This window comes from Peteryoungia aggregata LMG 23059, assembly GCF_030814435.1.
Lineage (GTDB): Bacteria > Pseudomonadota > Alphaproteobacteria > Rhizobiales > Rhizobiaceae > Allorhizobium > Allorhizobium aggregatum.
Map to the genome: position 1 here is coordinate 111556 of NZ_JAUSUW010000007.1, position 57671 is coordinate 169226.

At 61.7% G+C, this 57671-nt stretch carries 53 protein-coding genes (2 of these 53 only partly in view); 28 read left to right on the forward strand and 25 right to left on the reverse strand.

The features are described from left to right. The 4 genes from J2045_RS13585 to J2045_RS13600 all read right to left on the reverse strand — a co-directional run. Nucleotides 1-249: the beginning of a beta-ketoacyl-ACP synthase III gene (locus J2045_RS13585; RefSeq protein WP_307373576.1), read on the reverse strand. 723 nt of this gene lie to the left of the window's left edge; 249 of the gene's 972 nt are visible here — the first part of the coding sequence; its start codon is at nt 247-249; its stop codon lies beyond the left edge, outside the window. Between the two features lie 16 nt (nt 250-265). Next, nucleotides 266-1312: a phosphate acyltransferase PlsX gene (plsX, locus tag J2045_RS13590; protein WP_307373579.1), complete on the reverse strand. Its 1047-nt coding sequence runs from the start codon at nt 1310-1312 to the stop codon at nt 266-268. Nucleotides 1313-1413: 101 nt separating this feature from the next. Further along, the gene (locus J2045_RS13595) at nt 1414-1974 is read right to left on the reverse strand and encodes a YceD family protein (protein ID WP_307373582.1); all 561 of its coding nucleotides are present in this window, start codon (nt 1972-1974) and stop codon (nt 1414-1416) included. Between the two features lie 64 nt (nt 1975-2038). Beyond that, nucleotides 2039-2578 carry a ubiquinol-cytochrome C chaperone family protein gene (locus J2045_RS13600; protein WP_307373585.1) on the reverse strand — a complete coding sequence of 180 codons (540 nt, stop codon included), beginning with the start codon at nt 2576-2578 and terminating at the stop codon, nt 2039-2041. 241 nt (nt 2579-2819) lie between these two features. Between J2045_RS13600 and J2045_RS13605 the strand changes: the two genes are divergently transcribed. Further along, the gene (locus tag J2045_RS13605; protein WP_307373903.1) at nt 2820-3323 is read left to right on the forward strand and encodes an outer membrane protein assembly factor BamE; all 504 of its coding nucleotides are present in this window, start codon (nt 2820-2822) and stop codon (nt 3321-3323) included. Nucleotides 3324-3416: 93 nt separating this feature from the next. Here J2045_RS13605 and J2045_RS13610 read toward each other — a convergent pair whose 3' ends face one another. From J2045_RS13610 to ribH, 4 genes are all read right to left on the reverse strand, one after another. After that, nucleotides 3417-5555: a sodium-translocating pyrophosphatase gene (locus J2045_RS13610; RefSeq protein WP_307373587.1), complete on the reverse strand. Its 2139-nt coding sequence runs from the start codon at nt 5553-5555 to the stop codon at nt 3417-3419. A gap of 154 nt (nt 5556-5709) precedes the next feature. Next, on the reverse strand, nt 5710-6936 hold the full coding sequence (locus tag J2045_RS13615) for an MFS transporter (protein ID WP_307373589.1): 1227 nt from the start codon (nt 6934-6936) through the stop codon (nt 5710-5712). Nucleotides 6937-6946: 10 nt separating this feature from the next. Beyond that, entirely contained in the window at nt 6947-7426 is a 480-nt protein-coding gene (nusB, locus tag J2045_RS13620) for a transcription antitermination factor NusB (RefSeq protein ID WP_205911289.1), read from the reverse strand. A 3-nt stretch (nt 7427-7429) separates the two neighbouring features. Beyond that, on the reverse strand, nt 7430-7888 hold the full coding sequence (ribH, locus tag J2045_RS13625; RefSeq protein WP_307373592.1) for a 6,7-dimethyl-8-ribityllumazine synthase: 459 nt from the start codon (nt 7886-7888) through the stop codon (nt 7430-7432). Nucleotides 7889-8213: 325 nt separating this feature from the next. Between ribH and J2045_RS13630 the strand changes: the two genes are divergently transcribed. Continuing rightward, nucleotides 8214-8576, forward strand: a complete 363-nt coding sequence (locus J2045_RS13630; RefSeq protein WP_307373594.1) for a hypothetical protein — start codon at nt 8214-8216, stop codon at nt 8574-8576. A 232-nt stretch (nt 8577-8808) separates the two neighbouring features. On the opposite strand, the gene ribD is transcribed toward J2045_RS13630, so the two are convergent. From ribD to J2045_RS13660, 6 genes are all read right to left on the reverse strand, one after another. Next, the gene (ribD, locus tag J2045_RS13635) at nt 8809-9897 is read right to left on the reverse strand and encodes a bifunctional diaminohydroxyphosphoribosylaminopyrimidine deaminase/5-amino-6-(5-phosphoribosylamino)uracil reductase RibD (RefSeq protein WP_307373596.1); all 1089 of its coding nucleotides are present in this window, start codon (nt 9895-9897) and stop codon (nt 8809-8811) included. A gap of 4 nt (nt 9898-9901) precedes the next feature. Continuing rightward, entirely contained in the window at nt 9902-10378 is a 477-nt protein-coding gene (gene nrdR, locus J2045_RS13640) for a transcriptional regulator NrdR (protein ID WP_166601165.1), read from the reverse strand. 12 nt (nt 10379-10390) lie between these two features. Beyond that, entirely contained in the window at nt 10391-11680 is a 1290-nt protein-coding gene (gene glyA / locus J2045_RS13645) for a serine hydroxymethyltransferase (RefSeq protein WP_307373598.1), read from the reverse strand. A 180-nt stretch (nt 11681-11860) separates the two neighbouring features. Continuing rightward, nucleotides 11861-13192 (reverse strand): L,D-transpeptidase family protein, encoded by a 1332-nt coding sequence (locus J2045_RS13650; RefSeq protein WP_307373600.1) that lies wholly within the window; start codon nt 13190-13192, stop codon nt 11861-11863. Nucleotides 13193-13491: 299 nt separating this feature from the next. Further along, nucleotides 13492-14001 carry a transcriptional regulator LdtR gene (ldtR, locus tag J2045_RS13655; RefSeq protein WP_102021346.1) on the reverse strand — a complete coding sequence of 170 codons (510 nt, stop codon included), beginning with the start codon at nt 13999-14001 and terminating at the stop codon, nt 13492-13494. 132 nt (nt 14002-14133) lie between these two features. Beyond that, nucleotides 14134-14571, reverse strand: a complete 438-nt coding sequence (locus J2045_RS13660; RefSeq protein ID WP_166601172.1) for a DUF6163 family protein — start codon at nt 14569-14571, stop codon at nt 14134-14136. Between the two features lie 191 nt (nt 14572-14762). Between J2045_RS13660 and hemB the strand changes: the two genes are divergently transcribed. The 3 genes from hemB (at nt 14763) to J2045_RS13675 (ending at nt 17191) form a co-directional block, all read left to right on the forward strand. Beyond that, complete coding sequence (gene hemB / locus J2045_RS13665) at nt 14763-15779, forward strand: porphobilinogen synthase (protein ID WP_307373603.1); 1017 nt, start codon at nt 14763-14765, stop codon at nt 15777-15779. 70 nt (nt 15780-15849) lie between these two features. Further along, nucleotides 15850-16308 carry an RDD family protein gene (locus tag J2045_RS13670; protein WP_307373605.1) on the forward strand — a complete coding sequence of 153 codons (459 nt, stop codon included), beginning with the start codon at nt 15850-15852 and terminating at the stop codon, nt 16306-16308. Between the two features lie 121 nt (nt 16309-16429). After that, on the forward strand, nt 16430-17191 hold the full coding sequence (locus J2045_RS13675) for an arginyltransferase (RefSeq protein ID WP_307373608.1): 762 nt from the start codon (nt 16430-16432) through the stop codon (nt 17189-17191). An 85-nt stretch (nt 17192-17276) separates the two neighbouring features. Here the strand turns inward: J2045_RS13675 and J2045_RS13680 are convergent, their stop codons facing one another. Beyond that, the gene (locus J2045_RS13680; protein ID WP_307373610.1) at nt 17277-18320 is read right to left on the reverse strand and encodes a class I SAM-dependent methyltransferase; all 1044 of its coding nucleotides are present in this window, start codon (nt 18318-18320) and stop codon (nt 17277-17279) included. Nucleotides 18321-18640: 320 nt separating this feature from the next. Between J2045_RS13680 and J2045_RS13685 the strand changes: the two genes are divergently transcribed. Then, nucleotides 18641-20629, forward strand: coding sequence for a putative bifunctional diguanylate cyclase/phosphodiesterase (locus tag J2045_RS13685; RefSeq protein ID WP_307373612.1), 1989 nt, complete (start codon nt 18641-18643; stop codon nt 20627-20629). 108 nt (nt 20630-20737) lie between these two features. Then, nucleotides 20738-21880, forward strand: coding sequence for a cyclic nucleotide-binding domain-containing protein (locus J2045_RS13690; RefSeq protein ID WP_307373614.1), 1143 nt, complete (start codon nt 20738-20740; stop codon nt 21878-21880). A 56-nt stretch (nt 21881-21936) separates the two neighbouring features. Here J2045_RS13690 and parC read toward each other — a convergent pair whose 3' ends face one another. After that, complete coding sequence (gene parC / locus J2045_RS13695; RefSeq protein WP_307373616.1) at nt 21937-24213, reverse strand: DNA topoisomerase IV subunit A; 2277 nt, start codon at nt 24211-24213, stop codon at nt 21937-21939. A gap of 206 nt (nt 24214-24419) precedes the next feature. On the opposite strand from parC, the gene J2045_RS13700 reads away from it, so the two are divergent. After that, complete coding sequence (locus J2045_RS13700) at nt 24420-25616, forward strand: aq_1923 C-terminal domain (RefSeq protein ID WP_307373618.1); 1197 nt, start codon at nt 24420-24422, stop codon at nt 25614-25616. 127 nt (nt 25617-25743) lie between these two features. Here J2045_RS13700 and aspS read toward each other — a convergent pair whose 3' ends face one another. Further along, entirely contained in the window at nt 25744-27534 is a 1791-nt protein-coding gene (gene aspS, locus J2045_RS13705; protein WP_307373620.1) for an aspartate--tRNA ligase, read from the reverse strand. Between the two features lie 293 nt (nt 27535-27827). On the opposite strand from aspS, the gene J2045_RS13710 reads away from it, so the two are divergent. Together J2045_RS13710 and J2045_RS13715 are read left to right on the forward strand one after the other, a co-directional pair. Then, on the forward strand, nt 27828-28616 hold the full coding sequence (locus J2045_RS13710; protein WP_307373623.1) for a hypothetical protein: 789 nt from the start codon (nt 27828-27830) through the stop codon (nt 28614-28616). Between the two features lie 115 nt (nt 28617-28731). Beyond that, nucleotides 28732-29325 (forward strand): hypothetical protein, encoded by a 594-nt coding sequence (locus tag J2045_RS13715; protein WP_307373626.1) that lies wholly within the window; start codon nt 28732-28734, stop codon nt 29323-29325. A 22-nt stretch (nt 29326-29347) separates the two neighbouring features. Here J2045_RS13715 and J2045_RS13720 read toward each other — a convergent pair whose 3' ends face one another. Beyond that, nucleotides 29348-29956, reverse strand: coding sequence for a TetR/AcrR family transcriptional regulator (locus J2045_RS13720; RefSeq protein ID WP_307373628.1), 609 nt, complete (start codon nt 29954-29956; stop codon nt 29348-29350). A gap of 99 nt (nt 29957-30055) precedes the next feature. Here J2045_RS13720 and J2045_RS13725 point away from each other — a divergent pair, with 99 nt between their 5' ends. The 11 genes from J2045_RS13725 (at nt 30056) to J2045_RS13775 (ending at nt 41514) form a co-directional block, all read left to right on the forward strand. Then, nucleotides 30056-30487 carry an ABA4-like family protein gene (locus J2045_RS13725; RefSeq protein ID WP_307373630.1) on the forward strand — a complete coding sequence of 144 codons (432 nt, stop codon included), beginning with the start codon at nt 30056-30058 and terminating at the stop codon, nt 30485-30487. Continuing rightward, nucleotides 30488-31336, forward strand: coding sequence for a hypothetical protein (locus J2045_RS13730; protein WP_307373633.1), 849 nt, complete (start codon nt 30488-30490; stop codon nt 31334-31336). Between the two features lie 133 nt (nt 31337-31469). Further along, nucleotides 31470-32708, forward strand: coding sequence for an MFS transporter (locus tag J2045_RS13735; RefSeq protein WP_307373635.1), 1239 nt, complete (start codon nt 31470-31472; stop codon nt 32706-32708). A 99-nt stretch (nt 32709-32807) separates the two neighbouring features. Then, nucleotides 32808-34217, forward strand: a complete 1410-nt coding sequence (locus J2045_RS13740) for a multicopper oxidase family protein (RefSeq protein WP_307373637.1) — start codon at nt 32808-32810, stop codon at nt 34215-34217. Between the two features lies 1 nt (nt 34218). After that, nucleotides 34219-35106: an MBL fold metallo-hydrolase gene (locus tag J2045_RS13745; RefSeq protein WP_307373639.1), complete on the forward strand. Its 888-nt coding sequence runs from the start codon at nt 34219-34221 to the stop codon at nt 35104-35106. Nucleotides 35107-35221: 115 nt separating this feature from the next. After that, nucleotides 35222-36367 (forward strand): ribonuclease D, encoded by a 1146-nt coding sequence (gene rnd / locus J2045_RS13750; RefSeq protein ID WP_307373641.1) that lies wholly within the window; start codon nt 35222-35224, stop codon nt 36365-36367. A 3-nt stretch (nt 36368-36370) separates the two neighbouring features. Next, nucleotides 36371-36868: a GNAT family N-acetyltransferase gene (locus J2045_RS13755; RefSeq protein WP_307373643.1), complete on the forward strand. Its 498-nt coding sequence runs from the start codon at nt 36371-36373 to the stop codon at nt 36866-36868. An 8-nt stretch (nt 36869-36876) separates the two neighbouring features. Then, on the forward strand, nt 36877-37854 hold the full coding sequence (locus J2045_RS13760) for a small ribosomal subunit Rsm22 family protein (RefSeq protein ID WP_307373645.1): 978 nt from the start codon (nt 36877-36879) through the stop codon (nt 37852-37854). After that, nucleotides 37851-38861: a DUF2891 domain-containing protein gene (locus tag J2045_RS13765; RefSeq protein ID WP_307373648.1), complete on the forward strand. Its 1011-nt coding sequence runs from the start codon at nt 37851-37853 to the stop codon at nt 38859-38861. Before J2045_RS13760 ends, J2045_RS13765 begins: the two co-directional genes overlap by 4 nt. Continuing rightward, nucleotides 38861-40564 (forward strand): cis-3-hydroxy-L-proline dehydratase, encoded by a 1704-nt coding sequence (lhpI, locus tag J2045_RS13770; protein ID WP_307373905.1) that lies wholly within the window; start codon nt 38861-38863, stop codon nt 40562-40564. Before J2045_RS13765 ends, lhpI begins: the two co-directional genes overlap by 1 nt. A gap of 89 nt (nt 40565-40653) precedes the next feature. Continuing rightward, a complete protein-coding gene (locus tag J2045_RS13775) occupies nt 40654-41514 on the forward strand; it encodes an esterase-like activity of phytase family protein (protein WP_307373650.1) in 861 nt (286 codons plus the stop codon). 163 nt (nt 41515-41677) lie between these two features. Here the strand turns inward: J2045_RS13775 and J2045_RS13780 are convergent, their stop codons facing one another. Beyond that, complete coding sequence (locus J2045_RS13780; protein WP_307373653.1) at nt 41678-42409, reverse strand: TetR/AcrR family transcriptional regulator; 732 nt, start codon at nt 42407-42409, stop codon at nt 41678-41680. Here J2045_RS13780 and J2045_RS13785 point away from each other — a divergent pair. Beyond that, entirely contained in the window at nt 42338-43036 is a 699-nt protein-coding gene (locus J2045_RS13785; protein WP_307373656.1) for a DUF4336 domain-containing protein, read from the forward strand. The genes J2045_RS13780 and J2045_RS13785 overlap by 72 nt on opposite strands. A gap of 118 nt (nt 43037-43154) precedes the next feature. On the opposite strand, the gene ppx is transcribed toward J2045_RS13785, so the two are convergent. The 4 genes from ppx to J2045_RS13805 all read right to left on the reverse strand — a co-directional run bounded on the left by ppx (nt 43155) and on the right by J2045_RS13805 (nt 48801). Further along, the gene (ppx, locus tag J2045_RS13790; protein ID WP_307373658.1) at nt 43155-44675 is read right to left on the reverse strand and encodes an exopolyphosphatase; all 1521 of its coding nucleotides are present in this window, start codon (nt 44673-44675) and stop codon (nt 43155-43157) included. 12 nt (nt 44676-44687) lie between these two features. Continuing rightward, nucleotides 44688-46880, reverse strand: coding sequence for an RNA degradosome polyphosphate kinase (locus J2045_RS13795; protein ID WP_307373660.1), 2193 nt, complete (start codon nt 46878-46880; stop codon nt 44688-44690). Between the two features lie 61 nt (nt 46881-46941). Then, nucleotides 46942-47655 (reverse strand): DnaA regulatory inactivator HdaA, encoded by a 714-nt coding sequence (gene hdaA / locus J2045_RS13800; protein WP_307373662.1) that lies wholly within the window; start codon nt 47653-47655, stop codon nt 46942-46944. Beyond that, a complete protein-coding gene (locus tag J2045_RS13805; protein WP_307373664.1) occupies nt 47656-48801 on the reverse strand; it encodes an AI-2E family transporter in 1146 nt (381 codons plus the stop codon). Nucleotides 48802-49038: 237 nt separating this feature from the next. Between J2045_RS13805 and purM the strand changes: the two genes are divergently transcribed. The 3 genes from purM (at nt 49039) to J2045_RS13820 (ending at nt 52737) form a co-directional block, all read left to right on the forward strand. Next, nucleotides 49039-50112: a phosphoribosylformylglycinamidine cyclo-ligase gene (gene purM / locus J2045_RS13810; protein ID WP_307373665.1), complete on the forward strand. Its 1074-nt coding sequence runs from the start codon at nt 49039-49041 to the stop codon at nt 50110-50112. Further along, the gene (gene purN, locus J2045_RS13815; protein WP_307373668.1) at nt 50109-50765 is read left to right on the forward strand and encodes a phosphoribosylglycinamide formyltransferase; all 657 of its coding nucleotides are present in this window, start codon (nt 50109-50111) and stop codon (nt 50763-50765) included. Before purM ends, purN begins: the two co-directional genes overlap by 4 nt. Before the next feature lie 118 nt (nt 50766-50883). Continuing rightward, nucleotides 50884-52737, forward strand: coding sequence for an ABC transporter ATP-binding protein (locus tag J2045_RS13820; protein ID WP_307373669.1), 1854 nt, complete (start codon nt 50884-50886; stop codon nt 52735-52737). Here J2045_RS13820 and J2045_RS13825 read toward each other — a convergent pair. Further along, on the reverse strand, nt 52734-53336 hold the full coding sequence (locus tag J2045_RS13825; protein ID WP_307373672.1) for an NUDIX domain-containing protein: 603 nt from the start codon (nt 53334-53336) through the stop codon (nt 52734-52736). The genes J2045_RS13820 and J2045_RS13825 overlap by 4 nt on opposite strands. Nucleotides 53337-53340: 4 nt before the next feature. Further along, on the reverse strand, nt 53341-55497 hold the full coding sequence (locus tag J2045_RS13830; protein WP_307373675.1) for a molybdopterin-containing oxidoreductase family protein: 2157 nt from the start codon (nt 55495-55497) through the stop codon (nt 53341-53343). A 33-nt stretch (nt 55498-55530) separates the two neighbouring features. On the opposite strand from J2045_RS13830, the gene J2045_RS13835 reads away from it, so the two are divergent. The 3 genes in view from J2045_RS13835 to J2045_RS13845 are tightly spaced (at most 30 nt apart) and all read left to right on the forward strand, a layout consistent with a single transcriptional unit that may run on beyond the window. Beyond that, entirely contained in the window at nt 55531-56394 is an 864-nt protein-coding gene (locus J2045_RS13835; RefSeq protein WP_307373677.1) for a 23S rRNA (adenine(2030)-N(6))-methyltransferase RlmJ, read from the forward strand. A 12-nt stretch (nt 56395-56406) separates the two neighbouring features. Continuing rightward, complete coding sequence (locus J2045_RS13840; protein ID WP_307373680.1) at nt 56407-57165, forward strand: ribonuclease T2 family protein; 759 nt, start codon at nt 56407-56409, stop codon at nt 57163-57165. Nucleotides 57166-57195: 30 nt separating this feature from the next. Continuing rightward, nucleotides 57196-57671, forward strand: partial view of a glutathione S-transferase family protein gene (locus J2045_RS13845; protein ID WP_307373682.1) — the 5' portion only. Its footprint extends 121 nt past the window's final position; the window shows 476 of its 597 coding nt (coding positions 1-476); its start codon is at nt 57196-57198; the stop codon falls past the right edge of the window.

Consider the following 57671-nt stretch of genomic DNA (forward strand, 5'->3'; position numbering starts at 1 on the left):
CGTGGAAGTAGCGCAGATGATCAGATCGATATCGGCGGCAGTCAGGCCGGCCCGCTCAAGCGCCTCTTGGGCAGCAGCAGCACCGAGCGATGCGGTCGTTTCGCCTTCACCGGCAATGTAACGCTGTTTGATACCGGTGCGCTGGACGATCCACTCGTCCGATGTTTCGACCATGCTTTCAAGATCGCGATTGGTCACAACCCGTTTCGGGAGCGAGGCTCCGAAACCGCGAACTACTGAACGGATCATTGAAGTTTCCTACCTTTCACGCCGCTTCGGGGCCGGCCGGAGACGGGTGCCGCGCGTGATATTTTTTCAAGTCGTTTTCGATCTTCTGCGTGAGACCGTTCCGAGCCATGTCATAGCCCACGTCCAAAGCTGCCGCAAAGCCCTCGGCATCTGTGCCGCCATGGCTCTTGATGACGATGCCGTTCAGGCCGAGGAAGACGCCGCCATTGACCTTGCGCGGGTCCATCTTCTCGCGCAGGCGATCAAAGGCGCCCTTGGCAAGGATATAGCCAAGCTTGGCCATCCAGGTGCGCGACATGGCCGCGCGCAGATATTCCGCGATCTGCTTTGCCGTGCCTTCCGCCGTCTTCAGCGCAATATTGCCGGTGAAGCCTTCGGTCACCACAACATCAACGGTGCCCTTGCCGAGGTCGTCGCCTTCGACGAAGCCGTAGTAGTCGATCGTGTCGAGACCCGCTTCGCGGATCAGGCGACCGGCTTCCTTGACCTCTTCCTGACCCTTGATCTCTTCCACGCCGACGTTGAGCAGACCGACCATGGGCTTTTCGATTTCAAACAGGGCACGTGCCATGGCACCGCCCATAACAGCGAAATCGAGCAATTGCTGGGCATCGGCACCGATGCCGGCGCCGACATCGAGCACGATGCTTTCACCTGACAACGTCGGCCAGATCGCCGCGATCGCGGGGCGCTCGATGGTCGCCATGGTGCGCAGGCAGAACTTGGCCATGGCCATCAGCGCGCCGGTGTTTCCGGCCGATACGGCAACATCGGCCTGGCCGGTCTTCACAGCCTCGATCGAACGCCACATGCTGGAGACGTAGCGACCACGGCGAAGCGCCTGGCTGGGCTTCTCGTCCATGGTGACCGAGACATCGCAGTGATGAAAGGTGGATCTTTCCTTCAGCTTCGGAAACTGCGCGAGGATCGGCAGGCAGCGTTCCTGCTGGCCGTAGAGAAGGAAGGTTACATCGGGATGACGCTCGAGTGCCTTGGCAGCACCGGGGATGACGACTTCGGGACCGAAGTCTCCACCCATGACGTCGACAGAAATTCTGATCACTTAGACCTGACCCTTCTTCATCGCTGGCCAGCGATATTTTCGGCCAAAATACCGCTTTTCATTCGGCATACAACCCACCCGCAGGTGCAGATGGGGGATGATCAATCCTTTTTCCAGTCCTTCAGCACAGCAAAGGGCGACGGCTTCTTGTCCTCTTCGGCCTTGCTTTCGATATGTCCGGAAAAGGCAACGCCTTCCTTTTTCGGATAGGGGTCAATGTCGAGGGCTGCGAATTCGGCGACGAGAGCGCCAGCGTCGATCGTGTCGCCGGTGAACTGTTCGGGAAGATCCGGACCATCGGGATCGAGCACCATCTCGCCGGCGCCATCGAGCACGATGCGGGCAAGCTTGGAGCCCTCCGGCACGAAGATCTGGTCGATCTCCTGGTCGATATGCGAGACCACGGGCTCCAAGGTCACCACGCAGGCCTGAACCAGTTCGCCAGAGACATGCCCCTTGATCCGCACGCCGTCCTTCTTCCAACGGGCGATCTGCAGATCGGCCGAGAGCCGGTTGACCGCTTCAACTTGCCAGAGATCCGCAAGGCCTGCGCGCTCGCGCTCGTCGGCCTCCACATGCACCTGCACCGGATTGGCCGAGATGTGGCCGACCTTCACGAGATAGCTGAACTCGCGGCTGTCCCTGGTTTCTTTGCTCGTCATGTCATCTGTTCCTCGTTTTGCCGTCCGGCCCGATGCGTCTGCGCCCTAAGGCGACCAACGCCGATCAGGCAGCCGGGACGGCAATGCGGGCCATGCCCGTCTCGATGTCGTTTTCATCCACGGCGCCAAGCGCCTGTTCGGCCGCAAACATCCACTCGGCCAGCGCCTGCATGGAGGGTGCCGCCTCGCCTTCTTCGGGATGAATGTTGCGCTTCAGCGCGGCTTCGAGCGCCCCTCGGTCGTTGCGATCCAGGGCGCCAGCATAGGATTCCAGCCGGCCGTAATACATGCCGGCCAGCTTCTTCATGCGCTTCGGCACACCGGGATCGCCGACGCCCAGTTCGCGGATCGAATGGTCGACGTCCTCGAAGAAGGCATCAATGATGTTCTGGGCGATCTCCTGGCCGCTGCGCGGAGACTTCGCGGTGCGGCGGAAATACAGAATCAGCATGATTGTCAGCATCTCGAAGCGGCCGATCACGGTGTCGGGCACACGCATGTCGAGATAGAAGGCGGGCGTGCGTGCAGCCGCCGTCAGCGCGCCATACTGGCGCTCGACGATCACCTGATTGTTTCTTTTCTGCCGAAAGAAGCCGAATACCATCCAATATCACCAAAAAGAGCCGACCGGAGTGGTGAGCCAGAACGTGGCCGTGTTGCATGATTGCGAAAGCTGGTTTACCGAAGCAGACGTGAATTGCAATGCCGATATCCGGCAAGGATGCCGCATCGCGCGGCAGATTGACCGACAAATCGGCAGTTCTGGCCATCGCGGCAGCTTTCCCCGGAAAGGCCACAATGCTATGCGCAGAAGCAAGCGGCATCGCGAGGTGCCATCGACAGTCATGGGAGACGTTTGCGTGGACATTCGGATTTTCAAGTCGGACAGGAAGTTCCTGAGCACGACCGCACTTGCTCTTGCCGTTACCCTCGGCCTCTCTGCCTGCCAGACCTCGGAGGTCTTCCACAATGGTTACGTCGTCGATCAGGCTGCACTTGATCTCGTGCCTGTCGGCTCCAGCCGCGAGCAGGTGCTGCTCTCGCTCGGCACACCGTCGACCACGGCCACGTTTGACGGTGAGGTGTTCTACTACATCTCCCAGAAGCGCACCCGCAGCGTTGCCTTCATGAAGCAGCGCCTCGTCGACCAGCAGATCCTGGCGATCTATTTCGACAAGGACGGCATCGTCACGCAACGCGCCAACTACACCCTGCAGGACGGCAAGGTGTTCGATACGATTTCCCGCACGACCCCGACCGGCGGTCGCGACCTCACCTTCCTGCAGCAGCTGCTGGCTGGCGGCGGCGGTGCGGCCAACAGCGTCCGCAACATTCTCGGCGGCCAGTAAGGCCGCCCCCCCAGGACTTTACCGTCCACCGGAATGCAGACATGAAAAGACCGCGGAAGTTGCCTTCCGCGGTCTTTTTCTTTGCGTGATGCCTCAACCGGCCAAGACAGCCAGAAGCAGGAGCGCCACGATGTTGGTGATCTTGATGGCGGGGTTCACGGCCGGACCGGCCGTATCCTTGTAGGGGTCACCCACGGTGTCGCCGGTGACGGAGGCCTTGTGAGCGTCCGAACCCTTCAGGTGCTTCACGCCATCCTTGTCGATGAAGCCGTCTTCGAAGCTCTTCTTGGCATTGTCCCAGGCACCACCACCGGAGGTCATGGAGATCGCGACGAACAGGCCGTTGACGATGACGCCGAGCAGCGAGGCGCCAAGCGCAGCAAAGGCGGACGCCTTGGAGCCGGAAATCAGGAGCACGCCGAAATAGACGACGAGCGGCGCCAGAACCGGCAGCAGCGAGGGAATGATCATCTCCTTGATCGCGGCGCGGGTCAGGATGTCGACCGCCCGGCCATAGTCCGGCTTTTCGGTCCCCTGCATGATGCCCGGCTTCTCGCGGAACTGCCGGCGGACTTCCTCGACGATAGAACCCGCCGCACGACCAACGGCCGTCATGGCGATACCACCGAAGAGATAGGGGATCAGGCCGCCGAAGATCAGGCCTGCAACGACATAAGGGTTGGAGAGATCGAAGGAGATCGGCCCCATGTCGGCAAAGTAAGGATACTGCGCGCTGTTGGCAGCAAAGTAGGCCAGGTCGTTGGAATAGGCCGCAAAGAGGACCAGGGCGCCGAGACCGGCTGAGCCGATCGCGTAGCCCTTGGTGACTGCCTTGGTGGTGTTGCCGACAGCGTCGAGCGCGTCGGTCGACTTGCGCACTTCCGGCGGCAGGTGGGACATTTCAGCAATGCCGCCTGCATTGTCAGTAACCGGGCCGAAGGCGTCGAGGGCGACGATCATGCCGGCGAGGCCGAGCATGGTGGTGACGGCGATCGCCGTGCCGAAGAGGCCGGCAAGCTGGTAGGTCGAGATGATGCCGCCGACGATGACGATGGCCGGAAGGGCCGTCGATTCCAGCGAGACGGCAAGACCCTGGATGACGTTGGTGCCGTGGCCGGTGACCGATGCCTGGGCGATCGAATTGACCGGGCGCTTGTTGGTGCCGGTATAGTATTCGGTGATCACGACGATCAGCGCGGTCACCACGAGGCCGAGAATGCCGCAGATGAACAGGTTCACGCCGGTGATCTCCATGCCGGCAACAGTGCCGATGGTGCCCCAGCCGATGGTGAGCGACGTGGCGAGCGCCAAGCCAGCGACGGACAGAAGGCCGGTGACGATCAGGCCCTTATAGAGCGCACCCATGATCGACCCGCTGGTGCCCAGCTTGACGAAGAAGGTGCCGATGATCGAGGTGATGATGCAGGCGCCGCAGATCGCGAGCGGGTAGATCATCGTGATGTCGAGCACGGCCGAACCCGCAAAGAAGATCGCGGCAAGAACCATGGTGGCGACCACCGAGACGGCATAGGTTTCGAAGAGGTCGGCGGCCATGCCGGCGCAATCGCCGACGTTGTCGCCAACGTTGTCGGCGATCGTGGCCGGGTTGCGCGGATCGTCTTCCGGAATACCGGCCTCCACCTTGCCGACGAGGTCCCCACCAACGTCAGCGCCCTTGGTGAAGATACCGCCGCCGAGACGGGCGAAGATCGAGATCAGCGAGGCGCCGAAGCCGAGCGCAACCAGCGCATCGATGACTTCACGCGAGCCGCTTTCGTGTCCCAGGATCGCGGTCAGGATGTAGAAGTAGATGGAGACGCCGAGCAGGGCGAGGCCCGCAACCAGCATGCCGGTGATGGCGCCGGACTTGAACGCAATGTCCAGGCCGGCCGCAAGGCTGTGGGACGCGGCTTGCGCGGTGCGCACATTGGCGCGGACCGAGACATGCATGCCGATGAAGCCGGCGGCACCCGAAAGCACGGCGCCGATCAGGAAGCCGATTGCAGCGGTGCCGGACAGGAGAAACCAAGTCCCGACAAAAACGACGGCGCCGACGATCGCGATGGTCAGGTATTGCCGAGTGAGGTAAGCCTGAGCACCCTCGCGAATATAGCCTGCAATTTCCTGCATTCGGGCATTGCCCTGGTCCGCTGCCAGCACCGAGCGCGTCGCCCAGACCGCGTAGACCACGGACAGAAGCCCGCATAAAATTACGCCTAGAAGAACCGTCATTCGCAATACCCTCCCGTATTGCCCGCGCCTCACTCATCGCGGGCCGTGACTCGCAGACTCAGGCCCCCTCCTCCGAGACCTCGTCAACGCGAGGCGAGATTGCGTCGCGCTTTTCATCGCGTCAAGTACGCATATTTCGCAGTATTGCGGGAACTCAGGCGGGTTTGCGGGCGGCTGCACGGAGCTGGAGAAGCACCAGGATCAGGCAGAGGATCGTCACCGGCCATATGACCAGATTCATCACCGACCAGCCGAAGGCGGTAAAAACCTTGCCGGAGGAGAAGGACGAAAGTGCCACCGTCGAAAACAGGATGATGTCGTGGAAACCCTGAACCTTGTCGGCCTCGGCCGGGCGGTAGCTCGAAGCCACGATAGCAGTCGCACCGATGAAGCCGAAGTTCCAGCCGATGCCGAGCAGTACGAGCGCGCCCCAGAAATTCCAGAGCGCGATGCCCCAATGGGCAACCACGGCGCAGGACATCAGGATCAGCAGGCCGGCGGCCACGACCTTTTCCGCGCCGAAGCGGGTGATCAGAACGCCGGTGAAGAAGCTCGGGGCGAACATAGCGATCACGTGCCACTGGATGCCGAGCGTTGCGAGTTCCGAAGAGAAGCCGCAGCCGATGACCATGGCGAGCGGGGCACCGGTCATCATGAACGTCATCAGGGCGTAGGAACTGATGCCGCAGATCATGCCGGTCATGAAGCGCTGGGTCATGACGATTTCGCTGAGCGGCCGCGTCGGTCCGCTCGCTTCCGCCTTCTTTTCGGCGATGGTCGGCAGCTTCAGAAAAAAGAGGACGGCAATCGCGCAGAGCAGCAGCGGCACCATGCCGAGAAAGGCACCGGCGAAGGTCACGGGCGCCAGCGCATCCTTCAGCCAGATCGCGATCTGCGGGCCGGCGATGGCGGATATGATGCCGGCTGCCAGGATCCAGGAGATCGCCTTGCCCTTGTAGAAGCTCGGCGAGGCATCGGCCGCGGCGAAGCGGATCTTCTGGGTGAAGCCGCCGGAAATTCCCATCAGCAGCAGCGAGAAGGCAAAGAGCCAGAAGTTGGACTGAATGAGGGAGAAGGCGGCAAGCGCGCTGCCGAGCGCGCCCATCAGCGCACCGACCATGAAGCTCTCGCGACGCCCGAGAACACGGGAGGCCGCCGCCACCACGATTGCGCCAACGGCCACGCCAACGTTGAAACCGGTCAAGGGCGCGGTCGCCAGCGACTTGTCAGCGCCGAGCATCTGGAAGCCGGCAAGGCCGCCGACCGCGAAGGCCAGAGGTGGTGCAGAGCCCAGGATCGCCTGGGCCACTGCGAGCAGACCGACGTTACGCTTGGCTGTCGAAAGTTGTCCGTCCAGCCCTGCTCCCGTCGTCGCGTCCATCTGCCTATTCCTATTTCTGCGCCGGGGCGCGAACCTGCTTTGCAATGCGGTCGAGAACGGCGTTGACCAGCTTCGGCTCGTCGTCCTGGAAGAAGGCCTGAGCGATCTCGACATATTCCGTTACAATAACGGCGATGGGCACATCCTTGCGCTCGATCAATTCGAACGTGCCGGCACGCAGAATGGCGCGGACCGTGCTGTCCATGCGCGACAGCGACCAGTCGTCCTGCAGTGCGCCGCGGATCATCGGGTCGATCTTCGCCTGGTCGCGGACGACACCGGCAACGATCGAGCGGAACCAGGAGGCGTCAGCCTTCAGATAGGTTTCGCCATCGACTTCCTGGCCGAGGCGATGCGCCTCGTATTCCGCCACCACTTCGAGCACGCCGGAGCCGGCGATGTCCATCTGGTAGAGAGCCTGGACAGCCGCGAGGCGCGCTGCGCCACGCTGGTTGGCCGGTTTCACTGGATGCTTGCCTTCGTCCGACATCACTCAGCCACCCAGTTTCTTCTTCAGTTCGATCATCGAGAGTGCCGCACGGGCCGCAAAGCCGCCCTTGTCCTTCTCGCTGCGCTTGACGCGCGCCCAGGCCTGTTCATCGTTCTCGACGGTCATGATGCCATTGCCGATCGGCAGCGATTCCGAGACCGCGAGGTCCATGAGGGCCCGCGAAGATTCATTGGCGACGATGTCGAAGTGATAGGTCTCCCCACGGATCACCATGCCAAGCGCGATGAAGCCGTCATACTGCGTGCCTTCGTCATCCATGGCATCCAGCGCCATGGCGATGGCCGGCGGGATTTCCAGCGCACCCGGCACCGTGATGACGTCGAAGGTCGCGCCAGCCTCCTGCAGCGCGTGTTTCGCGCCGTCCAGCAGGGCGTCCGACATGTCGTCGTAGAAACGTGCCTCGACGATCAGCAAATGCGGCGCAGCCGTCTTGTTTCCCATGGTCCGATCCGATCCTGAATGTGATTGCGGCCTCTGGCCGACAGAAACGCGGTCAAACCATGCCGTACCTCGGAAGGCAAGTGTTTTTGCGAAAGGGCGGGCATGCGGGCAGCGGGAGGCGCCTGGACCGCAAACCGGCATCGCTCGCGTCGCATTGTTCCACTCGCGCTAAAGCAGGCGAAAATCGGGCATGCCTCGTGACAAATCTTTAATGAAATTCAGAGGCTTAAGGTCTGGTTTTCGCCACAAACCGACACCAACTTCAGTCTTGCAAGCGAGCGACGGAATCCCCCGCCATCGCAACTTCCTCGAAAGGAACAGGACAATGAATCGCTTCGCAACCATCCTCAGCGCCTCTGCCTTGTCGGCCATTGCCTTCGGTGCCGAGAGCCTCGCCGCGGTGCCCGCCTTCGCCGGTTCGGCCGAAAGCAAGATTGAAAGCACCATTCAGACCATGTCCGGAAATGACTTCGACGTGGTCCAGATCGACAGCCTTCAGAAGGGCGACCCGGCCCATGATCGCTTCGGCAGTGTCGAGCCGACGTCAGAGGAGGCCCGCCTCGTGCAGGCGTCGGTGATCGCCAATCGTCCGCTGGCCCAGAAGCTCGAAAGCCAGAAGGTCGAGCTGACGAATATCGTCGGTGCCGAGCAGGCCGCCGATGGCGGCATCACCTTCTACGTCCGCTGATCCGTTCTTCTGCCTCCCCCCAGTCCCGGACTTGCCCCCGCGCCCCAGGCCCGGGGGCTTTTTCATCGTTCGGAACCTTTTGCGAAGGCGGAATGTTTTCCAAGGTGAAAGGTGACCGAACAGGATCGCCTAAACAGCGAAGAAAACAGGAGGCACCCATGAGTCGCGGCATACTTCTCTGGCTGATCGGCATACCGATCCCCCTCATCATCCTCATCCTGCTGTTCTGGAGCTAGACCCATGCAGAGGCCGGGAGGCGTTCGAAAATCTGCAGACGATCAGCGCCGACATTGCGCGTTTCAAGCCGCACAAAACCCGCCGGAAGGCGTGTTGCGGTGATCGGAGACGCGATGCCGTCAGGGCCAATGGTCATGGCGGCGTCGTAGAGATGGATGCGATCGACAAGCCCGCGCGCAAGGAGGTCCGAGGCGACGCGCGCGCCGCCTTCGACCATCAGCGACGAGATTCCGCGCTGTGCGAGAAGCGAGAGAAGATCCTCGATCCCGGCAACCTCGACCGTTTCGACACCCCTCTCCTCGAGCGCCTTGCGATTGCCATTGGCGCCGGGCGAGATGGCCAGCAGCAGGGGGACACGCCCCACCCCCGCGACCAGTTTTGAACCGGGCTGCAATTCGGCCCGGCGGTCCAGAACGACACGCAGGGGCGATGCCGTCTCCAGCCCCGGCAGCCGGACCGTCAGTTCCGGATCATCGGCGAGCGCGGTGCCGATACCGACCAGGATCGCGTCACATTCCGCGCGAAGGCGATGCACAGCCTCGCGGGCTTCACTGCCCGTGATCGCAACCTGTCCCGCGCCCTTGCGGCCGAGCATGCCATCTGCAGAAACGGCAAGTTTCAGAGTCACTTGCGGACGACCCTTCGTCTGACGTGTGAGATAGCCGCCCATGGCACGCCGGGCGTCTTTCTGAAGAACGCCGATCGTCACCTCAATATCTGCATCGGCAAGAATCTTCAGTCCCCGACCGGAGACACGCGGATCCGGATCGGCGACAGCGACCACGACACGGGAGATGCCCGCGGCAACGATGGCATTGGCACAGGGTGGCGTCTTGCCGTGATGAGAGCAGGGTTCAAGCGTGACATAGGCCGTCGCGCCCCTCGCGTTGTCTCCGGCCTCTGCAATCGCCTGGGGTTCGGCATGGGGCCGCCCGCCGAGCGCCGTTACTCCGCGCCCCACGACCTCGCCGCCCTTGACGATCACACATCCGACGGAGGGGTTGGGACCTGTGCGGCCGAGATGGCCGAGGGAGAGCTCGATCGCCTCCCGCATGAACCGTTCGTCGCGGGCGGTGATGGACACGAGATCAGTCCGCCGTGCTGTCGCGGGAGATCTTGGCGTTGATCTCGGAGATCACGTGTTCGAAATCCTCGGCATGGCTGAAATCGCGATAGACAGACGCGTAACGCACAAAGGCGACGTCATCGAGGGTCTTCAGGGCCTCAAGCACCTGCAGGCCAATCTCCTCGGAGGAGATCTCGGTCTCGCCGGAGCTTTCCAGTCGACGCACGATGCCGGACACGGCACGCTCGATGCGATCGCTATCCACCGGGCGCTTGCGCAGTGCGATCTGGAAGGACCGCACCAGCTTGTCGCGATCGAACGGCGCCTTGCGGCCGGTCTTCTTCAAGACCATCAGCTCACGCAGTTGCACGCGTTCGAAGGTGGTGAAGCGCCCCCCGCAATCCGGACAGATGCGCCGCCGGCGGATGGAGGTGTTATCCTCCGCCGGTCGCGAGTCCTTGACCTGGGTTTCATCCGATCCGCAGAAGGGGCAGCGCATCAGCCTAATGCCTTACATGTAGGGGTACATCGGGAAGCGGTCCGTCAGGGCCACGACCTTGTCCCGCACCGCAGCCTCGACAGCAGCATTGCCCTCATCCGAGTTGGCGACCTTCAGACCATCGAGGACCTCGACGATCAGGTTGCCGATTTCGGTGAATTCGGCTTCCTTGAAACCGCGGGTCGTGCCGGCCGGTGTGCCGAGACGGATACCGGAGGTGACGAAGGGCTTTTCCGGATCGAAGGGGATGCCGTTCTTGTTGCAGGTGATGTAGGCGCGGCCGAGGCCGGCTTCCGCACGCTTGCCGGTGGCATTCTTCTTGCGCAGGTCGACCAGCATCAGGTGGTTGTCGGTACCGCCGGAGACGATGTCGAGATTGTGCTTGATCAGCGTCTCGGCGAGAACCTTGGCGTTCTTGACGACCTGAGCGGCGTAGTCCTTGAACTCCGGCTGCAGCGCTTCACCGAAGGCAACGGCCTTGGCGGCGATGACATGCATCAGCGGACCACCCTGGAGGCCCGGGAAGACCGCAGAATTGAACTTCTTCGCCAGATCCTCGTCATTTGTGAGGATCATGCCGCCGCGCGGGCCACGCAGCGACTTGTGGGTCGTCGAGGTCGCGACATGGCAATGCGGGAACGGCGACGGATGCTGGCCACCGGCGACGAGACCGGCGATGTGCGCCATGTCGACCATGAGATAGGCGCCAACAGAATCGGCGATTTCGCGGAAGCGCTTCCAGTCCCAGGTGCGGGAATAGGCGGTGCCGCCGGCAATGATCAGCTTCGGCTTGTGCTGTTCGGCCTTCTTGGCAACGTCTTCCATGTCGAGCTGGTGGTCGTCTTCACGCACACCGTAGGAGACGACGTTGAACCACTTGCCGGACATGTTGACCGGCGAACCGTGGGTCAGGTGACCGCCCGAGTTCAGGTCGAGGCCCATGAAGGTGTCGCCCGGCTGCAGGAGCGCGAGGAAGACGGCCTGGTTCATCTGGCTACCGGAATTCGGCTGAACGTTGGCAAAGTTGACGCCGAAAAGCTTCTTGGCTCGCTCGATGGCGAGCTCTTCCGCGATGTCGACGAACTGGCAGCCGCCATAGTAGCGCTTGCCCGGATAGCCTTCCGCATACTTGTTCGTCATGATCGAGCCTTGGGCTTCGAGCACGGCGCGAGAGACGATGTTTTCAGACGCGATCAGCTCGATTTCGTGGCGCTGGCGACCAAGTTCCTTCTCGATCGCACCGAAAATCTCCGGGTCTGCATCGGCGAGAGAACGAGAAAAGAAGGCATCGTTGTTCGACATGATCGCTGGCTCCTCAAAAGCGTTTGATGCTGTGGGGTCTTAAACTTCCGCAGTCACGAGAGCAATACGGAGAACGACATTTGCGGATCAATTGGCGCGCTTGGGCGAATGGCCGCAGCCTCGAAGCAAAAAGCCGCGCACGAGGCGCGGCTTGACACAGGATCGGCTGCCAAAGGTCGATTACTGGAGCGGAACAAAGTCCTCGTCGACCGAGCCGGCGAACTGTTCGACACCAATATTCGCCTGCAGCGCCAGCTGGGCGTCGCCGTCCTTCTGATAGATGTCATCACGGAACTGCACGATGTTGTCGCTCGTCGACCAGCCGGTGATGTAGACGATGTAAACCGGCACTTCCTCGGCCAGCTTGATCGGATTGTTCTGGCGGGTCGTGATGACACGCTCGATTTCCTGGCGCGACCAGTCGGGCGTGTCGCGCAGCAGCCAGGTCACCAGGTCGCGCACGTTCTGAACGCGGATGCAGCCGGACGATTCGAAGCGCATCAGCTTGTTGAACAGGCCCTGCTGGGGCGTGTCATGCATGTATTCGTTGTTCGGGTTGTGGAAGTTGATCTTAGTCGACGCCATGGCGTTAATCTTGCCAGGATCCTGACGGAACATCAGGTTCGGTGCCTTTTCGGCGTTCCAGTCGACCGTTTCCGGTGCCACTTCATTGCCGTTGCCATCGAACAGACGGATGCTGTTGCGCGTCAGGTAGGTCGGATCCTTGCGCATCAGCGGCACGATGTCCTTCTCGACGATCGAGCGCGGCGCGGTCCAATAGGGGTTGAGGATGACCTCGTAGATCTTGGAATTGATCATGTGGGTCGGACGGTCGATACGGCCGACGACGGCGGTATTGCGCAGCGCGACGCGGTCGTTCTCGACGGCCTCGACAGAGGCGCCAGGCACGTTGACCAGGATATAACGGCGACCGAGGTCACCCGACATCGACTGCAGACGAATGAGGTTGGTGTTCAACTGGTTGAGGCGAACATCCGCGCCGACGTTGAGCGCCTTGACGGTGAACTCGCCGAGCACGCCGTCTTCCGGAAGGCCGTGGCGGGCCTGGAAGCGCTTGACTGCGCCTTCGACGTAGGAATCGTAGGAATTGGACATGCCGGCTTCACGCGGCAGGTCGCCCGAGATCATCAGACGCTGGCGCAGGCTCTGGACCACGGCATCGGTCGCGCCGATGCGCAGGGCCGCCGGCGGATTGATCGTAGGCCAGCCGCCATTCGACACAATCATCTGATACTGGCTGATCGCCTGCTGCATGTAGATCAGGTTGCTGGCGCTCAGGATCGGCGTATTGGAAACGACGCCGGCAACCGTGCGCGAGGCCTGGGCGTCGAACTGGTCGTCCCAGTTTCCGCGACGAGGGGCGTTGATCAGGTCGTTGATCGCATCCTGAGCGAAAGCCGGTCCGACCATCGCTGCAGCACCGGCGGCAGCGGCTGCACCACGCAGAAGCGATCGGCGCGAAAGATCAACAATTCCAGACTTCTTGGACATATTTCCTACCGTTTCATCCTGAACCTGAACCAAACGCATACCGCGCCATGGTTAACAAAGCGCCGCCATGAAGGCTGAAACACGCGTTGCTGGGTCGATCGGAGGCTGTCGAGACGCCCCCGTTGCTCGTTCCGGCGGTCCCATATCAATATGGCCAATTCGTGTCACCTGGGGTCGGCTTCACGGGAGTGTGTAGGCCCCGGCGCGTGTCGTGAGGGTCAGAACGCGAAAACCGGAGGCTTCGCAAGAAGCATCCGGTTTCGAGCGGTGGATCGCTTTGGAGGTCGTCTAATAAAGCCTCAGAGGCGATACAGGATCTGGTCGTTCCAGAAGCGGTCGAGACGCTGCAGGAGCTTGTTCATCTGGGTGAACTCGTCCGTGCCGATGCCGCCGACCTTCTGGATCGAGCCGATGTGGCGCTCATAGAGCTTGGCAACGGTTTCGGCGATCTCCTGGCCGGCATCCGTCAGGCTGATGCGGACCGAGCGGCGGTCGACGCGCGAGCGCTGGTGGTTGATGAAACCGAGGTCGACGAGCTTCTTGACGTTGTAGGAGACGTTCGAGCCCAGATAGTAACCACGCGAGCGCAGTTCACCGGCGGTCAGTTCCGAATTGCCGATGTTGAAGAGCAGGAGCGCCTGGACGGCGTTGATGTCGGAGCGACCCTTGCGGTCGAACTCGTCCTTGATGACGTCGAGAAGGCGGCGGTGAAGACGCTCGACGAGGTGGAGGGATTCGAGGTAAAGCGAACGGATCGCTTCTTCCTGCGGGTCGAGAGTGGCCGGCTGCGGCTTGAGCTTGGTGTTCATATCGGTCTGCCTCACTGTTTTGTTTGGCGGTGTTGGTTTTTTCTCCCGCCTTGGTGAGGACCGTATCCAATGCGCATAAAATTCTATTTAAAACGCAGGCTTAACAGAGGCTTACCAGAGCCTCTCCTGCGATCAGGGTAAATCAACCGTTATACCCTGCTGCTTGTGTCTCCCTTCGAGCCACAACGCCAGGCGGAAGATCACATAGACGACGAAGACCGCCGAATGCATGGTGACCGCGAGCATGTTGCGCCCGAAGATCTCCGGCCAGACCGTGAACATCAGCACCTGTCCTCCGGCGGCGAGAAGCCACATCACGGGGCCCCAGGAGCCCGCAAGCCAGAGCCCGAGGGCTGCAACAGGAAAGACGACGGCAAGCCCCGTGGCCGCCACCCGCCAGGGGGTGGACAGAAGGTCGAACCGCCCAAGACCGTTGTGGCTATAACCCACCAGCAGTGCCCAGTATTGCAGGCCGAACCAAAGGCAGGCCAGTGCCACGACGCGCAGGAACAGGACGAAGATGGCCTCCGTCAGGCTGCGTATGGGCGTGTTCGGCGAATCAGCTTCCATGCCGGCGAGGATAGGCCGGGGGCAACGCATTAGCCAGCGTGACCGGCGCTCCCTCCCCTGCCGATCGTCATCATGCCCACGCTGAACGATGCCCCCGTCCTGGTTCCGGCCAGCGCCCGGCCTGGCTCAACGCTTTTGCAAGAAGGAAGCATCGTGCTAATCAGCAGCAAAGACAGACGAGGATCAGACCCATGACGGACAGGACACATCTCGTAGACGCGGTGACGGGCCACAGGCGCATGCGCCGGTTGCGCAAGGCCGACTGGCAGCGCCGCATGGTCCAGGAGAACCGCCTGACGGTCGACGATCTGATATGGCCGATCTTTGTCGTGCCGGGCGCCGACATCATGGAACCGATCGCCGCCATGCCGGGCGTGTGCCGTATGAGTGTGGACAAGGCCGTGGAAGCCGCCCGGGAAGCGTCCGACCTCGGCATCCCGGCGCTCGCCACGTTCCCGAACATCGAGCTATCGCTGCGGGACGAAACCGGCTCGCAGATCCTTGCAAGCAACAACCTGATCAACCAGACGACGGCTGCGATCAAAAAGGCCGTACCCAATATCGGCATCATCACCGACGTCGCGCTCGACCCGTTTACCAGCCACGGCCATGACGGCATCCTGCGGGATGGGGAAATCGTCAACGACGAGACGGTGGACCAGCTCGTCAAGGCGGCGATCGCCCAGGCAGATGCCGGCTCGGACATCATCGCCCCCTCCGACATGATGGACGGGCGCATCGGTGCCATCCGGCGCGGGCTGGACGCAGCCGGTCATCAGGACGTCGGCATCATGTCCTATGCGACGAAGTTCGCCTCTTGCCACTACGGTCCGTATCGCGAAGCGATCTCGACGAGCGGGCTTCTGAAGGGCGACAAGAAAACCTACTACATTGATCCGGCCAACGGCACGGAGGCAGTTCGAGACGCCGCCCTCGACGTCGAGGAAGGTGCCGACATGCTGATGGTGAAGCCCGGCCTGCCCTATCTCGACATCTGCTGGCGGATCAAGGAGGCCTTCGGGCTTCCGGTCTTCGCCTACCAGGTCTCTGGCGAATACAGCCAGATCAAGGCTGCCGCCGCCAATGGCTGGATCGACGGGGAAAGGGCGATGCTGGAAACCCTGCTCTGCTTCAAGCGGGCCGGCTGTGACGGCATCCTCACCTATTTCGCACCCGAAGTGGCGCGCCTGCTCGCCAAGCGGGGCTGATCTTCACGGATTATTGTATTCGGCATCGGGCTCCCCATATCAGGACCAGAACCTCAAAGGAGCCCGACATATGAGCCTCGACAGCAACCCGTCCTATGCCGCCCCCGAAGACTGGCGCGCCTATAGCGGCGTGCTTTCCCGGCGTGTCTTCGCCTTCCTGGTCGATTATCTGTTCATCGGGCTTCTTTGGATCCCGGCAGCAGTGGTCGTGTTTTTCCTCGGCATCCTGACGCTCGGGCTCGGCTGGCTGCTCTATCCTATCCTGTTCTTCGTGGTCGCTGGTCTCTATTTCGGCATGTCGCTTGCCGGCCCGTCCCAGGCGACGCCCGGCATGCGGATGATGGGCATCGCCATGGTGCGCCTCGACGGTCGCAAGCTCGACTTCGTCACGGCAATCGCACATCTCGCCCTGTTCTGGATCCTGAACTCGGTGCTGACCCCGCTGGTTCTGCTGGCAGGCCTGTTCATCGAGCGCTCGCGCCTCGTGCATGACCTGCTGCTCGGTACCGCCGCCGTACGGACTTACTGATCCCACATCCATTTTCGCGACAGAATGCACTCCGGCCTTGCAGCCGGAGTGTTGACCTTTTTCATTCTTGCGCCATCCTAGTCTCAGACAGACATTGCTAGAGGATTCTCTTCAGCGGCAGATGAACACGCAGACCTCCCCCTCCCCCCAGTTTTATCTGACGGCGCCAGCGCCGTGTCCCTATCTGGCGGGTGAGATGGAACGGAAGGTATTCACGCATCTGGTCGGCGCTCGCGCCACAGAAATGAACGATCTTCTCACGCAGGGCGGCTTTCGCCGTTCCCAGAACATCGCCTATCGACCGGCATGCGAATCCTGTCGGGCCTGTGTGTCCGTGCGGGTGCTGGTCAACGAGTTCGAGACGAGCCGTGGCTTCCGCCGTGTCGAGGCCGTCAACAGGGACGTTGTCTCCACGGTCTTTCCGGCACAGCCATCGACCGAGCAGTTCTCGCTCTTCCGCCACTACCTCGACCATCGCCACCAGAATGGTGGCATGTCGGACATGTCGGCGCTCGACTATGCGATCATGGTGGAAGATAGCCACGTCCAGACACGGGTCATCGAATATCGCCTGCGCAGCCCCGGCGATGGTTTGTCACCACAGCCGCGTGGAGAGCTGATCGCCGTCGCGCTTTCTGACCTGATGAGCGACGGCCTGTCGATGGTCTATTCGTTCTACAACCCGGAGATGGAGAAGCGCTCGCTCGGAACAATGATGGTGCTCGACCACATCCGCCGGGCCAAGGCGCTCGGCTTGCCGCACGTCTATCTGGGCTACTGGGTACAGGGATCCAAGAAGATGGGCTACAAGACCCGCTTCCAGCCGCAGGAGCACCTGATGAGCCAGGGCTGGGCGCGTTTCCCCATGGAAGCTGAGGGGTAAACTCACAAGACTTGGTTTATGACCAGTCCTGTTTTGGCACAGTTCAGCCCTCCATCACCCAAAGGCGATGGAGGGCTGTTTCATTTCAGGACAGCTTGCGGATGATGCCGTAAACGACATTCTTGTTCTGCCCGAAGCGCACCGTGCCCTCGACCGGCATGTCGCCGACACTGCCGTTTATGATGCGCCACATGTCTGCCTCAGAACGCAGCAGAAGTGCCCAGTTCATGAAGGTTTCCATGTAGCCGTCGACCATGATATCGGTCGCAAAGTTGGCAAACAGGAAGACGCCATTGGGCTTCAGCATCTCAAGGCAACGCTGGGTCAGCTTGATGGAAACCTTGTCGTTCAGATAGTCGTACAGGCCTGCGGCGTAGACGAAATCGAACTTGCCGAAGTCGTGGCGCCCGGCCAGTATCCCGCGCACCGAACCGTCTACGGCTTCTATGCAGGTACCGGCGAAATCGCGGCTGATCGAGCCCACGCTGAGAGGGTCCTGATCCAGAGCAACCCAACGCTTCAGCCGACCTTCCTTCAAGGCAACCGACCGATTGGCTTCGCGCAGATGACCTGCAGCAATGGTCAGGACCTCGGCTTCGCCACCACGAGAAGATGCAATCTCGTCAACATGTTGGGTCAGGAGATCACGGCGCTCACGGACAGCCACGGAGGACGACGCGTCCTTGGTGTAATCGTAGAGCGCCTTGCCAAGTGGTGAGGCCCCGGCAATCCTGTCGGCGACGCTCGGATGGCCATAAATGAAGTCGAGGAGCTGGGCATCCCCGGAATAGCCCCGCGGCTTTTCTGACGACCAGCGCGTGAAGGGATCTTCCAGAAAGTGCCGCGCGACCGGGTGTTCCTGGGCGATCGGTATCAGCTTCTGCCAGACGCTCGGGGAATAGCGCATGCGAACCTGATGCAGCGAACCCGCGATGCGGTGAATGATCTGATGCGGTTCCGCGCCCTGCTCGAATTGCTGCATCGCAATACCAAGGATCAGACCGAGTTCCGTGCGCGCCGTCTGGAACTCGTCGTTTCGCCATGTCGTACCGGGAGCGACGACATGTGCTGCAATGGCTTCAGGAGTAATCAGGCTTTCGCCGTCCAAAGAAATTTCAATCTGTCTCATACGCCACACCACCGTGAAGAAAGATAACCTCGTTAATACTTCAGTTACCATATGTGCAGTTGGGGGATTACGCGACTCGATTTGGTAACTTTTGAGGAGTTTGGTTAACAGCGCAGGTCTCCGGGCATTCAATGCGTCCGGAGAGGTGTTCCGGGTCATTTGATCCGGATGCAGGAGTGCCAGTCGGGCCTTTTCGCAGGTGCGAGAACTTTCCCGGCGGTTCAGAGAAAGCACGTGATGGATGATGTCTGAGAGACGGACCGACGACTCGGCCAGACGCGTTTATTCTCGCGACGCTGTGGAGACCGATGGAACCGATTATGTCGCACGCTGCGCTCAACGCACTTGAAGCGACGGGCAAGACCTGCCCGACCAACGCGCCAGCGGCAACGCTGCGCCAGATCTATCGTACCCACACCGACCCGAACCGCGTCCAGGCGGCCCGGCAAGGCTTGTGGGTTGCGGTGTTCGTGTACATGCTGTTCGCAATTAGCGACTATATCCTCATCCCGGATGTTGCGAACACGACGATCCTCGCCCGTTGCGTGGTCGGCCTCACCACTCTGGTGGTCCTCGAAGTCAGTTGCTGGGCGAAGGCCGGGGCAAGGGTGATCGAAGGGATCTCCGCGGCGGCGCTGGTTGCCGGCTATCTCTTCTGGTTGCTGCCGGCGATGCAAACCGAGGCGACCGAGAGCATCCGCCTCTACATGATCTTCGGCACCATCTTCATGATGGGTGCCAACCTGTTCTTCATCTTCCCGTTCGTTCTTTCGGTCATCACATCGATGATCGTCCTGACTATTCTGCTTGTCAGCATGGGGGTGATGTATCCCGGCGAGCCGGCCTACCTGATCACATTCGGGCTGTTCTACATGTCCTGCTTCATCTTCACGTCCTACGTGAACTGGAAGCTGAACGGGGAGCGCTACAATGTGTTTCTGAACGCGCTCGAGGCTGCACATCAGCACCGAGAAGCGGAGAAGCGCGGGGTCGCGCTGGAGCGGCTGTCCAACACGGATTATCTGACAGGCGTGGAAAACCGTCGGGCGGTCGACAAGCGTCTGCGCGACTTCTGGAACGACTGGCAGGCCAATGGCAGTTCCTTTGCCGCGATCCTCGTCGATGTCGACTTCTTCAAGAAGTACAACGATTTCTATGGCCATCAGGCGGGTGACCGCTGCCTCATTCTGGTTGCGAGCGTTCTCAACGACACACTGAAGCCGCTGAACGCCTCGGTCGGCCGCTATGGCGGCGAAGAGTTCATCGTGCTGTCGCGGGTGACCGGACGTGATCAGGTCATGGCGCTTTGCGAGATCATCCGCAGCGCGGTCGAGGGCCTGCATCTGGTGCATGATCAGCGGCGCGACGGCCAGGCGGTCGTCACCGTCAGCGTCGGGGCATCCTATACTCGCCCGCAGACCGGACCGAAGCTGGAGCGGATCATCAACGAGGCGGACCGGGCGCTCTATTCGGCCAAGGCCAACGGCCGCAACTGCATCCGACTCTTCAACCCCAACGATCCGCTGACCAGCGACGACAACGAGAACATCGCAGCCACGCTGCGCATGGCGATCAAGAACGATCTCGTTCATCTGGTCTACCAACCGATCAAGAACCTGCGTACGGGCCGCGTCGAGGCGGTGGAATCGCTGATGCGAATGAAGATGATCGACGGCACGCCGTTGTCACCCGCGCAGTTCATTCCGGTCGCCGAGCGCACCGGTGCCATTCTCGATCTCGGCCTCTGGGCGATCCGTCAGGCCTGCACAGAGGTGCTGGCGACCGGCGTTGCGCCAATGGCGAGCGTCAACGTCTCGGCGATCCAGCTCAAGTCGCGCGGCTTTGCGCTGGCCGTCTCGACGATCCTGGAAGAAACCCAGGTTTCGGGATCGCAGCTCGCCTTCGAGATCACCGAAGGCATCGACATGGAAGGGCAGTCGGATGTCATCCGCTGCATCACCGATCTGCAGGCCCTCGGCATCCGCATCTGGCTCGACGATTTCGGTACAGGCTTCGCGGGTCTCTCCTGGCTCAGGCTCTTCCCCTTCGATACGGTCAAGATCGACCGCTCGTTCCTGCAGGACGCGCGTCGCCCGGCAGGGCGCGCCATGCTCGAGGATATCATCCGCCTCATCCGCAATCGCGGCCTGAAGATCCTGATCGAGGGGCTGGAGACGGCAGATCATGTCGACCTCATGCACGAGCTCGGCATCGAACTCGGACAGGGCTACTATCTCGGCCGGCCGGCACCGATCGAAGACGTGCGGATCAAGGCCGTTCCAAGGCTCGCCAGCGTGGCGGGCCGCTGATCGCCCAGAAGAGGCCATCGACCCCAGATTTGGACGATGGCCACCTCTGCGATTTCTATGTGAATTCAGTAGTATCCGACCGGAATTCCCGGAGGTCGGATGTCAGATATGAGCATGGTCGAAACGACCTCACTGGACGGTGTCCAGGATTTTTCCGAAAAACTTCTCAAGCACACCAGCATCCAGGTCAGCGACAGCTATCTCGCCGCATTTCGCGCCCATGTCGAGCCCGCCGACTACGAGGCCGGGCAGATCATCTTCCGCAAGGGCGACGACAGCAGCTTCGCGCTTCTCATCGCTGCGGGGGATGTCGAAATTTATGACGAGGCGAGCGGCACGGTGCTCGCCGTCTCAGGTGACGGCGCGCTGATCGGCGAACTTGGCATGATCAGCGGTGATCCGCGCAGTGCGTCTGCCCGGACGCTGACGCCGGTGCGCGGATGGAAGATCGATCGCAAGGAATACCGCGAGTTCCTGAGCGACCGTCCGGAGCTTGCGACCCTGCTATTTCGCAAGATCTATGCCCAACTCTCAGCGAGCTACGGCAAGCTCAGGCAACAATTCGTCGCGCTGGAAGAGGCAGACAGGCGATACCACGCGCTTGCCTTCCTGTTCATGACGATGGTGCTGATGATCAACATCTATGCACTCGTCAACAGCCTGATCCTCACCCATCTGCGCGAAACCCACCAGGAACAGGTCATGTTCTGGACCTCCCGGATCATGGAGCTCTGGGGCGCTTTCGTCATCTGGGGCCTGACGGTGCGCTGCGGCCTCACCCGCCACGACATGGGCATCCGGATGGGCAATCTGTGGAGATCGATCGGCATGGGACTGGCGATCAGCGTGCCGGCCCTCGCCGCGATGGCCTATTTCCGCACCATGCTCTATCCGGAACTCGCGGGTACGCCTGTCCTGGACCCGAGGCTGATCACGATCAGCGTCTACGGCTATATCCTCGTTGCGCCCCTGCAGGAATGGATCTGCCGCGGCGTTCTGCTCACGGCGATCGCCGATCTGCTGCCGGGCAAGACACGCCCCATGGCGGCGATCGTGATCTCCTCGCTGATCTTCTCGACGCTCCACCTGCACTATTCCCAGACACTTGCGGTGGTGGCACTGCTGTCGGGCATCGTCTGGGGATGGCTGCACCTCAAGTATCGCAATCTTGCCGGCCCGATCGTCTCGCACTTCATCCTCGGCAATGCCGCTACGCTGATGGGCCTGTGGAGCATCTGGGAGCGGGGCTGACAACGCAAGAAGCCGCCCGCAATGCGACCGGCTCGGAGCTATCAGTCGTGCTCGGATCAGCCCGAGAACTTGCCGCTGCGCGGGAAGCCCTTGGGCACAAGACGTCCGGCCGAGGCGCGGTCGCCCAGCCATTCGACCAGTTCTTCCTTCGTCTTGGTGAAGGTGCGTCCGGCAGAATCGGCCCAGGTCAGGCCGTCGGCGATCGCGAAGAACTTCACGTCGGAAATGCCACCGTCCTTGTAGCGCTGCAGGCGCACGCCCTTGCCGCGGGTCATTTCCGGTATCTGGGTGAGCGGGAAGACGACGAGCTTGCGGTTTTCGCCGACGACAGCCAGATGATCACCACTCACGGGCACCACGAGCTTGGCCTCGTCCGGCATGCCGACATTCATCACCTGCTTGCCCTTGCGGGTGTTGGCGACGACTTCGCCTTCCGGCACGATGAAGCCGTTGCCGGCGGTGGAGACGAAGATGAGCTTGCGGCCGGAATCATGGACGAAGGCGGTGAGCACATCCTGGTCGTTTTCCATGTCGACCATGATGCGCAGCGGCTCGCCATGGCCACGGCCACCGGGCAGCTTGTCGCCGCCCAGCGTGTAGACCTTGCCGCCCGTCGTCACCAGCAGGATCTTGTCCGTGGTCTGGGCCGGGAATGCCACCTTCAGCGCGTCGCCTTCCTTGAAGGTCAGCGCTGACGTGTCGGAGATGTGGCCCTTGAGAGCGCGGATCCAGCCCTTTTCGGAGATGACGACGGTGATCGGTTCCTTTTCGATCATCGCCTGCTGGATGGCTTCGACATCGGCATCGGGAGCGTCGGAGAAGACGCTGCGGCGGCGGCCGAGCTCGGTGGCCTTGGCGTATTTCTTCTTCACCTCGCCGATTTCCCAGGCGACCGTCTGCCACTGCTTGTCCGTGGAGGCGAGCAGGGATTCGATCTCGGCCTTCTCGGCAGACAGGGCTTCGTGCTCCTTGCGGATCTCGAATTCCTCGAGCTTGCGCAGGTTGCGCAGGCGCATGTTGAGGATGGCTTCGGCCTGGTTGTCGGTCAGATCCCATTTGGCGATCAGGACAGGCTTCGGCTCGTCCTCCTCGCGGATGATGCGGATCACCTCGTCGAGATTGAGATAGGCAATCAGCAGGCCGCCGAGGATTTCGAGGCGGCGGTCGATCGCCGCCAGACGGAACTTCGAACGGCGGACGAGCACGTCCTTGCGGTGGTCCAGCCACTCGGTCAGCACCTCGTTGAGGGCCATGACCTTGGGGACCTTGCCCTGCGACAGCACGTTCATGTTGAGCGGAATGCGGCTTTCGAGCTCGGTGAGCTTGAACAGCGATTCCATCAACAGCGTGGCATCGACCGTGCGGCTCTTCGGCACGAGCACGAGGCGGATGTCTTCGGCGCTCTCGTCGCGCACGTCTTCGAGCAGCGGCAGACGACGGGCGATCAGGAGTTCGGCGATCTTTTCGATCAGGCGCGACTTCTGCACCTGGAACGGGATCTGAGTGACGATGATCTGGTAGCCGCCACGGCCAAGATCCTCGATCTCCCACTTGGCACGGACCCGGAAACCGCCGCGACCGGTGCGATAGGTCTCAAGCATCGAGGCACGGCTCTCGACGATCACGCCGCCAGTCGGGAAATCGGGGCCCTCAATGCCGCCGCGCTCAGGATGGGCGGGATCGGCAAACAGTTCCTCGACGGAAGCGCCGGGGTTCTTGATGAGGTAGAGAGCGGCGTCGCAGAGCTCATGGGCATTGTGCGGCGGAATGGAGGTTGCCATGCCGACCGCGATACCCGAGGCACCGTTGGCCAAAAGGTTCGGGAAGGCACCCGGCAGAACCGTCGGCTCGTCGTCTTCTTCGTTGTAGGTCGGGCGGAAGTCGACGGCGTCCTGGTCGATGCCTTCGAGCAGGAGCGCCGCGACATCGGTCATGCGGGCTTCGGTGTAACGATAGGCGGCAGCACTATCGCCGTCGATGTTGCCGAAGTTCCCCTGCCCGTCGACGACAGGATAACGCTGGGAGAAGTCCTGCGCGAGGCGCACCAGCGCATCATAGACCGACTGGTCGCCATGCGGGTGGAACTTACCGATGACGTCACCGACGATACGGGCGCATTTCTTGAAGGCCGAGTTCGGCCGGATGCCCATTTCGCTCATCGCATGGATGATGCGGCGATGCACCGGCTTCAGTCCGTCGCGGACATCCGGCAGCGCGCGGTGCATAATCGTCGACAAGGCATAGGCGAGATAACGCTCTTCGAGCGCCGCCTTCAGGTCAACAGGAAGAATGTTGTCGCCACCCTCTTCGGGCGGAAGCTGATTTGTCCCCATGGGTCTCACCTATCGGAGAAGACCCGGAACGGCAAGGAAACCGGGGATTCTGCCTGTGGATTAAGGGGCTGTGACCGTCATCACGCCACAATCCGCCGCCACCGGTCTATGGCGAAAAGCGGTGGACGTTTTTTCAATCCCACTTATAAATATCGCCGACCATTTCCGCTCGCGCCCGGCGCGGCACCAGCACGAAGGATCTCCTCATGACCTTGTCCCGCTCGACCCGAATTCTGCTCGCGAGCGCTGCGCTCTGCGCGTTCACCGGTCCCGCCTTCGCGCTGGATGGACAGGATTTGCTCAAGAAGATCAATGCCTCCTTCGCCAGCGGCGGCACGACCATCACCGCGGACAACGTGGAAGTCTCCGGCTCGGACGTCCTTCTGAAAGGTGTCAAGTTCGGGGCCGAGGGGCAACCGGGCGAAAAGCCGCTGGCAGTCGAACAGCTGACCCTTGAAGGTGTCAGCGAAGAGGAAGGCGGCGCCTACTACATCGAGCGCGTCACCTTCCCCGAGGTCAACGTGACTGAGGAGAAGTCGAGCTTCAAGGTGCAGGATCTGTACCTTGCCGGGGTCTACGTGCCCGGTGACGCCAATGCCGAGGGCATCGATTCGCTGATGTTCTACGAAGAGGCCCATAGCGGCCCGGTTGAAGTGACCGTCGACGGCAAGCCGGTCTTCTCGATGGCGGAAGCCGTCGGCACGATGGGCCTGTCCGACGACGAGACCACGATCACCTTCGAAGGCACCGTGACCGGCGTGAAGGCCGATCTCAGCACTGTCGAAGATCCGAAGGCAAAGGAATCCATCGAAGCACTCGGCCTCACCAGCCTCGACGGCGACATGAACATGTCCGGCAGCTGGGAAGTCGAGAGCGGCACGATCGACATCGAGGACTATTCGATCGATTTCGCCAATGTCGGCAAGCTTTCGATGGCCTTCTCGATGTCCGGCTACACGCTCGATCTCGTCAAGCAGATGCAGGAACAGGCCCGCATGATGCAGGCGCAGCCGCAGAATGAGCAGGCCCAGCAGGCCGCCGGTCTCGCCATGCTCGGCCTTGTCCAGCAGCTGTCGCTGGTCGATGCACAGGTTCGCTTCGAAGACGCCGGCATCACCAAGCGCGGCCTCGACTATGCCGGCAAGAGCCAGGGGGCCGATGGCGCGACAATGGCGCAGATGGTCAAGGGCATGGTTCCGATCCTGCTTGCCCAGGCCAAGCTCGGCGCGCTGCAGAACGAGGTTTCGGCCGCGGTCAACAGCTACATCGACAACCCGAAGGCGCTGACCATTGCAGCCGCTCCCGCCAATCCGGTCGCCTTCCCGATGATCATGGGTGCTGCCATGGGCGCTCCGGAAACCATTCCGGGCCTGATCGGCCTGAAGGTCACCGCAAACGACTGATCTCAGTCTCAGTCGAGATACGGAGCCCGGCCCCGCGAAAGCGGCCGGGCTTTTTCTTGGCTTTGCGGTCAATAAAAAAGGCCGGGATCACTCCCGGCCTTTGTCATTTCCAGATCCTCGAACCCGATCAGTCCTTCTTCGGCTGCGGCACGACACGCAGCGCGAGTTCCCGCAGCTGCGTCGGGGTGGCCGGCGACGGGGCGTTCATCAGCAGGTCCTGCGCCTGCTGGTTCATCGGGAAGAGCGAGATTTCGCGCAGGTTCTTCGCACCGACGAGCAGCATGACCACGCGGTCGATGCCGAAGGCGCAGCCGCCATGCGGAGGAGCGCCGTACTGGAAGGCACGGTACATGCCGCCGAAGCGTTCCTCGACATCGGTCTGCGACAGGCCAACCTTTTCGAAGGCCTTGACCATCAGTTCCGGCGACTGGTTACGGATCGAGCCCGAGGCGATTTCGAAGCCGTTGCAGACCGCGTCATACTGATAAGCCTTGAGCGACAGCGGATCCTGGCTTTCCAGCGCTTCCAGACCACCCTGCGGCATCGAGAAGGGGTTGTGGGCGAAGTCGATCTTCTTTTCTTCCTCGTTGTATTCGTAGAACGGGAAGTCGACGATCCAGCACATTTCGAAACGGTCGCGATCGACGAGGTTCAGTTCCTCGCCAGCGCGGGTGCGGGCTTCACCGGCAAACTTGTAGAACTTGGCCGGATCGCCTGCGACGAAGAAGGCCGCATCGCCCGGCTCGAGGCCGAGCTGCTGACGGATCGCTTCGGTGCGTTCTTCGCCGATGTTCTTGGCGAGCGGACCGGAGCCGGCAATCTTGCCGTCCTCTTCCTTCCAGAAGATGTAGCCGAGGCCCGGCTGGCCGGTTGATTGCGCCCAGGCGTTCATGCGGTCGCAGAATGCTCTGCTACCACCGGTCTTAGCCGGGATCGCCCAGATCTCGACCTTCGGGTTGGACGCGATCATGCCGGCAAAGACCTTGAAGCCGGAATCGCGGAAGTGGTCAGTGACGCCTTCCATGACGATCGGGTTGCGCAGGTCCGGCTTGTCGGAGCCATACTTGCGGATCGCGACATCGTAAGGGATGCGCGGCCATTCCTTGGTGACCGGCTTGCCTTCGGCGAACTGCTCGAAGACGGAAGTCATCATCGGCTCCATCGTGGCCCAGACGTCTTCCTGGGTGACGAAGCTCATCTCGACGTCGAGCTGGTAGAACTCGCCCGGCAGACGGTCGGCGCGCGGGTCTTCGTCGCGGAAGCAGGGCGCGATCTGGAAATAGCGGTCGAAGCCGGCGACCATGAGCAGCTGCTTGTACTGCTGCGGCGCCTGGGGCAGCGCGAAGAACTTGCCTTCGTGGATGCGGCTCGGCACGAGGAAGTCGCGTGCGCCTTCCGGCGACGACGCCGTCAGGATCGGCGTCGAGTATTCGGCAAAGCCGGCAGCGGCCATGCCTGTGCGCATCGACGAGATGATCTGCGTGCGCTTGACGATGTTCTTGTGCAGCGTGTCGCGGCGCAGATCAAGGAAGCGGTACTTCAGGCGCACGTCTTCCGGATAGTCGGGCTCGCCGAAGACCGGCAGAGGCAATTCCTTGGCAGCCGAGAGCACCTCGATTTCCCGGGCGTAGAGTTCGATCTCGCCGGTTGCCATCGCCTTGTTGGTGGTCTCTTCCGAACGGGCCTTGACGAGACCGTCGATGCGGATGACCCATTCGCCGCGCACGGTCTCGGCCAGCTTGAAGGCCGGGCTATCCGGATCGGCCACGACCTGGGTGATGCCATAATGATCGCGCAGGTCGATGAAGAGCACGCCGCCATGGTCGCGAACACGATGGACCCAGCCCGAGAGGCGGACGGTCTGACCGACGTCGGACTTGCGAAGAGCGGCACAGGTGTGGCTGCGGTAACGATGCATGATCAGGTATCCCGAATGTGACGGTCGAAAGGGCACCGACAGATAAGGCGCGCGACCGATAGAAAATCGGGCGGAAAAGCGCATGGTGTGGCTGATTTGTCAAGGCTGGGTGATGTGGGGCGTGGCTCGTGTCGTTTCTCAAACTAGCCGAAGAATGTCATTCGCAGATGTCGACCCGGAAGACATTTGTCCTATTGCAGGTTGTATATGCGCGAGACTGACAATAATAGTAGCAGATCGGAACTTGGTATATAACCAGCTAAAATGACACCGTAATTAGCAGAGGAAAGTCTGTGGCAAGGCACTCAAGTTTTTGGGCGGACGTACAGAAGAACCCTGATCGCTTCTACATAATTCATTACTCTTCTCAGTCTCTTTTCGACGCCGAAGCCAACGCGGGTGCTGGGGCGCTGTCTCCCCGGATCACCTCAGTCGTGGTGCGGCACTACGAGAGTGGACAAACGGTCAGCTTCGCCACGCACACCGTAGCTGAATATCTGGGGGTACCATGGGACGAAATCGAGGAGCGCTACGACAAAATTGAGAGGGAGCTGCTGACCCACTTCTATGATTGGGCTCGGGACCGACGAGAGAAATACTGGATTCACTGGAACATGCGAAACGTCACTTTCGGGTTCGAGCACCTTGAGCACCGGTACCGCGTGCTGACAAAAAAGGAGCCTCCGAGCATTCCAGTCGAAGTACGTATTAACCTGAATGACGCACTCAAAGATCGGTACGGGTCTGACTACGCACCGGATCCGCGCATGCCCTCCCTGATGGATCTTAACGGCCCGCGAATTCAGGGGTTCCTGTCTGGCAAAGAGGAGTCAGAAGCCTTCAAAGCTAAAGACTTTATCCGTATGAACGCTTCAACGATCGCCAAGGTGGGGTTCTTCAGCTACGTGATTTCTGCCGCCCTGAAAGGCAGATTGAATACTAGTGGTAGCGGATTCCTGCACTTTATTGACCGCCTGTTGGAAAGTCGCAAAAATCGAGGAATTGCGACGATCTCCGCAGTTATTGGCCTGCCTACCGGTTTGGTTCAAATCGTTACTTGGATCGCGAAAGGAGTGAATTGACAACTCCTTTCTTGCTTTTCGTTGAACAATGAATGGCATCCACCATGGTCTGCCCAAATGGGAGCGTTCCAGTATGCCAGACAAGTATTTGATCTCGTTGGGGAAGCGCTGACACATGGGCGGATCGAGCAGCGGGAAAAAGAGCTTCACGCATGATCAGAAGCTTGCTTTCGTGGACGCGGCCAATCCTCACCAGTGGTATTACACTGCGGAGAATCTGCACATGCAAGCTCTCTCCCTCTGGCAGAACCGCGGTCAGAGCCTAATCACGATGACTAAAATTGGGCATGCACCTGTCACTTGGGACGAAACCAACCGTGCCACTTTCCTGTTGGCTGCGTTCGCAATGGAGAACATGCTGAAAGCGTTCCTCGTGTATGAAAACCCATCGTTCATAGCAGATGGCTATCTAAAAGAGATCACCACCCACGACCTTTGGAAGCTGGCCAACCGCTCATCACTCGTCCCACATAAGGTTCGTGATCGGTGGGTATTCGAGGCATTTTGCGGAGGTAACGAGAGCTGGGCGCGCTACCCATGCGGTCGCGATGCCGATGGCATCCAACCCGAAGGCCACTTTACCGAAAAGCTTTGGAAGAAGTATTGCGCGATGATGCAGACGTATAAGGAGAAGATCCAGAGACTACTGGCGAAGGGTTGGAATGGCCCCTACGGTCACTACGGAAAATGGACATTCACTGATTTCTGAACGTCCATAATTGCACCCCCCCTCACTCCGGCAACAACACACTCGCCAGATCCAGCGGCGCGACAAACGGCTCGCAGCCGGTGCCGCCATCGCCCTCCGGTGGCAGCTTGCCGTCGATCATCAGATGCGCATGGCCGTGGATCTGCGACCAGACGAGCTGCTCGACGGCCGCCCTGCCCTCCGGGGTATCCAGCTTCATGCGCCTTGCCACAGGCAGCGAGATCTCCTCAAGCACGGCATGGGCGGCGTTGGCCGGCGGGCCGATGGCAGGGTCGTCCCAGTCGAGGCGGTTGGCGGTGAACATCAGGCGGAAGAGATGCGGGCGGGACCTGGCAAAGGTGAGATAGCCGCGGGAGGCGGCCCGTAGCTGCTCTGCCGGATCATCAGGGGCTGCCGCCATGGCCTCCCGCATCGAGGCGGCAAACAGCCGGAAGCCTTCGACGGCAAAGGCTGTCATCAGGTGCCGCAGGGTCGGAAAATGATGTTCGGGTGCCGCATGGGACACGCCGACGCGAGCGGCGAGCTTGCGGAGCGTCAGGCCTTCCAGGCCCTGCTCTTCGAGCATGTCGAGCCCGGTGCCGATCAGCGCCTGGCGCAAATCGCCGTGGTGATAGGATTTCTGTCTTGCCATGCCCCTTCATAACCACTCGAAACCACGCCGTCAAAATCAATCTTGACATTGCCAAGTTATGCCGCATGCTTATCTTGCCACCGCCAAGATGAGGCTCCCATGTCCGCCGATACCGTGTTTTCGATCACCAGCAGCACCGCCATGGCCGGCTGGTTGCTGCTTATCCTCGCACCGCGCTGGGCAGCCCTCACCGCCCTCATCCGTTTCGGTCTGATCGGGGCGCTATCGCTCACCTATGCGGTGCTGGTCTTCGTCTATTTCTTCCGCGTCGAGGGCGGCGGGTTTGGCTCGATTGCCGAGGTGCGGGCACTCTTCATGAGCGATCCGGTGCTCGTCGCCGGCTGGGTGCATTACCTCGCCTTCGATCTCTTCATTGGAACATGGATTGCCGTCGAGGCGGACAAGCGCGGCTACAATCGTCTGCTTCAGGCGCCGATGCTGGTGGCGACCTTCATGTTCGGGCCGCTGGGCCTCCTGCTCTTTTATCTCACCCGCGCGACGGAAACCGCGCTTAAGCCCCGAAAGGCCTGAGTGATGACCATGCTCTTCAACGACAGCGTCATGCTCGCGCCAGCGCCGGATCTCGCTGCTGCCGAACAACGAACCCGCCGTGTGCTGATCGTCGGCATCGGATTGTCGGTGGCGCTGGCCTTTCCGAGCCTGATTGCGCTTGGCCTCGACGACCGGTTGATCAACGGCATCAGCGTCTGGAGCAAGCCGCTGAAATTCCAGGCTTCGCTCGCCATCATGCTGGCGACCATGCTCATTCTTCTGCCGCTGATCGAGGCGCGGACGCGGGCCGGGCTCGGCGTCTTTCTGGCGAGCCTGATGGCGGCGATCACGGCCAATGGCGAGGTCTTCTATATCACCCTGCAGGCGGCGCGAGGCCGGGCCTCGCATTTCAACGACAGCACAGCTTTCGAGGCGATGGCCTATAGCGTGATGGGTGTCGGGGCGGCGCTGCTCGTGCTGTCGAGCCTGGTGATCGGGGTCTATATCTTGATGCGCCCGCGCGCCGGCGCGCCCGCCGGCCTGCGGCTCGGCGGTGGCTGGGGGCTCGTGCTCGGCAGCGTGGCCACCCTGATCACCGCCTTTGCGCTCGGCGGCGGTCAGATCGATGGTCCCGGCCACTGGGTCGGCGGCATCAAGACTGACATCGGCGGGTTGCCGCTGTTCGGCTGGTCGCGCACCGGCGGCGATCTGCGCGTGCCGCATTTCTTCGCCACTCATATCATGCAGGCATTGCCGATCCTGGGTCTTGGCCTCGACCGATTTGCACCCCGTTTCGCCAGACCCGGCATTGCCCTCGGCGCCGTCCTCTCCATCGCCGTGGTCATAGGCACGTTCATGCAGGCAGTCCAGGGGCGGCCCTTCCTCTGACGGCGAAATGGGGGCGGATGGCGACGGGCCGCGATTTTGACCTGTCGCCATCCGTCAAAGAGGTTTAGGACTCCGGACCTGCCCGGCACCGACTCAATGATCAAATGCTCCGCCGTGGCCCGCAGGCCCCCTCATGCATGATATCCGCCCCCTCATCCCGCTTCTGATCACTGCCGGCATCCTGATCGGCGGCAACGGCCTGCAGGGCACCTTCATCGCGCTGCGCGGCATCGAGGAGGGTTTCAGCACCTCCGTCATCGGCATGGTGGGTGCAGGCTATTTCATCGGCTTCGTGCTCGGCTGTGTCTATGTGACCAAGATCATGCGGGCGATCGGACATATCCGTACTTTCTCCGCACTTGCCGCGATCGCGTCAGCCGCCTCGATCATGATGCTGCTGGTGATCGACCCGATCTCCTGGTTCCTGATGCGCCTCGTGCAGGGCATCTGCTTCGCCGGCCTGTTTGCGGTTGTCGAGAGCTGGCTGAACGCCCGCGTCACGAACGCCACGCGGGCGCGCACGCTTTCGGTCTATCGCTTCGTCGATCTCGGTTCGGTGACGGCGGCGCAGTACATGATCCCGCTGTTCGGCGTTTCCGGCTTCGATCTCTTCGCCATCATCGCCATGGCGCTCTCGCTGTCGCTGGTGCCGATCTCCTTTGCCGACAAATCGAGCCCCGCGCCGCCGAAGGACGTGAAATTCGATATCAAGGTTCTCTGGTCGGTCTCGCCGCTGGCGACCGTCGGCTGCATCGTCATCGGGCTCACCAATTCGAGCTTCCGCTCACTCGGGCCCATCTATGCCGATGGCATCGGCATGTCGGTGACGTCGATCGCCACCTTCATGAGCATCGGCATCTTTGCCGGCATCGTGCTGCAATATCCGCTCGGCCATTACTCGGACAAGCTGGACCGTCGCGTCATCATCCTTGTCTCGACGATCGGGGCACTGCTCGCCTCGATCTACCTCGCCTTTCTGGCGGGTGATGGAGAGCTTGCCAATTTCATCGGCATATTCGCCTTCGGCGCCTTTGCGCTGCCGCTCTATTCGCTGTGCTCGGCGCATGCCAATGACCATGCCGCCCCCGGCCAGCATGCGCTGGTCTCGGCGGGAACGCTGTTCTTCTGGTCGATCGGCGCGGTTGTCGGGCCGCTCTTCGCTTCCTTCCTGATGGATGCCTTCGGGCCGCATGCGCTGTTTGCCTATGTGATCGTGGTCCTGACTTTCTTCGCCGTCTATACCCTCGCCCGCATCCGGGCCCGCGATGCCGTGCCGACCGAGAAGCGGCGGATGCGCTTCCGCAGCCTGCTGCGCACCTCGACCTTCTTCAGCAAGCTTGCAACACCGCCGAACGAAAAGGATGGCGGCTGAGATGATCATCGTCAGCCCTGCGACAGCATGGCCTGACCACGCTATTGCTGATCGCTCGTCTCAACTTTAAAAACAGGGCGACAAACGAGAGTTCCGACCGTGACCTTTGTTTCCCGCCGCACCCTTCTCAAATCTGCTGCCGTGCTCGGCGCCTATGGCGCGGGCCTCGCCGTGATGCCGCGTCTCAGCCAGGCGCTGGCAGCCACCGATCCGATCGAAATCGAGGCGCTGACTGGCGATGTGCCTCTCGACGGCAAGCAGGTGACGCGGGGGGTGATGCGTTATGCGCTCGGCGGACAGACCTCCACAGATCCCTCCCCGCCGATCCTGCGCGCCAGACGCGGAGAGCCGTTCAGGGCACGGCTCATCAACCGGCTGGACGAACCGACGACCATCCACTGGCACGGCATCCGCCTGCCGAATGACCAGGACGGCGTGCCCTTCGTCACCCAGCCTTACGTCTATACCGGCGACCGCTTCGACTATGGCTTCTCGCCACCCGATGCCGGCACCTTCTGGTATCACCCGCATTGCAACACGCTGACGCAGATGGGCCGTGGGCTTGCCGGCGTGCTGGTGGTGGAAGATGACCGTGATCCGGTCTTCGATGGCGAGGTGGCGCTGAATCTCCGGGATTTCCGGCTCGGCGGCGACAGCCAGTTCATCGAGCAGTTCAAGCCGCGCGATGCGGCGAAGACCGGGACCTTCGGCACGCTGCGCACTGCCAACTGGCAGGTCGAGCCGCGCTATGATGTTCCCGCTGGTGGCCTGGTCCGTGTCCGCATCCTGGCTGCCGACGTCACGCGTATCTACAATCTCAAGCTCGCTGGCGCCGAGGCGCAGATCATCGCCATCGACGGGCATCCGGTGTCGGAGCGGATGCCGCTCGACATGGCCGTCGTCTCGCCAGGCCAGCGGCTCGATCTCGCGGTGCGTGTCGCCGACAGCGAGGGCGTGGAAATGGTGCTGGAGGATGTGAGGCCCTCGACGGCCAAGGTGGTCGCGCGGTTCAGGGCCATTGGCTCATCGCTCAAACGCAATCTTGGAGATCTCGGTCCGCTTTCGGAAAACGCGGGCGTCGATGCCGATCTTTCAAACGCGACTCAGATCCCGCTGCTTCTCAGCGCCACCGCTGAATCTGCGGCGCGCGATTCGATCTGCGGGACGCTCGGCTATTCCTTCTGGGCGATCAACAAGGTTCCCTATCCAGGCGACACACCTGATCCGACCGCACCGATCGCCGAGCTGAAGTTGGGCCAAACCTATCTGCTCAATGTCGAGAACGTCACGCCGCATGCGCATCCGATCCATCTGCATGGCATGAACTTCAAGGCTATCTCTTCGAACAAGCGAGAGGTCCAGCCGCTCGTCTCGGATACCTACCTTGTGCTGCCGGATGAAAAGGTCCAGCTTGCGCTGGTGGCCGACAACCCGGGCGACTGGGTCTTCCATTGCCACATCATCGAACACCAGAAGACCGGGATGACCGGCTATTTCCGAGTGACATGACATGAGCCTTGCCGAGACGATGCGCATCCACGAGCCCTATCCGGGGCTGTATGCCTATTATGACGGACGCATCCTCGGCAAACGTCTGCATTCCGACAAGCCGAACTGGCTCGACGACGGCGCTTACGGCCTGGGAGTCGCGAGCTACGCGATCGTCTCGGGAACCGAGGCGCTGGTCTATGACACGCATATCTCCTTCGACCATGCGCGTGCCATCCGCAGCCATCTCTCCGGCCTCGGCGTCAGCAAGATCCGTGTCGTGCTCAGCCACTGGCATACCGATCACGTCGCCGGAAATGCGGGCTTCATCGACTGCCCGATCCTGTCGAACAAGCTGACGCGCGACACGCTGATCGAGAAGCGCAAGGTCCTCGTCGCCAAAGATCCGCCGATCAATCCGGTCGTCATGCCGACCGAGACCTTTGACGGCGAGATGACCCTTGAGGTCGGCGACATCACGGTGAAGCTGATGCAATTCGACATTCACAGCGCCGACGGCACCGTGCTCCTTGTGCCGCATCTCGGCGTGCTGCTGGCGGGCGACACGCTCGAAGACACCGTGACCTATATCTCGGAGCCTGCGAATACCGCGCGGCATGTTGCGGAACTCGACCGGCTGTCCGAGCTTGAGTTCAGCCGCATTCTTCCCAATCACGGCGACGAGCAGGTGATCGCATCCGGTGGCTATCCGCCGTCACTGGTGACCACCACCCGGGACTATCTGACGCGGCTGCTCTTGCGTCTGGATGAACCCGGACTGCCCGACGAGAGTCTCGAGCGCTTCATCGCACCGGAACTGAGCGTCGGAACCCTCACCTATTTCGCGCCCTATGAGGCAGTCCACAGCCAGAACATTGCAGCGCTGAGGGGTGTTTCCGCCGACGATTAAGGGACTTCACCCTTTGAAGAAGGCTTACAGGCTCCGTTTCCCGGTCGTTCATATTGACAAGGAAGGCCAGAAGGGAAACTAAGGTTGATCCTTTAGTTTCCATGACCGAGCCGAAATGATCGATACCACTGCCGCGCTCGAAGAGGCCTGCCGCCTCCTCGCTCAATCCGATTTCATCACGATCGACACGGAATTTCTCCGCGAAACGACCTTCTGGCCGGAACTCTGCCTGATCCAGATGGCGAGCCCGGAGCATGAATACATCATCGACCCGATGGCCAAGGGTATCGACCTCAAGCCCTTCTTCGAGCTGATGGCAAATCCGGCCGTGGTGAAGGTCTTCCATGCGGCCCGCCAGGACATCGAAATCATCTTCCATCTCGGCGATCTCATCCCGCATCCGATCTTCGACACGCAGGTTGCGGCCATGGTCTGCGGCTTCGGCGATTCTGTCTCCTATGACCAGCTCGTGCAGAAGGTGAAGAACGTCCATATCGACAAGACCTCGCGCTTCACCGACTGGAGCCGCCGTCCGTTGTCGGACAAGCAGCTCGATTATGCACTGGCCGATGTCACCCATCTGCGCGACGTCTATTTGAAGCTGAAGGGCCAGCTGGATGCGGAAGGCCGCGCCGAGTGGCTGACCGAGGAAATGGCGATCCTCGAATCCCGCGAAACCTATGACCTGCCGCCGGAACAGGCCTGGCAGCGGCTGAAGATGCGCCTGCGCAAGCCGACCGAACTCGCCGTCATGCAGTATGTCGCCGCATGGCGCGAGCGCGAGGCCCGCGCCCGCAACGTGCCGCGTTCGCGGGTGTTGAAGGACGATGCGATCTACGAAATCGCCCAGCAGCAGCCGAAGGATGTGGAGGCGCTCGGGCGGCTGCGCACCATCCCGAAGGGCTGGGAACGCTCGAGCTCGGGTACTGCGATCCTCGAACAGGTCAATACGGCGCTTGCGCTGCCGAAGTCGGAGATGCCGCATCTGGAACGCCATACCCATGCGCCTGAAGGCACGCAATCGGCTGTCGAACTGCTGAAGGTGCTGCTGCGGCTGACCTCTGAAAAGCACGGTGTTGCTTCCAAGGTCATCGCCAACAGCGACGATCTGGAAAAGATCGCAGCCGAAGGCGAAAAGGCGGAAGTCGCAGCCCTTCAGGGCTGGCGCAAGGAGCTGTTCGGCGATCTCGCGCTGAAGCTGATTTCCGGCGGCGTCGGTCTGCGCTTCGTCGGCAAGCGCGTCGAAGCGGTGGAGTTCTGATCCGTGACGGCGCTATCCCTGCGCCGTGCAACGGAGGCCGATATCCCGTTCATCATGGAGACCGAGCGCAAGCCGGGCTATGACCAGTTCATCGGCCGCTACGGCGTTGACGAGCACATGGCGCAGATTGCGAACCCCTCGTTTGCGTACCTGATCGGCGAGGATGACGATCGCCAATCGCTCGGCTTCGTCATCCTGATGGATCTCAACAGGCGCGACGGCAATGCCTGCGTCAAGCGCATCGCGGTCTCCAGCCCGGAAAAGGGCGTGGGCACACCGCTGCTCGCCGGTGCCGTCGACTTTGCCTTTCTTGAAACCAATGCCCATCGCCTCTGTCTCGACGTGGTGAGCGGCAATCTTCGCGCCCAGACCGTCTATCGCAAGGTCGGCTTCATCCAGGAAGGCGTGCTGCGCGAGGCAGCGCTCTTGCCCGATGGCAGCCGCTCGGATTTCCTCCTCATGTCCATTCTCCGCCCCGAATGGGCGGCGCGGCGCGGCTGAAGGACATCATGGAACTTCCCGCCCCTCTCCGCTCCGCCGTCGACCAGATGCTCCAGGGCGAACCGCTGGAACGGATCGCCAAGGCGAGCGCAATTCTGTCTGATCGCTATCGCCGCGAAGTGCGTGACGGGCGCTTTCATATCGATGATGCGCTTGCCGCCAAGGCCTATCTTGCGACCCGCCTGCCCGCCACCTTCGCCGCCGTTCGGGCAGCACTCGCCATGGTCGAGGATGCGACACCGGATTTCCAGCCAGAGACCCTGATCGATCTCGGCTGCGGCCCCGGCACAGCACTCTGGGCAGCAGCCGATACCTGGGGCAGCCTAAGCTCCGCAGAGATGGTGGAAGCAAGCGGCGCGATCCGCAGCGTCGGCGAAAAGCTCGCCGCTTCCGGCAGCGTGAAAAGCCACTGGCAGGCGGGTGATGTGACGGCCAAGATCCCGACGCTTCGGCCAGCTGATCTCGTGACGCTTGCCTATGTGCTGGACGAGCTTCCGCCGGCAACCATCGGAACCGTCACGGAAAAACTCTGGACGCTGACCAAAGGCATGCTCGTCGTGATCGAGCCCGGCACACCGGCCGGCTGGCAGCGCATTCTCGCCGTTCGCGACAAGCTCCGATCCCTCGGGGCGCATCTCGTGGCGCCCTGCATGCATGCGGAAAACTGTCCGATCGTGGCACCGGACTGGTGCCACTTCTCAAGGCGCGTGGCGCGTTCGCGGGTGCATCGTCTGGCCAAGGGCGCAGAAGTGCCGTGGGAGGACGAGAAATACATCTTCATCGCCGCCTCGCGCGAGCCTGTTGCCCTCGTCGGCGACCGGGTGCTGTCTCCGCCGCGCGTCAATGGCGGTGTCGGGCGGGTCAAGCTCTGTCGCACCGATGGCACGGCTGCCGAGCTGACGCTCAGCAAACGCGATGGCGAGGCCTTCAAGGACATACGCCGGGCAGACTGGGGCGACCGGCTGGAATTGGGAGATAAGGGATGACCACGCGGCTGACATCCGAGCTTGCCTCCCGCTTTGCGACCATCGCGCTCGGCCATGTCACCCGCGAATATCCCAATCATATCCTGCACGGGCTCGAAGGGCCTGAGGATGCGAAGACGCCATCCAAACTCCACCCGGTCTTTTACGGAAGCTATGACTGGCATTCCTGCGTGCATGGCTACTGGATGCTGGCGCGTCTCTTGCGCCTCCATCCCGAGATGCCGGAAGCGCAAGCGATCCGCGATCTCTTTTCAACGATGCTGGTGCCGGACAGGATCGCCGGCGAATGCGGCTATTTCGACCGACCAATGGCGCGCGGTTATGAGCGGCCCTATGGCTGGGGCTGGTTGCTGAAGCTTGCCGCCGAGTTGCACGGCCACGAGAATGCGCGATGGGGCGCAGCGCTGTCGCCGCTGACGGAGCGGATTGTCCAGCGCTTCAGGGACTTCCTGCCGCTTGCCACCTATCCGGTGCGGGTGGGCACGCATTACAACACCGCCTTTGCGCTCAGGCTCGCAGCCGACTATGCCGACACTGTCGGAGACACGGCCCTTTTCGAACTGCTGCGCGCCACGGCGCAGCGCTGGTACGGCTCTGACACCGCCTGCCCCGCCTGGGGCGAGCCCTCGGGCGACGACTTCCTCTCGCCAGCGCTGATCGAGGCGGAATGCATGCGCCGGCTCCTGCCCGCCACCGATTTCGGCCGCTGGTTCGATGCCTTCCTGCCTGATATCGCAGCCGGCCAGCCGCGCACGCTGTTTGCTCCCGCCTCCGTTTCGGACCGCTCGGACGGCAAGATCGCACACCTCGATGGCCTGAGCCTCAGCCGTGCCTGGTGCTGGGCCTCTCTGGCTGGCACCCTGCCAGAGACGGACCCGCGCCGACCTGTGATGCTCGAGGCCGCGCATGGGCATCTCGAAGCCGGGATCGCGCATGTGGCTGGCGACTATATGGGCGAACACTGGCTGGCGAGTTTTGCGATCCTGGCGCTTTCGGAGACGGAATGATGAGCAGCCTCCATGACACCGTCGACATATCGGGCCGCGTACTCGTCTCGGGCTCGGCCGAGGGCGAGGTGTTGTTCACCGACACCGCGCTCAGCTTCTGGGGCGGCGCGGATGCCGTGACCGGCGAGATCATCGACCGGCATCACCCGTTGAGCGGCGAGCGGCTGACCGGCCGCGTGCTCGCCCTGCCGACCAGCCGTGGCTCCTGCACCGGCAGCGGCGTCATCCTCGAACTGATTCTCAACGGACAAGGTCCCGCCGCGATTGTGCTTGAGCATCCCGAGGCGATCATCACGCTCGGCGTCATCGCCGCGGAGGAGGTGTTCGGGCGGTCCATTCCGGTGATTGCGGTCGGCAAGCAAGCCTTTGCCGCATTGAAGACAGCCAAGCGGGTCCGGATCAGCGATGCCGTTGCAGGGGTTGGTTCGGACATCGCGCTCACGGATGCGGACAAGGCCATTCTCGCAGGCGAGCGGGGCGACGCGGCAGCCGTTGCCATGCGGATCGTGCTGCGGATGGCAGCGCTTGAAGGCGCGACGGAGCTGATCGACATCACCCGCGCCCATATCGACGGCTGCATCTATACCGGTCCTGGCGGCCTCGCCTTTGCCGAAAAGCTGCGCGATCTCGGCGGTCGCGTCGTGGTGCCGACGACGCTGAATGCGATTTCGGTCGATCACCGGCGCTGGCAGGCGCAGGGTGTTCCGGAAGCGCTCGGGCGTCCGGCAGCAGCCGTGGCCGATGCCTATGTGGCGATGGGAGCACAAGCCACCTTTACCTGCGCGCCCTATCTGCTCGATGACCGGCCCGCACGTGACGAGCAGATCGTCTGGGCGGAATCGAATGCCGTCGTCTATGCCAACAGCGTGCTTGGCGCACGGACGATGAAGTATCCCGATTATCTGGACATCGCGATCGGGCTGACGGGCCGGGCACCCAAAGCGGGCTGTCACCTGCCGGAGCAGCGCGCGCCACAGGTGCGAGTCACCGTGCCGCCGCTTGAAGACGTGGATGACAGCCTCTGGCCGCTCATCGGCTATCTGATCGGGACCGTTTCGCCCGATGCCATTCCGCTGGTCGAAGGACTGTCCGGGCACCGCCCGGATACGGATGCCCTGAAGGCCTTCGGCGCCGCTTTTGCCACCACCTCCGCCGCGCCGATGTTCCACATCGCCGATGTCACTCCGGAAGCACTCGACCCCAAGGGCTTTGCAGCCCCCGATCTGCCGACCATCTCACTCACCCATCAGGACCTGCTGCGGGCCTGGCAAGAACTGAACGGCGCGGAAGCCGGCCCGGTACAGCTTGTATCGCTCGGCAACCCGCATTTCTCGGCCACCGAACTCGCCGCCCTCGCGGCGCTCTGTCGAAACAAGACACGGCATCCGCATGTGCCCCTCGTCGTCACCTGCGGGCGCGCCGAAATGGCCAAGGCGGAGGCCTCGGGTGATGTCGCAGTGCTCACCGCTTTCGGTGTCACCCTCGTCAACGACACCTGCTGGTGCATGGTGACAGAGCCTGTCATTCCCGTCGATGCCAAGGTCATCATGACCAATTCCGGCAAATATGCCCATTATGGCCCGGGGCTTACCGGGCGCACCATGCGTTTCGGCAGTCTCGCGGCCTGTGTCGAGGCTGCCGTGACGGGTGAAGATCGCGGCGGCATGCCGGGATGGCTCGGGGCGCCTGTGGGTAACCGCTGACGTCATCGAAACTTCACCTGATCGCAATCGGTGCGACATGAAGCCTCACTAGCACTCTGGCGTTTCCTCCCTTCCAACAAGGTGACGCCATGACCAAAGCCCTTCTGACGTCTGCTGCTCTCTTCATCCTCTTCGTTTCCCAGGCTTCGGCCGAGGAGAAGGCCTTCCCGGCCAAGCTGGTGAACCAGGCCATCCTGCCGGCCAACACCATCATCGCCGCCCCTGCCGATGCGCCTGCCTATCTCAAGACCTCCGGCAAGTTCTCGACCGCAGACCGCAAGCGTGCGGACGCGCTCGGCAGCGTGCCCGGCAAGGACGGCGTGCGCCTGACGGGCCTTGCCATGTCGAAGGACGGCACGAAGCTCTATGGCATGCTCGAAGGCCCGCTCTATCTCGAAGACGGCTCGGTCGAAAAGGCGGATGGCCTCACCGCACTGCGCATCATCGAGCTAGACGCCGCCTCCAAGGCCTGGACCGGCAAGACCTGGCTCTATCCGCTGTCGGAAGGCGGCGAGGCGATCGGCGACTTCAACATGATCGACGCGACCACCGCTCTCGTGATCGAGCGCGACAACGGTGCGGGTGTTGTTGAAAAGGCCTGCGCCGATCCGAAGGCGCCGGCTGCCGATTGCTTTGCCGTTCCGGCCAAGCACAAGCGGATCTACAAGATCGAGATGACGGACGAGATGGCCGGCAAGGCGGTGCGCAAGATCGGCTATATCGACCTGATGAAGATCGAAGACCCGGACAACAAGAAGCGCCAGGGCGGCGGCGAAGGTTTTTATGACATGCCGTTCGTCACCATCGAGAATGTCGACGTGGTCGATCCGACCCACATCATCGTCGGCAATGACAACAACCTGCCCTTCTCAGCCGGTCGTGCCCTCGACAAGGCTGACGACAGCGAGTTCGTTCTGCTGGAAGTCGGTGAGTTCCTCGCGGCGAAATAAGCTCGACACCTGAAACGAAAAGAGCGGGCCTCAGCCCCGGCCCCAAGTCGAATACGGAATACCGTCTGTCGCCAACATCCTTCGCAAAACTCCGACTTTTGCGAAGGACCATTGCCACAGACAGTCCCCTGAACAATCGGCGGCACCAATTCCGTCGTTGAACTCAGGATTTCCCGGGCAACGCGCCTCCCTGCGATGAACGTTCCCCGATGCCTTCGACCACTATGCGGATGATATGCCTGATTTCGTCTTGGCTGAACTGCCCTCTGCTAAGCGCCGAAAGCATCGCCTGACCGTAGATCCCAAGCAGAACGAGCGCCATGAAATTGGGGTCATCATCCCTGCGAATGACACCCTGGTGTTGGCCAAGCACCAGAATGTCCCTGACAAGCCGCTGGAATGAGGACCGGTCGGGCGGCGGCTCAAGCGATGGCCTTTCGGCCGGAGCAAGGACCAGCCTTGCGAGCGAGGGATTTGCCAGACACCAGTGCCCGCTGTCGAGAAAGACGCATTCGAGCAAGGAAAACACATCTTCACCGGCCCCTATTCGTACGCGATAGGGCGCGTCGTTTGCTTCCACGCGGGCGATGAGCTGCAAGGCGATTTCGTCTTTCGTGGCGAACAGATTGTAGACCGTCTTGCGGGTCAGACCCGCCCGAATCGCGATTTCCTCAACGGATGTGGCAGCAAACCCCTTCTCCCGAAACGCCGCATCGGCAGCATCAAGGATGAGGATTCGAGACCGTTCGGTGCGCTTCGGGATTGCCATATCTACACAATGGTATAAATTTACACTCCTGTAAATATTGGTGGGGCAATCGTCATGCTTCAGGAGTTTGGCCCTGAAATCTGGATCGCGGACGGGCCAACGGTCACGGCGGCGGCAGGTTTTCATTATCCCACGCGCATGGCCGTGATCAGATTGACCAGCGGCGATCTGGTGCTCTGGTCGCCGACGGCGCTTACGGAGGACCTTTGCGCCGAGATCGAGACCTTGGGGGCGGTGCGCTATCTCATCCCTCCCAACTCCCTCCACCACACATTCCTTGGCGACTGGCAGCGGGCATATCCTGACGCCACGGTCTTTGCGCCGCCCGGTTTGCGGGAGAAACGCGGGGATCTTAGGTTCGACGCAGATTTCAGTGATGGGCCGATCGCAGCATGGGCCGGGGAGATCGACCATGCGATCATGTGGGGCAATCGGATCACGACGGAAGTCGTGTTGTTTCATCGCCAGAGCGGAACCGCAATTTTCACCGATCTCATTCAGCAATTCCCGCGCGGATGGTTTAGCAGCTGGCGGGCGCTTGTTGCGCGACTGGACCTGATGACATCTGCCGAACCTGAGGTGCCCCGAAAATTTCGGCTCGCCTTCACCGATCGGCGCGCCGCGCGTGAACCTCTTCGGCGTATTCTGGCATGGCCTACGGAAAAGGTGATCATGGCCCATGGCCCACCGATTATCGATGAAGGGCAAGCATGCCTGCGCCGGGCATTTCGCTGGTTCGCTGACGAGAGGTAAACCGCCCCAGGCACCCGTGCCACAAGAAGCTTCCGCATCGGGATCTAGAGGAACCGCACATCTCCGTTAGAGGCTGGGAGGCGCCCGCTCTCATTTCGTTTGGCAAAAGGTGTTCGCCCTATTCGAACACGAATGCCAGGCGCTTGCCCGTCAACTTCGATAGCTGCATCAGGCGGCCATCCAATCGTTCGCCCGAAAAGTCTTCGTAGGCCTTCGGCACGACGAATTCGAGATCGAGTTCGGGATTGTCGGAGCGACGGAATGTCAAGTTGTGGACCACGCCCGGCATCGAGGCCGAGAAGAGATAGACCACGCGCAGCATGCCGCCGACGAGCTTGGCACGGTCGAGCAGGCGCTCGGTGGCGATGGCCGCAAGCGGTCCGGTCTGGCCATCGTCATGCAGGCCTTCGAAGCGGTAATAGTTGGTGAGCGCGATAAAGGCGCGGCCCGGATGGGTGATGCCGACAAAGGAGGAGTGGGCAATCACGTTCAGCGCCTGCAGCCCGCGATAGTCGGGATGCGCACGCCAGCTGATATCGGCGAGCAGGCAGGCGGCCTGGCGATAGCGGCTTTCCTCTTCGGTTTCCTCGATATCGAAGAAGGGCATCATCTGGCCGGTCCAGTCGGCAAGCTCGCGGGCATGTTCCGGCGAGCGGGCACGCAGGATCGCCAGTTCATCGGCAGCCTCGATCAACGGATCGAGCGCCTGTTCCTCTTCGAGAAGCAGCGAATAGAGATAGCCTTCGCGCACCCCTTGGGCCGAGAAGCAGACGCTTTTCGGCTGCATGATCTCGATCACTTCCCGCATGGCAACAGCGCCGAACGGGATCAGGTTGCGGCGGCTCTTGGAAATGGTCGACCAGGCGGGATCGCGGCTGTTGGCGCCCGAGATGATCTCCTCCAGGAAGAAGGCGATCTCGTCATAGGGCAGCTCATAGCCCTGCATCATGTGCAGCGGATACTTGCGGATCTCCATATGCAGCTTGGCGATGTTGCGCCAGGTTCCGCCAACGGCGTAGAAGGTGCGCCCCTGCCCCTTCTTGAGGAGTGCGGCGTCCGCGACCAGCTTCTTGGCAAGCGCGCGGGCCTTGGGCAACGAACCCTCGACGCTTTCCGACAATCTCAAGCCGCCGAGCGGTAGCGTAATGCCTTTGCCGAAGCTCTGTCCGGTGATGTCGATGAGTTCGAGCGAACCGCCGCCGAGGTCGCCGGCGATGCCATCGGCATCATGGAAACCACTGAGAACGCCGAGGGCGGAGTATTTCGCCTCTTCCTCGCCGGTCAGGACCTGCACTTCGTGGCCGAGGATCTCCTCGGCGCGGGCGATGAAATCGGGACCATTGGAGGCTTCGCGGGCGGCAGCGGTCGCGAGCACATACATGCGCGTTGCCTTGGCCTGGTTCGACAGGGCGCGGAAGCGTCGGAGTGCGGCCAGAGCGCGTTCGACACCCTCTTCGTCCATCCGGCCGGTCGTGGCGACACCCCTGCCAAGGCCGCAAAGGACCTTCTCGTTGAAGAGAACCGTCGGCGCGCGGGAAAGCCCCTCATAGATCACGAGACGGATCGAGTTGGAGCCGATGTCGACAACGGAGACAGGGGCGATACCAGGAAGGCGCCCCTGCGCTTCAGATCTTGTCATGAGGTACCAGTGTTATCTTTTCCTGCCGGAAATCAGGCCGGCGATCAGTTTCGGTGCGCTCGACTTCAGTGCTTCTCCGCGGCCCGACAGGCTCGGATTTGTCATGAAATACTGCTGCGCGTTGAAAGGTTCCTCACCCTGCCGCACTTCAATGCGGCGAGACGTGCCGTCGGCCAATATCTCGTAGCTCTGCTGGTTGTCAATCAGGTTGCCAAGCATGATCTGGGACAGCACCTGCTCATGCACCGTGGGGTTAATGAGAGGCACCAGGGTCTCGACGCGGCGGTCGAGATTGCGCGGCATCATGTCGGCCGAACCGATATAGACGAGCGCTTTTTCAGACGGCAGACGATGGCCGTTGCCGAAGCAGAAGATGCGGCTGTGCTCGAGGAAGCGTCCGACGATCGACTTGACGCGGATATTCTCGGAGAGGCCCGCCACGCGTGGGCGCAGGCAACAGATGCCGCGAATGACGAGATCAATCTCGACGCCTGCCTGGCTTGCGGCATAGAGCGCATCGATGATCTCGGGGTCGACGAGCGAGTTCATCTTCATCCAGATCTGCGCCGGACGACCGGCCTTGGCGTGCTCGATCTCCTCGTTGATATGCCTGAGAATGCGGGGGCGCAACGTATAGGGCGAGACCGCGAGCTTCATACCCTCTTCCGGTTCGCCATAACCGGTGATGAAGTTGAAGACATTCGCCATGTCGTGGGCGATCTTCTGGTTGCAGGTGAAGAAGGACAGGTCGGTGTAGATCTTGGCTGTGACCGGGTGGTAGTTGCCGGTGCCGAGGTGGCAGTAGGTCCTGAGCTTGCCGTCCTCGCGGCGCACGACCATCGACATCTTGGCATGGGTCTTGAGCTCGATGAAGCCGAAGACGACCTGCACGCCGGCACGCTCGAGGTCGCGGGCCCAGCGGATGTTCGCCTCTTCGTCGAAGCGTGCCTTGAGTTCAACGAGCGCGGTCACCGATTTGCCGGCTTCCGCAGCATCGATCAGGGCGCGGACGATCGGGCTGTCATTGGAGGTGCGGTAGAGCGTCTGCTTGATCGCGAGCACATCCGGGTCGCGGGCGGCCTGCAGCAGAAACTGCACGACGACGTCAAAGCTCTCATAGGGATGGTGGACGATCATGTCCTTTTCGCGGATCGCGGCCAGGCAGTCGCCGGCATGTTCGCGTACGCGTTCGGGGAAGCGGGCATTGTACTGCTCGAAGCGCAGGTCGTCGCGCGGGGCCTTGGTGATCTCGGAGATCGTGTTGAGGGCGAGCAGGCCGGGAAGGACCGCGACGCGGTTGTCCGCGACACCGAGTTCGTGGACGACGAATTGGCGCAGCGCCACCGGCATCTCGCTATCGACCTCGATACGGATGACGGACCCGCGGCGGCGGCGCTTCAGCGCCGTCTCGAAGAAGCGCACGAGATCTTCGGCCTCTTCCTCCACTTCGATATCGCTGTCTCGGATAATGCGGAAAGTGCCGAAGCCCTTTACCTCATAACCAGGATAGAGCCGGTTGATGAACAGGCCGACCATATCCTCCAGCGTGATGTAGCGGATCGTGACACCCTCATCCGGCAGGCGGACGAAACGGTCGAGTGTCGGAGGCAGGCGCAGCAGCGCCGTCATCGGCTCGCCGGTGCGGCTCGAGCAGAGCTGCAGGCCCATGGAGAAGCCGAGATTGGGGATGAAGGGGAATGGGTGAGCCGGATCGATCGACAGCGGGGTGAGAACAGGGAAGATCGCTTCCTCGAACGTGGTTTCGAGCCAGGTCCGATCCACATCGGACAAGGCGGCCGGACGCACGATCAGGATCTCTTCCTGCGCGAGGTATTGCTGCAGGACCGCAAGCGAGGCCTGCTGCTCCATCTGCAGATTGTCGATTTCCTTGAGGATGTCGTCGAGCTGCTCGGCCGGCGTCTTGCCGTCAGGGCTCTTGATGACGATGCCCTGGCGCACCTGCCCCTCAAGGCCGGCAACGCGGACCATGAAGAATTCATCGAGATTGGCGGCGGAGATCGACAGGAAGCGGACACGCTCCAGGAGCGGATGGGCGGTGTTCAGCGTCTCCTCAAGGACGCGCCGGTTGAACTGCAGCCAGGAAAACTCCCGATTGATGAAGCGCAGCGGGCTGGTCAGTAGGTCCTCGGTCGAAGTCAGCTCCGCATCCGTTTCGCCGTCCGTGCCGTTTACCGCGCTGTCCATGATTCGCCCCTTGGTTATCGTTGGTGCCGATTATAACAGTTTGACGACAGATCTGTGACGACTACTCGCGACCGTCTGCCGCCTCCAGCATTTCGAGAACCTCTGCGGCCAGGCTGCGGCTGATCTTCGCGCGGCGCGCCAGCGCCAGCTTGTCCATGCGATCAACCACCAGCTGGGCCGCAGCAAAGGAGCGCTCCATGCGGCTGACGATATAGCCGACGATCTTGTCATCGATGTAAAGCTGCCGGTCGGCGAAGAGCTTGGTGATCAGGTGTCCGAGAAGCTCCTCGTCCGGCGCGCCGATCTCGACCACGGTTGCGGCCTTGAGCCGAGACCTCAGGTCAGGCAGGGCGACATTCCAGGACGGCGGAAAGCTGCGCGAGGTGATGAGCAGCGTCGTGCCATGCTGGCGCACGGCATTGATGACGTGGAACAGCTCGACCTCATCGAAGCCGCTGCGATCGGCATCTTCGAACACGACCGCGCCTCCGGCTGCGGCTTCCGATGCCCCCTCGCCCGACCGAGGAACGATATCGACCGCACCGCTCGCATCGCGAAAAATCTGCGCCAGATGTGATTTCCCCGATCCTTCCGGACCCGTCAGGATCACCACGGGCGACGGCCAGTCCGGCCAGGCATCGACGATCGAGACCGCAGCGGCCATGCGCTCGGAGACGAGCAGATCGTCCCGACCTGTCGCCGAGCCATGCTCAAAGGCGAGCGGCAGTTGTTCGGCGGCTCCGCGGCGTTCGGGAGCCATCTTGGCGTCAGTCATTCAATTCTCTGGGGCTTGGGATGTGATCTCACCCACGGGTGCTGACGGCGGCGGCACAAGCGCAACCGAGGAACCGTAATAGAGATCGCTGTCAAGATAACGCGAGATGGCGAAACGAACAAGGACGCCGACCGCGGCCGCCGCAGGTACCGCGACCAGAACGCCAACGAAGCCGAAGAGCGCGCCGAAAGCAAACAGGGCGAACATCAGCCAGACGGGGTGAAGGCCGACACTCTTGCCGACCAGCTTGGGCTGCAGGATGTTGCCTTCGAGGAACTGTCCGAAGAAGAAGATGGCGGCGATCACGCCGACCCAGATGAAATCCGGCCAGAACTGCACGATGGCGACGCCGAGGGACAGGAGCAGGCCGACAGTCGAGCCGACATAGGGAATGAAGCTGATCATGCCTGTGAAGAAGCCGATCAGCAGGCCGAAATTGAGCCCGGCGGCCGACAGCGCGATCGCATAGAAAATGCCGAGGATCAGGCAGAGCGAGCCCTGCCCACGGACGAAGCCGGCGATCGTATTGTCGAGTTCGGTGGCGAGCTGGCGCACCGTGGCGAGCTGGTTGCGCGGCACCCAGCTGTCGACCTTCTCGATCATGCGATCCCAGTCGAGCAACAGGTAGAAGGCGACAACAGGCGTCACGACGAGCAGCGAGGCGATGTCGAGCAGCGCCTTGCCGGAATTCCAGATCTGCTCGATGAGCGTCCCGATGAAACCGACCCCCTCGCTGATGTAGCGGGAGAAGTTCTCCTTGATCGTCACCATCTGGCCATCCACCCAGTCGGGAAGCCAGGCGGCATTGCCAGATGCGACGAAGCTTTGCAGCTGTGACACATAACCGGGCACGCGCTGGATGAATTCATTCAGCTGGCTTGCCAGGATCGGGATGACGATCATCAGCGACAAGACGAATACGAGAACAAAGGTGACGAGGATGACGACCGTCGCCATGAGGCGGCTCAGGCCGAGCCGCTCCAGCCGGTCGGCGACCGGATCGAGGAAATAGGCGAGCGCCATGCCGGCAATGAAGGGCAAGAGGATCGACGAAAACAGCATCAGGAAACCAATGAAGATCGTAAGCGTCAGAAGCCAGAACAGCACCTGACGGCGCAGACCGATTACACTGATGTTGCGAGCCATATCCGTCTCCATTCGGTGTTTTCCGCAGCGGCAGGCAAGGCCGGATGCTGCGACGCCACAGAAGGAGATAGGTTACGGGGAAAGCCTTGGTCAAGAACCCCGGTCTCACCGGCGACGAGAAGATGCGTCCCAGCCCCAGATTGCCAGGGAAATCGCGGGCTGGCCCGGCTCTCTGCTTGCATATCCGGCCTCTTCATGCCATGGCCAGCCGAAATTCTCGCAGGATCGGAGGCAGGCATGAGCCAGGCTGGCAAGAACGGGTTGACCTATAGCGATGCAGGCGTCGATATCGATGCAGGCAACCTGATGGTCGAGAAGATCAAGCCGGCGGTCAAGTCGACCCGGCGTCCCGGTGCGGACGGGGAGATCGGTGGCTTCGGCGGCTTGTTCGACCTGAAGGCCGCAGGCTTCAAGGACCCGATCCTCGTTGCCGCCAATGACGGCGTCGGCACCAAGCTGAAGATCGCCATCGACGCCAATATCCACGACACCGTCGGCATCGATCTTGTCGCCATGTGCGTCAACGATCTGGTCGTCCAGGGCGCCGAGCCGCTGCTCTTCCTCGACTATTTCGCCACTGGCAAGCTCGACCCCGACCAGGGTGCGGCGATCGTTCAGGGCATTGCGGCCGGGTGCCGCGAGGCGGGCTGTGCTTTGATCGGCGGCGAGACCGCCGAAATGCCCGGCATGTATTCCAAGGGCGACTATGACCTCGCAGGCTTTGCCGTCGGGGCTGCCGAGCGCGGCGAATTGCTGCCGGCGGGCGACATTGCCGAAGGCGACGTGATCCTCGGCCTCTCGTCGTCGGGCGTGCATTCCAACGGCTTTTCGCTGGTGCGCAAGATCGTCGAACTCTCGGGCCTCGCCTGGGATGCGCCCGCGCCCTTCGCCGAGGGCCAGTCGCTTGGCGCAGCCCTTCTCACACCGACCCGCATCTATGTGAAGCCACTGCTAAAGGCGATCAAGGAAACCAAGGCGCTGAAGGCGCTCGCCCATATCACCGGCGGCGGCTTCCCGGAGAATATCCCGCGCGTGCTGCCGAAGCATCTCGCTGCCGAGATCGACCTTTCGTCCTTTAAGGTTCCGGCCGTCTTCTCCTGGCTCGCCAAGACCGGCGGCGTTGCCCAGAACGAAATGCTGCGCACCTTCAACTGCGGCATCGGCATGATCGTCGTCGTTTCCGCCGACAAGGTGGACGACGTGACCAAGGCACTGGAAGCCGAGGGTGAAACCGTTGCCCGTCTGGGTCGCATGATTGCCCGCGAAGAGGGTGCGCATGGCGTGACCTACAAGGGTACGCTCGCCCTATGAGCGCCCGGCGCAAACGCGTCGTCGCCTTCATTTCCGGCGGCGGGTCGAACATGCTGGCGCTGGCTAGGGCTTGCGAAGCGGCCGACTATCCGGCCGAAATCGTCGCTGTCTTCTCCGACAAGCCTGAGGCCGGCGGCCTAACCAAGGCGGAGGCGCTCGGCATTCCGACACGCGTGTTCGAGCGCAAGGCCTATGGCTCCAAGGCCGAGCATGAGGCCGCAATCCTCGCCGCCCTTGCCGAAATCGGCCCAGACCTGATTTGCCTCGCCGGTTACATGCGTCTGCTCTCCGTCGAATTCATCCGTCCGCATGAAGGCCGGATCCTCAACATCCACCCGTCGCTTTTGCCGCTCTTCCCCGGCCTGCACACCCATCAGCGGGCAATTGAGGCCGGCATGAAGGTCGCGGGCTGCACGGTGCATTTCGTCACCGAGGGCATGGACGAAGGCCCAGTTATCGCGCAAGCGGTCGTGCCCGTGCTGATTGATGATACGGCGGAAACACTTGCTGGACGCGTGCTCACCGTCGAGCACCAGACCTATGCGGCAGCACTCAAGCTGGTTGCCTCCGGCAGCGTCTCCATGCGTGCCGATGGCAGCGTCGAACGGCTGACATCAGGAACGGATGCGGAAGCCAGGTTGATCAGCGCCTGAGGCCTGGCTTGCGACCTATTCAACCCCCCGTTTAAATCTAAGGGTTCCTCTCTCCGCTGGACTCAGCTCTATTCGTGTTCTCATTTTGATCACGCAATGCTGTTGCCAGGGACCTTTCATGACGTTGTCCGATCGGATTTTCACCCCCTTTGAAAGGCTGCTCCGACCGCTCGAAGTACCGTATCGAAGGATTCCGAGTGATGGTCCTCTGCGGCTGGTCCTGCATTTCGTCGCATACGCACCGAAGTCGTTTTTGGTCGTGCTTGCCCTGTCGGCCAGCGTCGAGATCGTCAACCTGACTGTTCTCTGGGGCGTCTCGCACCTGATCGACGGCATCTCCAGCCAAGGTCTGCTTCCCTATCTCGATGCCCATCGCTGGCCACTCGCTGCTTTCGTCGCGCTCTTTTTCCCGGTGCTGCCGCTGCTGATCTTTTTCTGCAATGCATTGGGCGTCCATGTGCTCAGCGTCAGCCTTCCCACACTCATCCAGTGGCATGGCCACAAGGCGGTCGAAAGCCAGGATCTCGGCTTCTTCCATGACCAGTTTTCGGGCCAGGTGGCCAGCCGCATCGCGCAGGTGGCAGGGGCCGTCAAGCAACAGATGGCGGCAGCGGTCTGGACGCTGCCAATCTTCTTTGTGCAGATGGTCGGTTCGGTCGTGCTTTTAACCGCGCTTTCCTGGTCGTTGACGCTCCCGGTCCTTGTGTGGATCGCCATAAATGCCGTGATCGCAAAACAGGCCGTGCCGCAGTTTAGCGCAACGGCCAAGACGGCGGCGCGGGCGCGCAGCCGCGTGGTCGGGGAGATGACCGACCTCTACAGCAACATCCAGACGGTCAAGCTGTTTGCCGCCGAGGACAGCGAGGCCGGTGCGCTGCGGCGGGTGATGGAGCGGTCTATGAGCGCTCAGTTTCGGGAGCGCCGCATCGGCCTTACCGCAGATCTCCTGGTCATCTCCTCAAACACGTTGCTGTTCATCGCCATCTTTGCAGTCAGCCTCTGGGGGATTGCCGATGGCTTCGTCACGCTCGGCGAATTCGTCGCCGCGATAACGATCACCCAGCGGCTGGCCTCCAATTCCCGAGGCTTCCTCAGTCTCGGTCAACAGATTTCCGAAGCGATCGGCACAATTCGCGACGCCATGCCTGTCATGACCACGCCGCCGACCGTGGTTGATGTGCCGGAAGCGAAGGCGCTCATCGTCGAGCGCGGCGAGATCCGCTTCGACTGTGTAAGTTTCGAGTATCACGATAGCCAGCAGGTCATTCACGACCTGTCGCTATCCGTTTCAGCGGGCGAGAAGGTTGGGCTCGTGGGCTTGTCCGGCGCAGGCAAGACGACGCTGGTGAGCCTGCTTCTACGCCTCTACGACCTCGATGGCGGACGCATTGTCATCGACGGACAGGATGTCGCCGACGTCACCCAGGCGAGCCTCCGCGCGCAGATCGGTTTCATCGCTCAGGACGTATCATTGCTGCATCGCTCGGTCGGCGACAACATCCTGTATGGCCGGCCGGGTGCTGCGCAGGCAGAGCTGGAAGCCGCGGCACACCTTGCTCAGGCCGATGCCTTCATCGCCGACCTGAAGGACAGCGAGGGACGCACCGGTTATGCGGCCTATGTCGGGGATCGTGGCGTCAAGCTCTCAGGCGGGCAACGACAGCGCGTCGCCATCGCCCGTGTGCTGCTCAAGGATGCGCCAATCCTGGTGCTGGACGAGGCAACGTCGGCGCTCGACAGTGAGGCGGAAGCGACCATTCAGGAGAAGCTCGACTTGTTGATGGAGGGCAAGACCGTGATCGCGATTGCGCATCGACTATCGACCATCGCCCGCATGGATCGCATCGTCGTGCTGGACAAGGGACGGATCATCGAGGAAGGAAGACCAGACGATCTTCTGTCCTCGGGTGGCCTCTATAGCCGTCTGTGGGCGCGCCAGACCGGCGGTTACATCGCTTCTGTCGACGACTAAAGCCGTTCGGCGCCGCTCCGTCGCAGCGCCGCCCATTGCAGCAGCATGATTGTCTTGGCATCGACGATCTCGCCTGCCTCCACCATCTCCAGGGCTTCGGTGAAAGTCAGCTCGATCACTTCAAGATCCTCCTGCTCATCCTCGAGTCCGCCACCGTCAGAAATGCGATCAGCATCGCTGACCTCGGCATAAAAGCCATGCAGTTTTTCGGTCACTGATCCGGGCGACATGTAGGCGGCAAAGGCTGGAGTTGCCTTTGCAATCTTGAAGCCGGTTTCTTCCAGCGCCTCGCGGAGGGCCGCCTGTAACGCAGTTTCGCCATCATCGATAAAGCCGGCCGGAACCTCAAGCAGATAGGCATGGTCGCCGCTGACATGCGCCGCGATACGGAGCTGCCGAACGAGCGTGACGGTGTCGCGTTCGGTGTTCAGCAGAAGAATGGCCGATGCATGTCGCCGCTCGAAGACTTCCCAGGAGAGCCGATGCGGCGCCCTGCCCTCGCGGAAGAAGTCGAAGGTGATGCCGCGCAGGTGGCTCCAGCCCTTCCATAGCGTCTTGTCTTCCAGGATCGCGATCCGGGCCTTGTCGAAAATACTCATGTCTTCAGGCTTTTCTCATCCAGACCTTGTTGTCGTGGAAGGCGGCACCGCCATGCGGAGCTGCCGGGTCGGCACCGGTGAGGACATTGATCCCCTCGCCATCGAGATGCACCTTGTTCGGCCACAGGCCTTCGGCGACCAGCACGCCCGGCTTCACGGCATCGGTAATTTTTACGTGGATGCGCAGCTCGCCCCTGACATTGCCGAGTTGGACGACATCGCCATCGGCAAGGCCGAGGCTCATGGCATCGGCGGGGTTCATCATGACCTCCGGACGGCCTTCCTTGTCGCGCGAGGTCTTGGTCTCGGCGAAGGTGGAATTCAGGAAGTTGCGCGCAGGAGAGGTCGCGAGGCGGAAAGGATGCTGCGCATCAGCGGTCTCGATGAGGTCGACCTGATCGGGGTAAATTGGAAGCTCCTTGACCGGCCCGAGCGAGCCGAGCTTTGCCGGCGGCTTGTTGGGGGCTGGCGTGTTTTCCCAATCCGGCTTGAAGCGGAACTTGCCGTCGGGATGGGCAAAACCGTTCAGGTAATGGGCGTCGTCGAAGGCCGGCTGGCAGTCGAGCCACTTGTCCTCGATCAGCGTGTCGAAATCCGGCTTGCCACTGATATAGAGCATGCGCTCGATATGCTCGCGCTCGGTCTTGCCGAAGCCGGGGCGGTCGGCGACGCCGAGGCGTTTGGCCAGTTCCTCGATGACGAAGAGATTGGTGCGCACCAAGGGCGGCGCATCGACCAGCTTCGGGCCGAGCAGGATATGGCTCTGGCCGCCGCCACGATAGATATCGTCGTGCTCGACGAACATGGTGGCTGGCAGCACGATGTCGGCCAGTTCCGCCGTTTCGGTCATGAACTGCTCGTGGACGGCAACGAAGAGGTCGTTGCGCAGGAAGCCCTGCTTCACCAGCCGCTGTTCGGGCGCGACATTCACCGGATTGGTGTTCTGGATGATCAGCGCGTCGACCGGGCCGCGATGGCGGAGCGCTTCCGCGTCCCCCGTCAGGACACGGCCGATCTGCGACTGGTCGAGCATGCGGATCTCTGGGTCGACCATCGCCGTGCCCATCAGCTCGGCCTTGTTCAGCTGGAAGATGTCGCTGTTCGAATGAAACGCGCCACCGCCCTCGTATTGCCAGGCGCCGAGCACGGTTGCGAGCGACAGGGCCGCATGCATGGAAACCGCACCATTGCGGCTGCGGGTGAAGCCGTAGCCGAGGCGGAAATAGGTCTTTTTCGTCTGGCCGACGTGGCGGGCGAAGGCCTCGATCTCCTCGACAGAGAGGCCTGTAATCGCCGAGGCCCATTCCGGCGTCTTGTCTTTGAGGTGCGCTTCCAGTCCTGCCGGATCGTCTGCGAATTTCGCCATGTATTCGCGGTCGGCATAACCGTCGCGGAAGGCAACATGCATGGCAGCACAAGCAAGCGCCGCATCCGTGCCGGGCTTGAGAATGAGCGCCATATCGGCCTGTTTCATCGTCGGATTGTCGTAGATGTCGATGACGACGATCTTGGCGCCACGATCTTTCCGCGCCTTGATCGCATGGGTCATCACATTGACCTGGGTGGCGACCGCATTGGTGCCCCAGATCACCACGCAATCGGAGACGGCCATTTCGCGCGGGTCCGGGCCGCGCAGCGTGCCGGTGCCCATGACATAGCCGGTCCAGGCCATGTTGGTGCAGATCGTGCCAAAGAAGCCAGAATACTTCTTGGCGTGGCGCAGGCGCTCGATCGAATCGCGCTGCACGAGGCCCATGGTCCCGGCATAAAAGTAAGGCCAGACTGCTTCCGAGCCGTGGCGCTGCTCGGCCTTCACGAAGGCGTCGGCGATCTCGTCGAGAGCGGCTTCCCAGGTGACGTCCTGCCACTGGCCCGCACCCTTGGCGCCCGCCCGGCGGACCGGTTTCATCAGGCGGTCGGGATGGTAGAGCCGCTCGGCGTAACGCGCGACCTTGGCGCAGATGACACCAGCGGTATAGCTGTTGTCCGTTGCCCCGCGCATACGACCGATGCGGCCGTCCTCGGTCAGATCGACATCGAGGGCGCAGGTGGATGGACAGTCATGCGGACAGGCCGTATGACCGAGCGACCGGTTTCGGATGGGGCTCTGAATGTTCATGGGCCGGTTATAGGCCATGCGCCAGAGGCTCAAAAGCCCCATTCGAACAAATCATAGCTCCCATCGGAACCGCATATGAATTATCGCCACATCTATCACGCGGGCAATTTTGCCGATGTGCTCAAGCATCTCGTGCTGTCGCGGCTGATCATCTACCTGCAGCAGAAAGACAAGGCCTTCCGCGTGCTCGATACCCATGCCGGCATCGGGCTCTACGACCTCTCGTCGGACGAAGCGCAGAAGACTGGCGAATGGCTTGAAGGCATCGGCAAGGTGATCGATGCCGAGCTGCCGGAAAAGGTCGCCGAGATCATGGCGCCCTATCTCGACGCCGTGAAGGCGCTCAATCCCGACCGCGAGGCGGGCGGTCCTTTGCAGAGATATCCGGGATCGCCGAAGCTCGCGCGAGACCTCTTTCGCCCACAGGACCGGCTATCCGCCATGGAACTGCATCCGGACGACTGCCGCACGCTGTCGCGACTGTTCGAAGGCGATTTCCAGGTGCGCGTGACCGAGCTCGACGGCTGGCTGACGCTGAATGCGCATTTGCCGCCGAAGGAGAAACGCGGCATCGTTCTGGTCGATCCGCCCTTCGAGAAGGAGGGTGAATACGAGCGACTCGTCGACGGTCTCGCCAAGGCGCACCGACGGTTTGCCAACGGCGTGTATTGCTTCTGGTATCCGATCAAGAAGGGTGCGCCGATCAAGGAATTCCACGAGGCCCTGCAGGCGCTTGATATCCCCAAGATGCTGTGTGCCGAACTGCATGTGAAGAGCGACCGTGAACAGACAGGCTTGTCCGGCACCGGCCTTATCATCGTCAATCCGCCCTTCACGCTGAAGGATGAAATGCATCTGGCACTGCCCGAGCTGAAGCGGCTGATGGCGCAGGACCGCTATGCCTCGCATCGCTGCTTCTGGCTGCGCGGCGAAGACTGAGCGGAGGCCGCAGTGGGACGTTATACCGGCTTCATCGCCTTTGGCCTCATGCTTGCGGCAGCTGCCGTCTACAGCTTCCTGTCTGTCGAAGCTCCCGGAGATCGCCCAGCCTCGACTGCGTCTTCGCAGACGCCCTCAACACAGCCGAAGGCAGAGCAGGCACGATCTCCGACCGTGACTGCCTCGTCCATCCCGCAAGGCAGCGGATTTGATTTCTATGTGCTCGCACTCTCCTGGTCGCCGACTTTCTGCGACAGCGAGGCGGCAGGCCGCAATCGCGAGCAGTGCGGTGAGGGCAAAGACTTCAGCTGGGTCGTACACGGTCTCTGGCCGCAGAATGACAAGGGCTGGCCGGAGAATTGTCCAACATCCGAAGGCACCCGCGTGCCCGAGCGGATCGGACGCACGGTCATGGACATCATGCCGAGCATGGGGCTGATCGGCCATCAGTGGCGCAAGCACGGCTCCTGCTCCGGCCTCTCGATGAGCGACTACTTCAAGCTGGTCCGCCAAGCCCATGATAGCATTCGCATTCCGGCCGAGCTTTCCGATGTCGGCAGGGAAAGCCGCACATCGCCGCAGGCGGTTGAAGCAGCCTTCATCCGCAGCAATCCGGGGTTAACCCGCTCGGCAGTGGCTGTCACCTGTGATAGGGAGAGAGTCGATGAAGTCAGGATCTGTCTCGACAAGTCGCTGGGCTTCAGGAATTGCCCGGAGGTCGACAGCCGATCCTGCCGCCGGTCCGAAATCACCATTCCGCCCGTGCGCTGACCCCGCAAACAAGAGCCACAGGAAACCGTCATGAAGCTGCTCTTCGCGCCCGCCTCGCCCTATTCCTCCAAAGTCCGTATGGCCGCCCGCCATCTCGGCATTGAACTTGAGGAGATCCGGGTGAACACGGCGGAAAACCCGCCGGAACTGCTGGATGCCAATCCGCTCGGCAAGATCCCGACGCTGGTGACCGACGACGGCACCACCATTTTCGACAGCCGCGCCATCATGCACCACCTGCACCGGATCGGCGACAAGCGCCTCTATCCGAAGAAGGACGAGAAGCGGACCGAGGCTGAGGTTCTGGAGGCCCTCGCCGACGGGATTAGCGACTGCCTGCTGGCTATCGTCTATGAAAAGCGGTTCCGGCCGCCGGAACTCGTCAGCCAGGACGCAATCGATCGGCAGTGGGCGAAGGTCAATCGCAGCCTCGATTATCTCGACAAGAACCTGCCGAAGGTCGGCAAGAAGCTGCATGGCGGCCATTTTGCGCTTGCCGCTACGCT

Bases quoted from the DNA above. Each gene is read 5' to 3' on its own strand.
- J2045_RS13670 (WP_307373605.1), top strand. From the start codon at position 15,850: ATGAGCCTCGACAGCAACCCGTCCTATGCCGCCCCCGAAGACTGGCGC.
- J2045_RS13795 (WP_307373660.1), bottom strand. From the start codon at position 46,880: ATGGACAGCGCGGTAAACGGCACGGACGGCGAAACGGATGCGGAGCTG.
- J2045_RS13675 (WP_307373608.1), top strand. From the start codon at position 16,430: ATGAACACGCAGACCTCCCCCTCCCCCCAGTTTTATCTGACGGCGCCA.
- nrdR (WP_166601165.1), bottom strand. From the start codon at position 10,378: ATGCGCTGCCCCTTCTGCGGATCGGATGAAACCCAGGTCAAGGACTCG.
- J2045_RS13760 (WP_307373645.1), top strand. From the start codon at position 36,877: ATGGAACTTCCCGCCCCTCTCCGCTCCGCCGTCGACCAGATGCTCCAG.
- J2045_RS13615 (WP_307373589.1), bottom strand. From the start codon at position 6,936: ATGGACGCGACGACGGGAGCAGGGCTGGACGGACAACTTTCGACAGCC.
- J2045_RS13600 (WP_307373585.1), bottom strand. From the start codon at position 2,578: ATGGTATTCGGCTTCTTTCGGCAGAAAAGAAACAATCAGGTGATCGTC.
- J2045_RS13805 (WP_307373664.1), bottom strand. From the start codon at position 48,801: ATGGCTCGCAACATCAGTGTAATCGGTCTGCGCCGTCAGGTGCTGTTC.
- ppx (WP_307373658.1), bottom strand. From the start codon at position 44,675: ATGACAAGATCTGAAGCGCAGGGGCGCCTTCCTGGTATCGCCCCTGTC.
- J2045_RS13825 (WP_307373672.1), bottom strand. From the start codon at position 53,336: ATGAGTATTTTCGACAAGGCCCGGATCGCGATCCTGGAAGACAAGACG.
- J2045_RS13595 (WP_307373582.1), bottom strand. From the start codon at position 1,974: ATGACGAGCAAAGAAACCAGGGACAGCCGCGAGTTCAGCTATCTCGTG.
- aspS (WP_307373620.1), bottom strand. From the start codon at position 27,534: ATGCATCGTTACCGCAGCCACACCTGTGCCGCTCTTCGCAAGTCCGAC.
- J2045_RS13785 (WP_307373656.1), top strand. From the start codon at position 42,338: ATGCTTCAGGAGTTTGGCCCTGAAATCTGGATCGCGGACGGGCCAACG.
- J2045_RS13820 (WP_307373669.1), top strand. From the start codon at position 50,884: ATGACGTTGTCCGATCGGATTTTCACCCCCTTTGAAAGGCTGCTCCGA.
- J2045_RS13650 (WP_307373600.1), bottom strand. From the start codon at position 13,192: ATGTCCAAGAAGTCTGGAATTGTTGATCTTTCGCGCCGATCGCTTCTG.
- purM (WP_307373665.1), top strand. From the start codon at position 49,039: ATGAGCCAGGCTGGCAAGAACGGGTTGACCTATAGCGATGCAGGCGTC.
- rnd (WP_307373641.1), top strand. From the start codon at position 35,222: ATGATCGATACCACTGCCGCGCTCGAAGAGGCCTGCCGCCTCCTCGCT.
- J2045_RS13690 (WP_307373614.1), top strand. From the start codon at position 20,738: ATGAGCATGGTCGAAACGACCTCACTGGACGGTGTCCAGGATTTTTCC.
- J2045_RS13630 (WP_307373594.1), top strand. From the start codon at position 8,214: ATGAATCGCTTCGCAACCATCCTCAGCGCCTCTGCCTTGTCGGCCATT.
- J2045_RS13775 (WP_307373650.1), top strand. From the start codon at position 40,654: ATGACCAAAGCCCTTCTGACGTCTGCTGCTCTCTTCATCCTCTTCGTT.
- purN (WP_307373668.1), top strand. From the start codon at position 50,109: ATGAGCGCCCGGCGCAAACGCGTCGTCGCCTTCATTTCCGGCGGCGGG.
- J2045_RS13735 (WP_307373635.1), top strand. From the start codon at position 31,470: ATGCATGATATCCGCCCCCTCATCCCGCTTCTGATCACTGCCGGCATC.
- J2045_RS13765 (WP_307373648.1), top strand. From the start codon at position 37,851: ATGACCACGCGGCTGACATCCGAGCTTGCCTCCCGCTTTGCGACCATC.
- hemB (WP_307373603.1), top strand. From the start codon at position 14,763: ATGACGGACAGGACACATCTCGTAGACGCGGTGACGGGCCACAGGCGC.
- ribH (WP_307373592.1), bottom strand. From the start codon at position 7,888: ATGGGAAACAAGACGGCTGCGCCGCATTTGCTGATCGTCGAGGCACGT.
- ldtR (WP_102021346.1), bottom strand. From the start codon at position 14,001: ATGAACACCAAGCTCAAGCCGCAGCCGGCCACTCTCGACCCGCAGGAA.
- J2045_RS13835 (WP_307373677.1), top strand. From the start codon at position 55,531: ATGAATTATCGCCACATCTATCACGCGGGCAATTTTGCCGATGTGCTC.
- J2045_RS13780 (WP_307373653.1), bottom strand. From the start codon at position 42,409: ATGAAAACCTGCCGCCGCCGTGACCGTTGGCCCGTCCGCGATCCAGAT.
- J2045_RS13685 (WP_307373612.1), top strand. From the start codon at position 18,641: ATGTCGCACGCTGCGCTCAACGCACTTGAAGCGACGGGCAAGACCTGC.
- glyA (WP_307373598.1), bottom strand. From the start codon at position 11,680: ATGTCGAACAACGATGCCTTCTTTTCTCGTTCTCTCGCCGATGCAGAC.
- J2045_RS13745 (WP_307373639.1), top strand. From the start codon at position 34,219: ATGAGCCTTGCCGAGACGATGCGCATCCACGAGCCCTATCCGGGGCTG.
- lhpI (WP_307373905.1), top strand. From the start codon at position 38,861: ATGAGCAGCCTCCATGACACCGTCGACATATCGGGCCGCGTACTCGTC.
- J2045_RS13725 (WP_307373630.1), top strand. From the start codon at position 30,056: ATGTCCGCCGATACCGTGTTTTCGATCACCAGCAGCACCGCCATGGCC.
- nusB (WP_205911289.1), bottom strand. From the start codon at position 7,426: ATGTCGGACGAAGGCAAGCATCCAGTGAAACCGGCCAACCAGCGTGGC.
- J2045_RS13830 (WP_307373675.1), bottom strand. From the start codon at position 55,497: ATGGGGCTTTTGAGCCTCTGGCGCATGGCCTATAACCGGCCCATGAAC.
- J2045_RS13610 (WP_307373587.1), bottom strand. From the start codon at position 5,555: ATGACGGTTCTTCTAGGCGTAATTTTATGCGGGCTTCTGTCCGTGGTC.
- J2045_RS13680 (WP_307373610.1), bottom strand. From the start codon at position 18,320: ATGAGACAGATTGAAATTTCTTTGGACGGCGAAAGCCTGATTACTCCT.
- parC (WP_307373616.1), bottom strand. From the start codon at position 24,213: ATGGGGACAAATCAGCTTCCGCCCGAAGAGGGTGGCGACAACATTCTT.
- J2045_RS13605 (WP_307373903.1), top strand. From the start codon at position 2,820: ATGGGAGACGTTTGCGTGGACATTCGGATTTTCAAGTCGGACAGGAAG.
- J2045_RS13720 (WP_307373628.1), bottom strand. From the start codon at position 29,956: ATGGCAAGACAGAAATCCTATCACCACGGCGATTTGCGCCAGGCGCTG.
- J2045_RS13715 (WP_307373626.1), top strand. From the start codon at position 28,732: ATGGGCGGATCGAGCAGCGGGAAAAAGAGCTTCACGCATGATCAGAAG.
- J2045_RS13700 (WP_307373618.1), top strand. From the start codon at position 24,420: ATGACCTTGTCCCGCTCGACCCGAATTCTGCTCGCGAGCGCTGCGCTC.
- J2045_RS13660 (WP_166601172.1), bottom strand. From the start codon at position 14,571: ATGGAAGCTGATTCGCCGAACACGCCCATACGCAGCCTGACGGAGGCC.
- hdaA (WP_307373662.1), bottom strand. From the start codon at position 47,655: ATGACTGACGCCAAGATGGCTCCCGAACGCCGCGGAGCCGCCGAACAA.